We start from the raw sequence: 47,937 nt of genomic DNA, 5'->3' as shown, positions 1-47,937 counted from the left end.
ACGTGCCCCGAATGCGGGCACACCGCGAAGGAGAACCGGCCCACACGGGAGAAGTTCCACTGCGTCGCATGCGGCCACAGCGCGCACGCCGACACAGTCGGGGCTCTCAACGTCCTACGGGCCGGGCTGGCCCGTCGCGAAGCCCAACCGGCATAGCGAGAAGCCCCGCTCCTTCAGGGCGGGGAGGAGTCACGTGCAGCCGAAGTGTCAGAAGATTCTTGAGTCTTCGGGCAGGTTTCGGAGACGATGCAGAGGATGGATCAACCAGCCGGTACGAGGGTGAACATGATCGAGAAGATTCTGCCGTCCCAGGTAGCTGTTGCCGAGGCGCTCTTTGACCCGCCCGACGCGGCTCTCTTCCCCGGCGAGGAAGAGCTGATCCGCAATTCCGTGGAGAGCCGGCGCAAGGAGTTCACCACCGCACGCTGGTGCGCCCGCCGCGCGCTCGGCGATCTCGGTCTCGCACCCGCCCCCATCCTGAAAGGCGAGCGCGGTGTGCCGATATGGCCGGGAGGAGTGGTCGGAAGCATGACCCACTGCGCCGGCTACCGAGCCGCCGCAATCGCCCGCCGGGCGGATGTGCTCACCGTCGGTATCGACGCCGAACCACATAAGCGGCTGCCCGACGGGGTGCACGAGACCATCGCGCTCGCAACGGAACAGCAGCGCGAGCTCGAGCTGCGCCGGGCGTCCCCCGAGATCCACTGGGACCGGCTGCTTTTCAGCGCGAAGGAAAGCGTCTACAAGGCGTGGTTCCCGCTCACCCACCGCTGGCTCGGCTTCGAGGAGGCCGACATCGTGCTCCACACGAACGGCAGCTTCACCGCCGGGCTGCTGGCCTCCGCCACTGAGCCGGGCCCGGCCACAGGGGCAACGGCAACCCCTACGGCCTTCAGTGGCCGATGGCTGGTCGCGGACGGTTTCGTGGTGACCGCCATCGCTGTCGAGAGTGAGCCGAACGCGCCCACCGGGTAGCGGTCACCGCTGCGGTACATGGCACGGCACACAGTCCGGGGTGACGCGTGAGGAGACCGGCGAGAACCATGCCGGTGGCCGAGCGCGTCGTCTCGGACATCAGCGGCGGGGACGCGCCGGATACGACGCAGCGCCGGCTCGCACCTCGTCCGATGTGCAGGTGCGCCCGTAATCTCTGAGCACATGAATGCTGACAACATGAGCGAAGACCGCAAGCGTGCACGTGAGTTGAGCATCCCTCTGTCAGGTGAGCCGGGGCCGTGGAACGCGATCACGGACGTGCCCGGTGTCGAGGTCGGATACGTCACCCTGGTCGAGGGCGAGGACGTACGCACCGGAGTGACGGCGCTCCTGCCACGCGGGCGGGACGGTGTGGGTACGCCCTGCGCGGCCGGCTGGCACTCGTTCAACGGCAACGGTGAGATGACCGGAACCGCCTGGATCGAGGAGACCGGCTCGCTCGCCGTGCCGGTGGTCATCACCAACACGTACGCGGTCGGCCCGGTGCACCGCGGCGTGGTCGAGTGGGTGCGCGCCAACCGTCGTGGCATGGCGCCGGAGTGGCTGCTGCCGGTGGTCACCGAGACCTGGGACGGCCACCTCAACGACATCCATGGCTCGGCCGTGGAGTCCCGTCATGCGGCGGACGCGATCGAGGCAGCGGCCTCCGGCCCGGTCGAGGAGGGATGCGTCGGCGGCGGAACGGGCATGCGCTGCTACGGCTTCAAGGGCGGCTCGGGGACCGCCTCGCGGGTGGTGCAGTACGGCGAGGACCGCTACACCGTCGGCGCCTTCGTGCAGGCCAACTTCGGCGCACGGCGCGAACTGGTGATCGCCGGCGTGCCGATGGGGCATGAGCTGTCCGGTCCGGTCGAGATGCCGACCCCCGAACCGTCGCCCGGTGGGGAGCGCCCGGTGCCGCCCGGCGCGGGCTCGGTGATCGTGGTCGTGGCGACCGACGCGCCCCTGCTGCCGGGGCAGTGCAAGGCGTTGGCCCGCAGGGTGACGCTGGGCCTCGCCCGCACCGGGACCACCGGCAGCCACTTCTCCGGGGACCTCTTCCTGGCCTTCTCCACAGCCAACCCGTCCGCGCTGACCAGTACGTTTCCCGAGGACGACGGCAGCGCACCGTACGAGTCGATGCGCTTCGTGCCATGGGGCCGGATGGATCCCTTCTACGGTGCGGTGGTCGAGTCGGTGGAGGAGGCGGTGCTCAATGTGCTCACCGGCGCACACTCGATGACCGGCAGGGCGGGCCACCACGTCCCGGCGCTGCCGCTGGACCAGGTGACCGGACTCCTGGCAGCGCGGGGACAGTGACGCAGTACGGAAGGCGCCGCCGAAGGCGCATTCCGGGGTTGCGGTAGGGGGAGACAGGCCCAGGGCGTGGCGGTCACTGGTCTCGTACAGGTTCGTCGGCCATACTGCCCGCCGTGGAGCAGCGCATAGATCCGAACACTCAGCCCGGGTACGCCGCAGGGACAGACCCGGCGTACATCCCTGGTCTCACGACCCCCACTACTGCCGGAAAGCCGGATACGAGCCAGGAGCAGACAGACCAGGAAAAGACAGAAGAGCGGGCGCCCGGTGCCGTCGCCCCCGACGATGCCGTTGCGGAGGCCGTGTCCGAGGACGCGGCAGCCGACGGGGAGGCATCTGCCGAAGCAGCGGCTGATGACAAGGAGGCAGAGGGCGGCCCCGTATTCGCGGTGAGCGACCGCCGTGGATCGATCACCGCGGACCGTGACGGCGTCCGGTTCCGGCTGGACGACCAAGAGGCCGAGTTCCACTGGGACGAGATCGGTGCGGTTGAGGTGAAGACACCTCGGTTCGGCCGCCGGTTCACTGTCACGGTCCATATGGCGCCGCGTCGATGGTTCAACGCCGAGGTCGAGGCACCGGCCAGGAGCAACCTCAAGCAGTGGGCGGAAGAACTCGACGCGGTCCTGGACGTCTACTTCGAGGAGTCCTGACCACGGCGGCGTCGTCCGAGAGGCCGGGCCGGCGGCCGAAACGACCGCCGGCCCCCTCGCGATCGCAGCTGTTGTCCGGCCTGCGACCCGCCGACCGCGCGGACGCCGGGCGGTGGACAGGCTGAGAGGCCTGCACAGGGCGTGCGGCAGCGCAGTGTGCGGTGGGACCGGGTTCCCGGCCGGGCTTCGGCCATCGCCGCCTCATCCCTGCCCCGGAGGAGTGCTGTGGGTGACTCCTGCCGGCGGTTGCCGAACCGGGCCATCGGCTCGATGAGTTCACGCTCCTCGTAGGCCGGATGCGAGGCAAGGGCGTCGGTGCGCGGATCCAGCGCCGAGCGCAGCTCCCGAGCCGCGGCCTCGGCCCGCCCCGGTCCTCGCCGCTGTCCGAGACCCGGGCGACCAGGGCCCGGTAGCGCACCGCTCGTCCTAGATGCGCCTACAGGAGCCGGAGAGGACGAGCACCCCGATACCGCTGCCACGTACGCGGCTACGCGCGGGCATGGCCAGAAACCGTTCGCGAACGCCCGGTGAGGGACTTCGTGAGGGATTGTGCGAGCAGCCTCGCGAGCGCCTCCGCCCGGACCGTTGAAGGCGCGCTCGACGATGTCCATCGGTCGGTCAGCCGTCCGCGAGCACCACCGAGCGGGTCAGGTGGCGCGGGCTGTCCGGGTCCAGACCGCGCGCGGCGGCGCGGGCGATCGCCAGACGCTGGACGCGTACGAGCTCGGCCAGCGGGTCCAGGGCGCTCTCCACCCAGCGGGCGCCGGTCGAGAGCACCTGCTCCGCAAGGCCCTCGGGGGCGGCGCCGAACATCCAGGTCGCGGTGCCGGTGGTGGCGATGCTGATGGGACCGTGGCGGTACTCCATCGCGGGGTACGCCTCCGTCCAGGACAGCGACGCCTCCTTCATCTTGAGCGCGGCTTCGTTGGCGAGCCCCGCCGTCCAGCCACGGCCCAGGAAGGTGAACTGGGTGCAGTCCAGCAGGCCTTCGGGCAGTGGCTCTGCCAGTGCGGTCTCCGCGTCGCGGACCACGGCGTCGGTGTGCAGACCGAGGTGGGCGCGGAGCAGAGTGAGAAGGGTGGTGGCGAACCGGGTCTGCACGACGGACTGCTCATCGGCGAAGTCGAGCACGACAACCTCGTCGGCGGACGTCATGACCGGGGTGTCCGGGTCGGCGGTGATGGCCACTGTGCGGGTGGCACCACGGAGCCGGTCGAGCAGTTCCAGCACCTCGGTCGTGGTCCCCGAGCGGGTGAGGGCGACGACCCGGTCGTAGCCGCGGCCGAAGGGGAACTCCGAAGCGGCGAAGGCATCGGACTCGCCCTGTCCGGACTCCTCGCGGAGCGCGGCGTAGGCCTGAGCCATGTAGAAGGAGGTGCCGCAGCCGACGACCGCGATGCGCTCACCGGTGGCGGGCAGCGCGGCCGCCTGCGTCTGGGCCAGCTCGGCGGCGCGGCGCCAGCATTCCGGCTGACTGGCTGTCTCGATCTCGACAAATGACACTCTTGCACTCCGTACTCGTAGTGGGATGCTCGTTTATGCACGCTATAGGCGACATGCAAGCATTATCAAGCATCCTGCTTGCACGAGGCTCCGCTGGACGGAGCCTTGTGCGACGCTTGCGCGTGTCCGGTGACCGTAAGGGGATTGTCGCCCGAAGCCCGGGCTCGTAAGGAGAGTTCTCTTGTCCAGGGATGCCCGGTGGAACGCGCTGCTGGAGCTTGTCGGTAAGAACGGCCGGGTGGAGGTCGAGGACGCCGCCGCGACGCTGGATGTCTCGGCCGCGACCATCCGTCGTGACCTGGATCAGCTCGCCGAGCAGCAGTTGCTCACGCGTACCCGCGGTGGCGCGGTCGCGCACGGTGTCAGTTACGAACTGGCCCTGCGCTACAAGGCGGGCCGTCACGCCCCGGAGAAGCAGGCCATCGGCCGCGCCGTCTCCGAACTGGTGGCGGTCGGCGAAGTGGTGGGACTGACCGGCGGAACGACGCTGACCGAGGTGGCCCGTTCGCTGGCGGTTCGCTCCGATGTCGTCGGTGACGCCGCGGCCGGGATGGGCGGTCAGCCTGCCCTGACCGTTGTCACCAACGCCCTCAACATCGCCAACGAGCTGGTCATCCGGCCGCAGATCAAGATCGTGGTGACCGGCGGGGTGGCCAGGCCGCAGTCGTACGAGCTGACGGGCCCGCTGGCCAGTGGGGTACTGGGTGAAATCACGCTGGATGTTGCCGTGCTGGGCGTCAACGCGATCGACACGGAGCGCGGTGCATACGTACACCACGAGGGCGAGGCCAGCATCAACCGGTTGCTCGCCGAGCAGGCGCAACGGGTGGTCGTGGCGGCCGATTCTTCGAAGATCGGCAAGCGGGCCTTTGCCCGGGTCTGCGATCTCGGACAGGTCGATTTCCTGGTCACCGACAAGGGGATCACGCCCGAGGCGACCGCTCGCTTCGCGGAGGCCGGCGTCACCGTCATCGCCGTCTGAACCAGTCGTCCGTACGGCGGGTCGCCACCAAGGAGGTGGCGACCCGCCGTTTCCATTTCTGCGTGGCCGAAACCGGGTGGACGGCGTCCCCGGTCCCGGTGACAGTGCTGTCCGGCGCCGTCGCCGGGGATCTCGATAGGGCTATTTTCAGCCATGCTCGGTGGGTAGTCGGCTCTTTCCGGTTTGGCGACGGCTCGACGGGTGTCCGCTGCGGCACGCGACACTGCCGGGTGAATTGGGCGCAATCATCCGGAAAGTGCCGTAAGGGGATGCGGAGTGCCGGTCTCGTAGGGTTACCGAGCCGTCGATGCCGGGGGGTGTGAGCGGCGATTTTGCGCCAATGAGATCTCATAGTGGCCGAGTTCGAACGCATGGCCGGATCATGGTCGGCATAATCGCGTGCATGTCGATCACGGGTGGAGATGTCGTTGAGCTGGGACGGGGCCTGTGCGCATGGCTCCCGCCGAAACGGGGCTGGGGGCTTGCGAACTGCGGTCTCCTAGTCTCGCCCCGTGGCGCGCTATGGATCGACACCCCGTACGACGCCGCGCTGGCCGGCCAGTTCCTGGCCGAGTCCACGAAGCGGCTGCCCGACGGTGTCTCCGTCGACCGGGTGATCGTCACCCACGCGAACGGCGACCACTTCTGGGGTGCGGGCGTGCTCCCGGACGCGGAGATCATCGCGACCCGTGAGGCCCGCGAACACATCCATTACGAGCCCACGCCCAAGCAGCAGCACGCGCTCGTCGCCACCGGCGATCAGGCCACCCCGCTCGGGGCCTACCTCGGACGTCACTTCGGCCCCTTCGACTGGTCGCAGACCGAGCCGGTGCAGCCGACGACATACTTCACCGGGGAACTCGAACTGACCCTGGGGGAGTACCCGGTCCAGCTCTCCGCCCTGCCGCCCGCGCACACCACCGGCGACCTGATGGTCCATCTGCCCGCGCAGCGTGCCGTGTTCAGTGGGGATGTCATCTTCTCCTCCACCCCCGGTCAGCCGGGCGACCACCCGGTGCACTGGGCGGGTCCGCTGAGCAATGTGATCGCGGCCTGCGAGCGGGTGCTGGCCACCGGCGCCGAGATCATCGTCCCGGGGCACGGGCCGGTCCTCGACCAGGCCGGGGTGCGCGATCACATCGTGTATCTGGAGTACGTGCGCGAGCGCGCCCACGCCTTTCACGCAGCCGGGATCCCCGCCCTTGAGGCGGCGCGCCGGGTCATCGCCGAGGGGCGCTACCCGGAGCTCGGCCTCCCCGAGCGGCTGGTGGCGACCATCGGAAGCGAGTACCGGCACCTCGACGGCTCCGAACTGCCCGGAGTCCTCCAGGTGATGACCGATGTCGCCGTGGTCGCTCAAGAGGTGGAGCAGGCCCGTGAGTCGGCAGGCCCGGCGGAGAAGTAAGCGGAGCTTCCGCCGCCGCTTCGGCCGGAAGACCGATTCGACGACAGAAACGCGGTGACGGCATGGGATGGATCGTGGCGGTGATCGCCGTCGCTGCTGCTGTGGCGGCGGCTGTCCGCGCAAAGAACGCGGCACGCTCGGAGCACCTGGCCGTGGCCCGTGCCGAGCTGGCCGAACGGCAGTCGAAGGCCGCCGAGGCCCGTACCGCCGCCCTCACCGACGAGATCCGGCAGCTGGCCCGCAAGCGGATACCCGCCGTAGCGCTCGCCCTCTCCCATCCCACCGCGCAGGTCCCCGGCCTGCGGGGAGCGACCGAGGTCGACGGCGATTCCGCCCGGCTGCTCACCGAGGCCGTACAGGCCGCTCGCACCGCGGTCGTCGAGGAGCGCGGGCGCGTGGACGCGGCCGCCCGGGCGGCGATGCGCGGCACCTCGGCCAAGATCCAGTCCCTGCTCAACCAGTCTCAGCAACTGCTGCACGAGCTCCAGCACGAGTACGACGACCCGCGGATCCTGCAGCTGGACTTCCGTAACGAACTGGCCTTGCGGCGTACCCAGTCCACCGCTGTGCTCTGCGACGCCTGGCCGGGGCTCGCCCGCCAGAACTCGCCGCTCGTCGAGATCGTGCTCGGAGCCCAGTCCCGGGTCGCCGGCTACGAGCGCATCAAGGTCGCCAATCACCTGCGCGACGAACGGCTCGCGCTCGTCGCCCGTGCCGCCGAACCCCTCGCGATCGCACTGGCCGAACTGCTGGCCAATGCCACCGCGTACTCGCACCCCGACACCGACGTACAGGTGACTGTCCAGCAGAGCGGGGGCCGTGGCGCGTTCCTGATGGTCGACGACGCGGGCATCGGCATGGACGAGGATGCGCTCGACCGGGCCCGCGCCCTGCTGGCGGGCCCGTCCGAGGTCCTCCTGACCGAGCTGGGCGACCCACCGCAGACCGGCTTCGCGGTCGTCGGCCGGCTCGTCGTGCAGTACGGCTTCGACTGCCACATCGAGGCATCGCCGTTCGGCGGTATGCGTACGATTCTGCGTGTCCCCGCTCATCTGCTCACCGTGATGAAGGACGACCGCAGCCTCTCCGCCCTCGCCCCGAAGCCGATGCGGGCGCACGCCTCTTCTCCGGTCTCCGCCCCCGCCGAGCCGCAGCCCGCACCGGCACCGCAACCCGCCGACGGGCACCCCGCCGAGCTGCCCAGCCGTCGTCGGCGTTCGCCACGCCCGACCCCGGCCCGCTCCGCATCCGCCGCCGTCACCCGGGAGCAGGAAAAGGTGTCCCGTACACCCGAACAGGCCGAGGCTTCCTGGGCGGCACTCCAGCAGGGCACCCTCAATGGCAGGAGCGTCGCCGGGCGGTCATCCGCACCGGCAGCGGACGACCACCACCCGGACGACCACGACGGCCAGCACGACCAAGGAGACTACGAGAAGTGAGCGCCCCCACTCCCACCACCGGTGACCTCGCATGGGTGCTGATCCCCCTGCTGGAGCTGCCCGGAGTCCAGCACGCCGTGGTCGCGACCGGCGACGGCCTCCTCGAGGGCGCGTCGCCCGGCCTGGACCAGGCGTCCGGCGAGCGGGTCGCCGCCATGACCGCCACGCTGCACGCCGCGGCCCGCGCGTTCACCACGGCCTTCACCGACGTCGAGGCGCCGCGCCTGGCCCAGACGGTTGTCGAGTCCGATCAGGGCTTCGCCATCGTCGTACCGGCCGGGAACAACACCACACTCGCCCTGTTCGCGGAACCCGGAGCCAAACTCGGCGACATCGCCTACCAGATGCAGGTGCAGGTCACTGCCCTGACCCGGGCGATGAACGCACCCGCCCGCCAACCGGACACCGCCGCCCGGCCATGACCTCCGGCCCCGGACGCCGTCTGATCCCCGCCTATCTGGTCACCGGCGGCCGGACCCGGCCCGCCGGTCCGGCGCTCGACCGGCTCGCCGTACTCGTACGCACCGATACGGACCTGCCCCCGGACACCGGCTCGGAACAGCGCAGGTTGTGCGAGCTGCTCGAACCCGGCGCGCTCACCGTCGTCGAATCCGCAGCCCACCTGGATCTGCCGGTCAGCGCCACCGTCTTCCTGGCCACGGACCTCGCGGCCGGCGGACATCTGCACACCCGACCGCCCATCCCCAGCGCCGGGGAGATCGACCGGTCGCTCGTCGAGAGGCTGCTCGTTGGACTCCGCTCCCTCCACTGACCGGACCGGCATCGGCTATCTGCCGCCTGCCGCCCGGACCCTGATGAAGCTCGTCGTCACGGGTCCCTTCGGCGTGGGCAAAACCACCCTGATCCGCACGCTGTCGGAGATCGCCACGCTCCACACCGAAGAGGTGATGACCCAGTCCAGCACCCGGCTCGACGACACCGCAGGACTGCCGGACAAGACCACGACCACTGTCGCCATCGACTTCGGCCGGCTCACTGTCCTCGACGACCTGGTGCTCTACATGTTCGGCACGCCGGGCCAGCAGCGGTTCCTCCCGCTCTGGGAGGACATCGCGCGCGGCGCGCTCGGCGCACTCGTCCTGGTCGACACCCGCAGGCTCGCCGACTCCTTCGCGGTCATGGACATGGTCGAGGAGCAGGAACTGCCGTACGCCGTCGCCGTCAACCGTTTCCCCGACGCCCCCGCACACACCGACGAGGTCCTGCGCAAACATCTCGATCTCGCCCCCGAGACACCGCTGGTGCAGTGCGACGCCCGCGAACGCCGCGGCAGCATCGACGCACTGATCGCGCTCGCCGAGCACGTGCTGACCCGAATGCCCCGGCCCGAGGACCCGTCATGACACCGCCCGTACAGCCGCCGCAGCCCCTCGCGCTGTACGGCCCGGACTTCGCCGCCGACCCGCAGAGCCACTACCGGCGGCTGCGTGAACACGGCCCGCTGGCCCCCGTCCGGCTCGCCCCCGGCATCGACGCCCTGCTGGTCACCGACTACCAGGCCGCCGTCGACCTGCTGCGCGACACCCACACCTTCACCAAGGACTCGCGAGCCTGGCAGGCCACCGTGCCCGAGGATTCGCCGGTCCTGCCCATGCTCGGCTACCGGCCCACCGCGCTCTTCAGCGACGGCGACGTACACGCCCGCTACCGCGACGCCATCAACGACAGCCTCGCCCTGATCGAGCCGCACATCCTGCGGGCCGAGGTCGCCCGGGTCGCCCAGCGGCTCATCGGCGAATTCGCCGCCACCGGAAGCAGCGACCTGATCGCCCAGTACGCCCGACGACTCCCGGTGCACGTCTTCGTCACCTGGTTCGGCGTACCGCCGGGTGACAGCGAACGCATCGTCAACGGCATCGCCGGCATGTTCAACTCCGCCGAGGACGCCGCCACCGCGTACGCCGACCTGGTCGAGGTCGTCACCGATCTGGTCGCCGAACGGCGTGCCCGGCCGCGCCGTGACCTCACCTCGTACCTCCTCGCCCATCCGGCCGGTCTCGACAACGACGAGACTGTGCGTCAGATCACTCTGATCATGAGCGCGGGCCATGATCCGACGACCAATCTGATCGGCAACGCGCTGCTGCACATGCTTACCGACGCGCGCTACGCCGGCTCGCTGCACGGCGGCGCGATGACGGCACACGAGGCGATCGACGAGGTCCTCTGGAAGAACCCGCCGGTGGCCAATCTGGCGGCCCACTACCCGCGTCGCGACACGGAGTTCCACGGCGTCCGACTGCGCGCTGGACAGCTGCTCCTGGTCTCCTACGCCGCGGCCAACAACCAGTCCCCGCCCGGTCTTTCGGAGCCCGGGGTCCGCTCCGGAGCCAGCGCCCATCTGGCCTGGTCGGCCGGTCCGCACCGGTGCCCGGCGAAGCAGCCGGCACTGCTCATCGCAATGACCGCGATCGAGCAGCTCACCAGTCAGCTGTGCGACGCAGAACTGGACGTTCCGGTCAGCGGACTGAAGTGGCGGCCGGGCCCGTTCCACCGTGCTCTGGTGCGGCTTCCGGTACGTTTTACCCCAGTCGACATGACTACGGAAACGGACCGGCAAGAAGCGACCGAGGCTGCGTCGGAGTGGCCGTCAGCAGTGTCGATCAGGCCGTGAACCGTGTCGGTGGTACGCCGAACGGGTGAGGGGCGAGAGAATTGCCCGATGAACAGCGAGCGCAGCGGGCGCAACGCCGACCGAAGCACAGACGGGGTGGTCCGGTGAGCAGGTACGACAGGTACGACGTCACGGACGAGCAGTGGGAGGGGCTTGCCCAGGTCGTACCCCTGCGCGGCCGCAACGAGTGGCCCTCCAGGGTTGATCACCGTACGGTCCCCGACGAGAACGCGGGAGCCGAACAGCGGCGCCTCGTCGTGCTGCGGGTCCAGGTCTTCGCGGACGCGCGGGAGGTGGCGGAGTACCTGGTCGCACAAATCCCGGTACTGCTCGATCTGACCAGCGCGGAGACGGATGTGGCCAAGCGCATCCTGGACTTCACCAGCGGGGTGGTCTTCGGTCTGGGCAGCGGAATGCACCGGGTCGACCGGAATGTCTTCCTGCTGTCACCGGTCGGCATGGAGGTCGAGGGGGTTACGGCGGCGGTCGTACCCGGTTCGTAGGAAGGCCGCCGGGCGGGTGTTGGCCGTGGGCGTGACGGTGGACGTCCTTTCGATTGTGGGAATGCCGTCCGGGGCGGAGTTGCCGCGACGGGCGTAGCCCGATCGTAGGAAGGCCGTTCAGGCGAAACGGTTCGCCGCTCCGCGGTCTGCGTACGGTCCGTCGCATGTGTGCACTTCGCCCGGGGACCACCCCGCCACCGCGCGCCGGTACGTATGTGTCCGGTGATGCTCCTGCCGCTCCTGGTACGTCCGTGCTTGGTGATGTCCCTGCCGCTACTGGTACGTCCGCGGTCGGCGATGGGCTTGCCGCTGCGGGCATGTCGGCCCGCCCGGAAGCCCTGCGGCGTTCCGGCGGCCGGGTCCGCTCCGCCGGACCCGCCGTCACCGAACTGCGGTTGTCCGCCTTCGCCTCGCACCGCGGTGCCAATTTCCGCATCGGCCCGGTCACGCTCTTCGCCGGGCCCGGCGGCAGCGGCAAGTCGAATGCGTTGCGGGCGTACGAGGCGCTGGCGCGGCTGGGCAGCGGAGATCCGCTCGACGAGGCCTTCCCGGACCCGGCGGGGTGCGTACCGGAAGGTGCCGCGGCCGATGCGCAGGGCCGCCGCGGATTCCGGATCGGCTGTACGACGGACGGTCCGGCAGGACCGGTACGGCTCGACGTGGCCGTCCAGGCGGAGCCCACCCTCCGCATCGTCGGGGAAAGGCTCACCGGCGGTGGCGAGACCCTGCTCACCACCGCGTTGCGCGACCCGGGGCGCTCGTCGGTCCAGGCGGCGTGGCACACCGCGGGCGCGGTCCCGGTGACGCGGGCGCCGCTGCCGGACGACCGCCTCGGAACGGCCCTGCTGCCGCTACGGGTGGCGGGCAGGACCGAGGGGCAGTTACAGGTCCTCGCCGCCGCCGAACAGACGGTCGTGGCCCTGCGCTCGGTCTTCGCCTGTGAACCGCAGCCGGCGCGGATGCGTGCGCCGGTACCGGCGGGCGACGGCCGGCTGCGTCGCGGCTGCGGCAATCTCGCGGCGGTGCTGGAACGTACGCACACGCAATGCGTCCAACGCCACGCCCGGCTGGTCGCGGCGGCTCACGCCGGATGCGCGGGGCCGGTGACCGCACTCGGTGTCGAGCGGCTCACGGACGGGTTGCTGCGCGCGACCGTCGGACGCGGCGGGGGACATGCCACGCCGGTCGGCCGGCTCGGCGACGGTGAGTTGAGGTATCTCGCACTCTCCCTGGTACTGCTCAACGGCCCCGGGGTGCTGGCGATGGACGCCGCGGGCGAGGTGCCGTCGGCCATGCAGACCCTCACCGTGCTGGCCGACGGACTCGACCGGGACCTGGACGGAAGGCAGTTGCGCGGACTGCTGGATCTGGCGGTGTCGATCGGGGCGGCCGGGCACCTCAGGCTGGTGGGGACGGTCACGGAGTCGGGTGCGGTGCGGGCCAGGGAGACGGCAGGGGTGACGGTGGTAGACCTGGAGCCGTGACAGAACTTGATGTACGTGCCCTGCAGCAACGGCTCGCCGCGTTCGCGGCTGCACGGGACTGGGAGCAGTACCACACCCCGAAGAACCTGGCGGCGGCACTGAGCGTCGAGGCGTCCGAACTGGTCGAAATCTTCCAGTGGTTGACGCCGGAGCAGTCGGCGCGGGTGATGGAGACACCCGAGACGGCCCAGCGGGTGGCGGACGAGGTCGCGGATGTTCTCGCGTATCTGCTGCAGTTCTGCCAAGTGTTGGGGATCGATGCGCTGGCGGCGCTGTCGGAGAAGATCGACCGGAATGAGGCCCGATTCCCGGTGCCGGAACGCCCGGACACCCTTGAGCCCCGGGATCGTCACTCTTCGGAGTGATCAACTTATTCACAGTCGACTTCGTGTCCAGAGATTTCCGAATTCCTCTAGCTTTTCGGTACTGACACCCTCACTGTGGGTAATGGATGAGTTGAGCGGCCTTTCGTACCGACGGGGGTAACGCATGGAGGCGGAGCGGCTTGTAGGAGTCAGTCGGCGTGCTCTGGCGCAGAGCCACGGCACGCCGGACATCATTGCCGAGGCATGGCAGGCCCAGGCGCTCGCTCAGGCGATCGGCAGCCGGCTGGCGGCGGACGGGCCCAAGGAGCTACGGGGCGAGGCGCGCGGGCTCAGCGAGATCGGCGGAAGGAGCGGCGGGGCGCTGGACCACCCGGCTGCGCGGGCCTCAGTGGCGCGGGCCGCCCAGCTCTCCGAGCTCGCCGAACCGAGGGCGACACTGACGGGGCTCGGAACACTGCTCGGGGAGGTGGGGATGGCCCTGGTCGGGGTGGCCTGCGAGACCGATGAGCAGGGGCTCTACTGGCAGTGCATGGAGGCGATCGACGCGGCCGACGAGTCCATGGACCGGGTGCACGGAATGCTCAGGCGCCTCGACGAGCAGGACCGGGAGCGGCAGCAGGATCTGGAGCGCGGCCGGGAGTGGGACGGCCACTACGGTGTGATCCGCGGACCGGCGGGCTCGACGGCGGGCCAGCCGTGAGCGCGCAGGATTTCGGGAGTGACGAGGGACGGGACGGCCGTGACTGTGAAGGGCTTCGGCAGTGGCGGCGCGTGGGAGGGAGGAGGGGAATGGCCGGCGTCCGGAGGTGCAGGATGGATGCATGGATCTTCGAATCTTCACCGAACCCCAGCAAGGGGCCAGCTACGACACCCTGCTCACCGTCGCCAAGGCGGCCGAGGCCCTCGGCTTCGACGCCTTCTACCGTTCTGACCACTACCTCCGCATGGGCCCGGGGGACGGGCTGCCCGGCCCGACCGACGCCTGGATCACCCTGGCCGGGTTGGCGCGCGAGACCAAGCGGATCCGGCTCGGCACGCTGATGACCGCGGGGACTTTCCGGCTCCCCGGCGTGCTCGCCATCCAGGTTGCGCAGGTCGACCAGATGTCCGGCGGACGCATTGAGCTCGGTCTCGGCGCAGGGTGGTTCGAGCAGGAGCACAAGGCGTACGGCATTCCGTTCCCCAAGGAGAAGTTCGGCAGGCTGGAGGAGCAGCTGGAAATCGTTACCGGGCTGTGGGCGACCGAGATCGGCAAGACGTTCCGCTTCGACGGCACGTACTACCAGCTGACCGATTCGCCCGCGCTGCCCAAACCGGCGCAGGCCAAGGTGCCGATCCTGATCGGCGGTCATGGTGCGACGCGTACACCGCGGCTGGCCGCCCAATACGCGGACGAGTTCAACATTCCCTTCGCGTCGCTGGAGGACAGCGAGAAGCAGTTCGGCCGGGTCAGGGCGGCGGCGAAGGCGGCCGGCCGCGGACCGGACGACCTGGTGTACTCCAACGCCCTGGTGGTGTGCGTCGGCAAGAACGACGCCGAGGTGGCGCGGCGCGCAGCCGTCATCGGCCGTGAGGTGGCGGAGCTGAAGGCGAACGGGCTCGCGGGCTCGCCCGCCGAGGTGGTCGACAAGATCGGTAGGTACGGCGCGATCGGGTCGTCCCGGATCTACCTCCAGGTCCTGGATCTGGACGACCTGGAGCACCTGGAGCTGATCTCCACCCAGGTCCAGTCCCAGCTCACCTGAGCCGGGAACGGTCCCGGCTCACCCGAGTCAGGGACAGGTCGCCGCTCACCCGAGCCAGGCCCGGGCCCGGCTCACGAGGGAGGCACCCGTGCAACCCGTCCGGTCAGTCAACGGTCCGCCCGCCCGTGCGCTCCATCGTGCCCTCGTGGAGGGGACGGTCCTGCTCGACGGCGGTCTCTCCAACCAACTGGAGGCGCAGGGCTGCGATCTGTCCGACGCTCTGTGGTCGGCCCGGCTGCTTGCCGACGGGCCGGGGCAGATCGAGGCCGCGCACACGGCCTATGTGCGGGCGGGTGCGCACATGCTCATCACGGCCAGTTACCAGGCGACCTTCGAGGGATTCGAGCGGCGGGGGATCGGACGGGCCCGGGCGGCGGAGCTGTTCGCCCGCAGTGTCCGGCTGGCGCGGCGGGCCGCGGGTGCGGTGGAGCGGGAGATCTGGGTCGCCGCCTCGGTCGGGCCGTACGGGGCGATGCTGGCGGACGGCAGCGAGTACCGGGGCCGCTACGGGCTCTCCGTCCGGGAGCTGGAGCGGTTTCACCGGCCGAGGGTGGAGGCGCTGGCCGCCGCAGGGCCCGATGCGCTGGCGCTGGAGACAGTGCCGGACGTCGACGAGGCCGAGGCGTTGTTGCGGGCGGTCGAGGCGTGCGGGCTGCCCGTCTGGCTCTCGTACAGCGTGGCGGGGGACCGGACCAGGGCGGGGCAGTCGCTGGAGACGGCCTTCGCCCTCGCCTCGGGGCACGACCGTGTGCTGGCCGTCGGGGTGAACTGCTGTGATCCGGCGGATGCGGACCGGGCGGTGCGGGTGGCGGCGGAGGTGGCCGGGAAACCGGTCGTCGTCTATCCGAACAGCGGTGAGCGGTGGGATGCCGACGGCCGGGGGTGGGTCGGCGCCCCCACCTTCGATCCGGGGAGAGTGCGGGCCTGGCAGGACGCCGGCGCCCGGCTGGTGGGCGGCTGCTGCCGAGTCGGCCCGGAGACCATCGCGGAGCTGGCCGGGCTGCTCGGCGCAGCGACGGCAGGCGAAGGGAAAGAAGGGTCAACAGTGCCGTAGACACATGAAAATACCTGGTGGGGGGCGAGTGAAGCGGACCATACTCGGACGTGTGTTCCTGACAATCAGCACGACCGGCAATCCGGAACGTCCCGCGACCGATCTCGGCTTTCTGCTGCATAAACATCCCGAGAAGGCGCAGACGTTCTCCACCTCCCATGGCACCGCGCATGTCTTCTATCCCGAGGCGTCCGCCGAGCGCTGCACAGCGGCGCTCCTGCTGGAGGTGGATCCCGTGGCGCTGGTGCGGCGCGGCAAGGGCAAGGGCCGGGGCGGCGCCCCCGACGCGGCGCTCGCGCAGTACGTGAACGACCGTCCGTACGCGGCGTCCTCGCTGCTCTCCGTCGCGATGAGCACGGTCTTCAAGACCGCGCTGAACGGTGTGTGCCGCGCACTGCCCGAACGTGTACAGGCGCCGCTTCCGCTGCGGATCGAGGTGCCCGCACTGCCGGCGCGTGGCGGCGCGGAACTGGTGCACAAGCTCTTCGGGCCACTCGGCTGGACGAGTGTGGACGCCGTGGCCGTACCTCTGGACGAGCAGTTCCCGGAATGGGGGGACTCGCGGTACGTACGGCTGGTGCTGGAAGGCGAGTTGCGGCTGGCGGACGCGTTGCGGCAGCTGTACGTCCTGCTGCCGGTGCTCGACGACGCCAAGCACTACTGGGTCGCACCGGACGAGGTGGACAAGCTGTTGCGGGCCGGTGACGGCTGGCTGGCCGGCCATCCCGAGCAGAAGCTGATCACCAGCCGCTATCTGTCCCGGCGCTGGGGGCTGACCCGGCAGGCGATGCAGCGGCTCGAACTGGTGCGGCTCGCCGAGTCGGACGACCTCGACGTCGAGAGCATCGACAACGCGGTGGACGAGACGACCGACACCGAGGAGAAGCCGGTGCCGCTCGCCGAACAGCGGCGCACCGCGATCCTGGACGCGCTGCGCACCGCCGGGGCGAGCCGGGTCCTCGATCTGGGCTGCGGCCAGGGCCAGTTGGTGCAGGTACTGCTCAAGGACGTGGGCTTCACGGAGATCGTCGGGGTCGATGTCTCCATGCGCGCCCTCACCATCGCCTCGCGACGGCTGAAGCTGGACCGGATGGGGGAGCGGCAGGCCGGACGGGTCACGCTTCAGCAGGGTTCGCTCACCTACACCGACAAGCGGCTCAAGGGCTATGACGCGGCCGTGCTCAGCGAGGTCATCGAGCACCTCGACCTGCCGAGGCTGCCCGCGCTGGAGTACGCCGTGTTCGGTTCGGCCCGACCACGGACCGTGCTGGTGACGACGCCGAACGTCGAGTACAACGTCCGCTGGGAGACCCTTCCGGCCGGGCATGTGCGTCATGGCGACCATCGGTTCGAGTGGACCAGGGCCGAGTTCCGCGACTGGGCCCAGGAGGTGGCCCAGCGGCATGGATACGGGGTTGATTTCGTCCCCGTGGGGCTCGACGACCCCGAGGTGGGGCCGCCGACACAGATGGCCGTGTTCACGATGACCGCAGCCGATGAGACCAAGAACGAGACCGGGAAGGAGGCGAAAGTCGCATGACCAGTACTTCGCGCACGTTGCCGGTGACCGACCTCTCCCTCGTGGTCCTCATCGGAGCCAGCGGTTCCGGCAAGTCCACCTTCGCCCGTAAGCACTTCAAGCCCACGGAGATCGTCTCCTCGGACTTCTGCCGCGGTCTGGTCGCCGATGACGAGAACGACCAGAGCGCCAGCCGTGACGCCTTCGACGTTCTCCACTACATCGTGGGCAAGCGGCTCGCCGCCGGGCGGCTGACCGTCGTGGACGCCACCAGCGTCCAGTCCGAGAGCCGCAAGCAGCTGGTCCAACTGGCCCGGAGCCACGACGTGCTGCCCATCGCGATCGTCCTCGACCTGCCCGAAGAGGTCTGCATCGCGCGCAACGCGGGCCGCCCCGACCGCGCCGACATGCCGCGCCACGTCATCCAGCGCCACCGTCGCGAACTGCGCCGCTCGCTGCGCGGCCTGGAGCGCGAGGGCTTCCGCAAGGTGCACATCCTGCACACCGAGGAGGAGGCGGAGCACGCCGAAGTGGTGCTGGAGCGCCGCTACAACGACCTGCGCCACCTCACCGGACCCTTCGACATCATCGGTGACATCCACGGCTGCAGTTCCGAGCTGGAGGCTCTGCTCGGCAAGCTCGGCTACGTCGACGGCGCACACCCCGAAGGCCGTACGGCGGTCTTCGTCGGCGACCTCGTGGACCGCGGCCCCGACAGCCCCGGGGTACTGCGCCGCGTCATGTCCATGGTGTCGTCGGGTAACGCCCTGTGCGTGCCGGGCAACCACGAGAACAAGCTCGGCCGCTACCTCAAGGGCCGCAACGTCCAGCACACCCATGGACTCGCCGAGACCATCGAGCAGTTGGACCGGGAGGACGAGAAGGACCCCGCCTTCCGGGAGCAGGTGCGGGAGTTCATCGACGGGCTCGTCAGCCACTACGTGCTCGACGAGGGCAAGCTCGTCGTCTGCCACGCCGGGCTGCCCGAGAAGTACCACGGGCGCACCTCCGGACGGGTCCGCTCGCACGCGCTGTACGGGGACACCACCGGCGAGACCGACGAGTTCGGCCTGCCCGTGCGTTACCCGTGGGCGGAGGAGTACCGCGGCCGTGCCGCCGTGGTCTACGGCCACACCCCGGTGCCCAACACCTCCTGGGTCAACAACACCATCTGCCTGGACACCGGTGCTGTTTTCGGGGGGAAGATGACCGCGCTGCGCTGGCCGGAGCGTGAGCTCGTCGACGTACCGGCCGAGAAGGTCTGGTACGAGCCGGCCAAGCCGCTGACCACCGAGGCGCCCGGGGGCCGGGAGGGCCGGCCGCTGGACCTCTCCGATGTGCATGGCCGCCGGATCGTGGAGACCCGGCACATGGGCCGCATCGCGGTCCGCGAGGAGAACGCCGCGGCGGCACTCGAAGTCATGAGCCGGTTCGCTGTCGACCCGCGGCTGCTCGGCTACCTCCCGCCGACCATGGCGCCCACCGCCACGTCGCACGAGGACGGCTACCTGGAGCACCCGGCCGAGGCCTTCGCCCAGTACCGGGCGGACGGTGTCACCAAGGTCGTGTGCGAGGAGAAGCACATGGGCTCCCGTGCGGTGGCGCTGGTCTGCCGGGACGCGAACACCGCCCGTGACCGGTTCGGCGCAGGGGGCACCTCCCACGCTTGCGGCGGTGGGGAAGGTCCGACCGGGGTGCTCTACACCCGCACCGGAAGGCCGTTCCTCGACGATGTCGCACTTACCGAGGTGATCCTCGGCAGGCTGCGCACCGCCGTCACCGCCGCCGGACTCTGGGAGGAGTGGGACACCGACTGGGTGCTGCTCGACGCCGAGCTGATGCCGTGGTCACTCAAGGCGGCCGGGCTGCTGCGCTCGCAGTACGCCGCGGTCGGTGCCGCATCCGGGGCCGTCCTCCCGCAGGCCAACGCGGCCCTCGCGGCAGCGGTGGCCCGTGGGGTGGACGTGGGCGCTCTCGCGGACCGCCAGCAGGGACGGGCCGAGGACGCGGCCGCGTTCACCGAGGCGTACCGCCGCTACTGCTGGAGCACCGAGGGCCCGGACGGGGTGCGGCTCGCGCCGTTCCAGATCCTCGCCGTGCAGGGCCGCTCGCTGGCCTCCGTACCGCACGACGAGCAGCTGGCATGGCTCGACCGGCTGGTCGAGCACGATCCGACCGGACTGCTCCAGGTCACCCGCCGGCTCGTCGTCGACACCGAAGACGAGGCGTCGGTGCGCTCCGGCATCGACTGGTGGCTGGAGATGACCGGACGCGGCGGCGAAGGCATGGTCGTCAAGCCGCTCGCCGCGCTCGTGCGGGACGGCAAGGGCAGGCTGGTCCAGCCGGGCATCAAGGTCCGCGGCCGGGAGTACCTCCGGATCATCTACGGCCCCGAGTACACCCGCCCGCAGAATCTGGAGCGGCTGCGCGGCCGGTTCCTCGGCCACAAGCGGTCGTTGGCGCTCCGGGAGTACGCGCTGGGGCTCGAAGCGCTGGACCGGCTGGCCGACGGGGAGCCGCTGTGGCGGGTCCACGAGGCGGTGTTCGCGGTCCTGGCCCTGGAGTCGGAGCCGGTCGACCCGCGGCTTTAGACCGTGGTGCCAGCGGGTTTTCCGATGAGATCAACGGAAAACCCGCTGGCGATTCGCCGGGTGAACAGCGCTTCGCACGGTGAGGATGGAGGCATGGGATTCCATGTCGACTCCGAGGCCGGGCGGCTGCGCCGCGTCATCCTGCACCGCCCCGATCTTGAACTGAAGCGGCTCACCCCCAGTAACAAGGACGCGCTCCTGTTCGACGACGTGCTCTGGGTGCGCCGGGCCCGCCAGGAGCACGACGGCTTCGCGGACGTGCTGCGCGACCGCGGAGTGGAGGTGCACCTCTTCGGCGATCTGCTCCGTGAGTCGCTGGAGATCCCGGTGGCCAGGCGGCTCGTCCTGGACCGGGTCTTCGAGGAGAAGGAGTACGGCCCGCTCGCCACCGAGCATCTGCGGGCCGCCTTCGAGGAGTTGCCCAGCGCCGAGCTGGCCGAGGCGCTGGTCGGCGGGATGACCAAGCGGGAGTTCCTGCAGCGGCACAGCGAGCCGACCTCCGTCCGCTTCCATGTCATGGACCTGGACGACTTTCTGCTCGGCCCGCTGCCGAACCATCTCTTCACCAGGGACACCTCGGCCTGGATATACGACGGGGTGTCGATCAACGCGATGCGCTGGCCGGCCCGGCAGCGCGAGACCGTCCACTTCGAGGCGATCTACCGCCACCACCCGCTCTTCACCGGCCCCGACGCAGGCGTCTTCCACCACTGGTCGCAGGGGCAGCACGACTACCCCTCCACCATCGAGGGCGGCGACGTACTGGTCATCGGCCACGGGGCCGTACTCATCGGGATGAGCGAGCGCACTACCCCGCAGGCGGTGGAGATGCTCGCGCGCGGACTGTTCGATGCCGGCTCGGCGCACACGATCGTGGCGCTCGACATGCCCAAGCGCCGGGCGTTCATGCACCTCGACACGGTCATGACGATGATCGACGGCGACACCTTCACCAAGTACGCGGGCCTGGGCATGCTCCGCTCGTACACCATCGAGCCCGGTGACGGGCCGAGGGATCTGAAGGTCACCGACCATCCGCCCGAGCACATGCACGACGCGATCGCGCACGCCCTGGGCCTGGACTCTGTCCGGGTTCTCACGGCCACCCAGGATGTGCACGCCGCCGAGCGCGAGCAGTGGGACGACGGCTGCAATGTGCTGGCCGTCGAGCCGGGCGTTGTCGTCGCGTACGAGCGCAACGCCACCACCAACACCTATCTGCGAAAGGAGGGCATCGAGGTCATAGAGATCCGCGGCAGCGAACTCGGCCGGGGCAGGGGCGGTCCCCGCTGCATGAGCTGCCCCGTGATGCGTGATCCGGTGTAGCGGAGCACGAGCTGGTGCAGCGTGGCGCGACCCGGCGCAAGGAAAGAGTCTCCGCACGGAGAGTCTCCGCGCGAAGGGTCTTGGGGGCTTCGTATAGCAATGCAGGGTGTCGTATAGACTTCCAGGAACGCTGTACGTGCGATCCTCACCCCGACCCAGGAGCAGCCCCATGGCCATAGATCTCGCAGGCCGCCACTTCCTCAAGGAGCTGGACTTCACGGCAGAGGAGTTCCGTGGCCTGATCGACCTCGCGGCCGAGCTCAAGGCCGCCAAGAAGTCGGGGACCGAAGTGCAGCGGCTGCGCGGCAAGAACATCGCGCTGATCTTCGAAAAGACTTCGACCCGCACCCGCTGCGCCTTCGAGGTGGCCGCCGCCGATCAGGGTGCGTCCACGACGTATCTCGACCCCTCCGGCTCGCAGCTGGGGCACAAGGAGTCGGTGAAGGACACGGCCCGCGTCCTCGGCCGGATGTTCGACGGCATCGAGTACCGCGGTGACAGCCAGGCGGCAGTCGAGGAACTGGCTGCGTACGGCGGCGTTCCGGTATTCAACGGACTCACCGACGACTGGCACCCGACCCAGATGCTCGCCGATGTCCTCACCATGGCCGAACACAGCGAGAAGCCGCTGGAGCGGATCGCCTTCGCCTACCTCGGCGACGCCCGCTTCAATATGGGCAACTCCTACCTGGTCACCGGCGCCCTGCTGGGCATGGACGTGCGGATCGTCGCGCCGAAGTCGTACTGGCCGGCCGAGGAGATCGTCACCGAAGCCCGCAGGCTGGCCGGGGTCAGTGGTGCGACTGTCACTCTCACGGAGGACATCGCCGAGGGCGTCAAGGGTACGGACTTCGTCGCCACCGATGTCTGGGTCTCCATGGGTGAGCCCAAGGAGGTCTGGGGCGAGCGCATCCAGGCCCTCGCGCCGTACGCCGTGACCATGGACGTCCTGCGCGCCACCGGCAACGCCGGCGTGAAGTTCCTGCACTGTCTCCCGGCCTTCCACGACCTCGGCACCAAGGTCGGGCGCGAGATCGAGGCCGCCCACGGGCTGACGGAGCTGGAGGTCACCGACGAGGTCTTCGAGTCCCCGCACTCGATCGTCTTCGACGAGGCCGAGAACCGCTTGCACACCATCAAGGCCGTTCTGGTGGCAACCCTGGCAGCGACAAGCTGATCACTGCATGATCATGCGCCCGATTGGGTGAACATGCACGAAGGCGACTAATATGTTGTCTCTTGGTGGGGTTCGAGCTCGCACGCTCGAACCCCATTTTCGCGTGTGTCACCAGAGCCCGGAGCCCCCCACGGGCCCCGGGTGCACATCCCCCCACGTGCTCCACCAGAGAAGAGATCATCCCGTGAGTCCGCTGCGCCCGCCGAGCTCCCTGCGCCCCTGTGGGCCACGCATCAAGAACCCTCACCAGCTGATCGCCGAGTCCGGCGCCGACCTGGAGGGGCACGGCCTCAAGCGCACCATGGGACTCTTCCAGCTGGTGTGCTTCGGTGTCGGCGCCGTCGTCGGCACCGGCATCTTCGTCGGCCTCTCCGACAGCGTCGCCGAAGCCGGCCCCGCGGTTGTGCTGTCCTTCGTGCTCGCCGCGATCACCTGCATCTTCACCGCGTTCTCGTTCGCCGAGCTGGGCAGCGCGATCCCGGTGTCCGGCAGCTCGTACTCCTTCGCCTATGCGACCCTCGGCGAACGCATCGCGTTCCTCGTCGGCTGGTGTCTGCTGCTGGAGTACGGAGTCTCGGTCTCCGCGGTCGCCGTCGGCTGGAGCCAGTACGTCAATGAGCTGCTGAACAGCCTGTTCGGCTGGCAGCTGCCCGCGGCCCTCTCGGCGGGGCCCGGCGACGGCGGAGTGATCAATCTGCCCGCGGTCCTGGTGGTCATGATGGCCGCCACCCTGCTGGTGCGCGGCGTCCGGGAAAGCGCGGGGGCCACCACCGCGATGGCGGTCCTCAAGATCGCCATTCTGATCATGTTCTGCGTCATTGCCTTCACGGCCTTCGAGCACGGGAATCTCACGCCGTTCGTCGCCCACGGGGCGGGCGGGGTCACCGCCGGCGCGTCGCTGGCGTTCTTCTCGTACATCGGCTTCGACGCCATCACCACCGCGGGCGAAGAGGTCAGGGATCCGCGGCGGAACATCCCGATCGCGATCATGGTCTGCATCGGCCTGGTCACCCTGCTCTACTGCGCCGTCGCGCTCGCGGCCATCGGCGCCCTCGGCCCGGAGGCCGTCGCCGACAAGCCGGCCGCCCTCTCGATCGTCGTCGACCAGGTCACAGGCTCGACCGTCGGCGGTGGAATCATCGCCTTCGGAGCGGTTGTCGCGATCGCATCCGTCGTGCTCGCGGTGATGTACGGGCAGACCCGCATCCTGATGTCGATGTCCCGCGACGGTCTGATCCCGCGGGTCTTCGAGCGGGTCTCGCCGCGGACGGCGACGCCGGTCGCCAACACCTGGATCGTGGCTGTCGTCTTCGCGGTCCCGGCGGCCTTCTCCTCGCTCGACGTGGTGGTGAATCTGACGACCATCGGCACGCTGGCCACCATGGTCGCGGTGAACATCGCGGTGATCGTGCTGCGCCGCCGCAACCCCGAAGTGACGGGCTCGTTCCGGGTGCCGCTCTATCCGCTGAGCCCGCTCCTGGGCGTCGCCTTCTGCCTCTATCTGATGTACGGGACGGGCTGGGCGACCTGGGTGCAGTTCGCCGTCTTCCTGATCGCAGGCGCGGCGGTGTATGCCTTCTACGGCCGCAGCCGCTCCCGGCTGGCCGCCGTCGACGCCGGTCGATGAGGGGGCGGTCGGCCGGCGCCGAGGTGTCCGGTCAGCTGTGAGGCGTACGGGAGGGCAGGGTGAACCACACCGCTTTGCCGTGTTTCGTCGTGCGGTGACCGCAGGACGAGCTGAGCGTACGGATCAGCAGCAGACCCCGGCCGTGTTCCTGCCAGGGGTCCGGCTCGCTGCCGGGCTCCGGATGGGAGAGATCGCCCGGGGGGACCGGATCGCGGTCGTGCACCTCCACCTGGCAGCCGCTCGGCAGGAGCTCCACCACCAGCTCGATGGGCTCATCGCTGCGGGTGTGCTCCACGGCGTTGGCGACCAGTTCGGCGGTGAGGAGCTCGGCGGTGTCGGAATCGGCCGGCGCCTCGATGTCCGCCAGTGCCGTACGGATCAGGGCGCGGGCCACCGGTACGGCCGCCGTCGAATGCGGCAGGGCAATCCGCCAGGAGGCGGGGAGGGGGACATCGGAGGGCACAGCATGGTTCCGTTCCGGAGTTCGTGAACATTCTGGAGGTCAAATACTTCCGAATTTCAACCTTATAAAGTGAAACAGTGCGAACAAGGGTCTGTCGACCGATATGAAGGGGACGTTCGGCACCACGTTCTCACGCTCCACTTATTGCGTGTTCGTGACGAGAGTCACGTACGGGTGATAAGTTCGGTTGCAGGTAGCAGCCCGACGGCTGAAGGGGAGCCCCCTCCATGAGCCCGTTTCCCAGCTCCGCCCCCCGTACTGATGACTGGCGCCATCTGCGGCTGACGACGGATGACGGCGTTGCCACCGTCACCCTCGCCCGGCCCGAGAAACTCAACGCGCTCACCTTCGGCGCCTACGCCGACCTGCGCGACCTGCTTGCCGAACTGTCCCGCGAACGCACCGTGCGGGCTCTGGTGCTCGCGGGGGAGGGCCGCGGTTTCTGCTCCGGCGGAGATGTCGACGACATCATCGGCGCGACACTCGCCATGGACACCGCCCAGCTCCTCGATTTCAACCGCATGACCGGGCAGGTGGTGCGGGCCCTACGTGAAACCCCCTTCCCCGTCATCGCCGCCGTACACGGCGTGGCCGCAGGTGCCGGCGCGGTTCTTGCGCTGGCCGCCGACTTCCGGATCGCCGACCCGTCCGCCCGCTTCGCCTTCCTGTTCACCAGGGTGGGCCTCTCCGGCGGCGACATGGGCGCCGCCTATCTGCTGCCGCGCGTCGTCGGTCTCGGCCATGCCACCCGGCTGCTGATGCTCGGCGAACCGGTCCGCGCACCGGAGGCGGAACGGATCGGACTGATCAGCGAGCTGACCGAAGAAGGTCAGGCCGATGCGCGCGCGGCAGCGCTCGCCCGCCGCCTCGCCGACGGACCGGCCCTCGCCCTCGCCCAGACCAAGGCGCTGCTCACCGCCGAACTCGACATGCCGCTCGCCGCCGCGGTCGAGATGGACGCCGCGACCCAGGCCCTGCTGATGCACGGCGACGACTACGCCGAATTCCACGCCGCCTTCACCGAGAAGCGGCCACCGAAATGGCAAGGCCGGTAGCGCGATGTCGCCCGACACGAGCATGACCGGAATTGGGGCGTCCGCCGTGACGGCGACCGGTGCGATCCGGACCGCCGCGACGGCACCCGGTACACAGCGGACCGGCGTGAAGCGGATCGCGGTCATCGGTGGCGGACCTGGCGGGCTCTATGCCGCGGCCCTGCTCAAGCGTCTCGATCCGGAACGCGACATCACCGTCTGGGAGCGAAACGCCCCCGACGACACCTTCGGCTTCGGCGTCGTCCTCTCCGACGAGACCCTCGGCGGCATCGAGCACGCCGACCCCGTCGTCCACCGGGCACTCCAGGACGAATTCGTACGGTGGGACGACATCGACATCGTCCACCGCGGCGTGACCCAGACCTCCGGCGGCCACGGCTTCGCGGCGCTGGGCCGGCGCAGGCTCCTGGAGATCCTGCACGAACGCTGCGACTCCCTCGGCGTACGGCTCCGCTTCCGCACCGAGGCCCCGCCGGCCGCCGAGCTCGCTGCCGCGTACGACCTGGTGATCGCCGCCGACGGTGTGCACAGCCTCACCCGCGCCGCTCACGCCGACACCTTCGGCCCCCGCCTCACCTCCCACCGCTGCCGCTACATCTGGCTCGCCGCCGACTTCGCCCTCGACGCCTTCCGCTTCGAGATCGCCGAGACGGAGTACGGGGTGATGCAGCTCCACGGCTACCCCTTCTCGGCCGACTCCTCCACCGTCATCGTCGAGATGCGCGAGGAGGTGTGGCGGGCCGCGGGATTCGACACCTGCGACGTCGAGCAGTCGACGGTACGCTGCGCCAAGATCTTCGTCGAGGCGCTCGGCGGCCGGCCGCTGCGCTCCAACAACTCCGCCTGGCTCACCTTCCGTACCGTCGTCAACGCCCGCTGGTCGCACGGCAACACGGTCCTCATCGGCGACGCCGCCCACACCGCGCACTTCTCCATCGGCTCCGGCACCAAACTCGCCGTCGAGGACGCCCTCGCGCTCGCCGCCTGCATCGAGGAACAGCCCGATCTGCCCGGTGCGCTGTCCGCGTACGAGGCCGAGCGCCGACCGGTCGTCGAGTCGACCCAGCGGGCCGCCGCGGCCAGCCTGCGCTGGTTCGAGGAGCTCGGCACGTACGTCGACCAGCCGCCCCGCCAGTTCGCCTTCAACCTTCTCACCCGCAGCCGCCGCGTCACCCACGACAATCTGCGGCTGCGCGACGCCTCCTTCACCGCCGCCGTCGAGGAGGAGTTCGGCTGTGTCCCTGGCACCCCGCCGATGTTCACCCCGTTGCGGCTGCGCGGTCTCGAACTCCGCAACCGCGTCGTCGTCTCACCCATGGACATGTACTCGGCCGCCGACGGCGTCCCCGGCGACTTCCACCTCGTCCACCTGGGCGCACGCGCACTCGGCGGTGCAGGGCTCGTCATGACGGAGATGGTGTGCGTCAGCGCCGAGGGCCGCATCACCCCCGGCTGCACCGGCCTCTACACCCCCGAACAGGCCGCTGCCTGGACCCGGATCACCGACTTCGTCCATGCGAGCGCACCCGGTACGGCCATCGGCGTCCAGCTCGGCCACTCCGGGCGCAAGGGTTCCACCAAACTGATGTGGGAAGGCATCGACCAGCCCCTCGACCACGGCAACTGGCCGCTGACCGCCGCCTCCCCGATCCCGTACGCGGACGGCGTCAACCAGGTCCCGCACGCCTTGGACCGGGCCGGGCTCGACGCCGTACGCGAACAGTTCGTATCGGCGGCCCGGCGCGCCGACCTCTGCGGCTTCGACCTGCTCGAACTCCACTGTGCCCACGGCTACCTGCTGTCCGGTTTCCTCTCGCCGCTCACCAACCACCGCACCGACCGTTACGGCGGATCACTGCCGGGCCGGCTCCGCTTCCCTCTCGAAGTCTTCGACGCGATCCGCGCCGACTGGCCCGACGACCGGCCCATGACCGTCCGTATCTCTGCCACGGACTGGGCCGAAGGCGGCACGACGGCCGAGGACGCCGTCGAGATCGCCCGCGCCTTCGTCGCCCACGGGGCCGACGCCATCGACGTGTCGACCGGTCAGGTCATCCCCGACGAACGCCCCGAGTACGGCCGCTCGTACCAGACCCCGTACGCCGACCGGATCCGTAACACGCTGTGCGTGCCCGTCATCGCGGTCGGTGCGATCTCCTCCTGGGACGACGTCAATTCACTGCTGCTCGCGGGCCGGGCCGACCTCTGCGCCCTGGCGCGCCCACATCTCTACGACCCGCACTGGACGCTGCACGCGGCCGCCGACCAGGGCTACGGCGGACCGGGCGCGCCCTGGCCGCTTCCGTACCGCGCGGGCAGCCGCACCCCGCCGACGGGCCGCACGGACGCACCGAAGCCGCGGCTCGCTCTGGGGTGACGGGCAGGCGTTCGCCGCGCCCAGCCACACGGGCCCGGGCGGGCCCGCGGGGTCCGGCGGCCCGCTCATCGCTCCCGCTCCGCGCTGATCAGCAGCCGGTCCGAGACCGCCCGATAACCGATGCGCTGATACACGCCGTTGCTGGTCGGGTTCGCGAGGTCGGTGAAGAGCAGTACCTCCTCCGCGCCCGCCTCCCGTGCCGCCCGGCTGACCTCCGCCGTCACCGCGGCCGCGTACCCCCGGCCGCGGTGCTCGGAAGGTGTGTAGACCGTCGCGACCCGCACGGTGCCCGCGATCCGCGGTGAGACGCCCGCCATCGACACCGGGGAGCCGTCCGCCTCCCAGAGCGTCAGTCCGCCGGACGCCGTCCGCTCGTCCACCAGCCGTTCGGCATGGGTGCCGGGCTGGCCGACCTGGTCGGCGAACGCGAGGTGCCAGCGCACCAGCAGTTCCCGGTCGGCGGCGGTGGCGGCCCTGGGTCTCCCCGACGGTGCCGGAGAGGGCGGGACCAGCGTCTCAAGCCGGTAGAGCCGCTGCTCCTGGTCGACCCGGTGACCGGGCCAAGTGGCGGCCAGCGCCTCGGCGGTGGCCCGGTCCGCGTTGATCCCGGTCAGCGGGAGCGCGGCGGCCAGCGGAACGACTGCCTCCGGGGCGACGGTTCCCAGCAGCGGGGGATACGGCGGGGTGTGCACGAGTGTCCCCGCGACCTCGCCGTCCGCCCCGCGCCACCAGCCCAGCAGCGGGGCACCGTCGCCATAGGCGTGCGGGCCGCTGCGCCGCAGGGTGGCGGTGACGGTCAGTACCAGGGTGTTCTCGGCCGGGCGGGCGGCCAGCGAGGCGCCGGCCGCGTCGAGAAAGACGTCGACGTCATCGGTGAAGGTCCAGGTCATGTCTCATCCTGCCGGGTGCGCGCGGAGCGAAGCACCCATATTTTCCGGGTCAGTCCTCCCGCAGCCGGAACCGCTGCAGTTTTCCGGTGGCGGTGCGGGGGAGTGCGGGCAGGAACTCGATGACGCGCGGGCACTTGTGCGGAGCCAGTTCGCTCTTCATGTACGTGCGCAGCTCCTCGGCCGACAGTTCCGCGCCGTCGCGCAGCACCACGTACGCCACCACGATCCGGCCGCGCAGCTCGTCGGCCCGGCCCACCACCGCGGCCTCGGCCACCGCGGGATGGTGCAGCAGGGCGTCCTCGACCTCGGGGCCGGCGATGTTGTAGCCGGAGGAAATGATCATGTCGTCGGCACGGGCGACGTAACGGAAATAGCCGTCCGCGTCACGCACGTAGGTGTCGCCGGTGAGATTCCAGCCGTGCGCCACATAGTCCCGCTGGCGTTCGTCGGCGAGATAGCGGCAGCCGACCGGTCCGCGTACGGCGAGGAGTCCGGGCTCCCCGTCCGGGACCTGCCTGCCCGTGCGGTCCAGCACCCGGGCCTGCCAGCCGGGCACGGGAACTCCGGTGGTGCCGGGGCGGATCGCGTCGTCGGCGGCGGAGATGAAGATGTGCAGCAGTTCGGTGGCGCCGATGCCGTTGATGATGCGCAGGCCCGTCCGCTCGTACCAGGACCGCCACGTGGCGACCGGAAGGTTCTCGCCGGCCGAGACACAGCGCCGCAGCGCGGTCAGATCGTGCTTGTCGATGTGGTCGAGCATCACGCGGTAGGCGGTCGGCGCGGTGAACAGCACCGAGACTTGGTGGGCGGCGAGCGCGGGCAGCAGCTGCGCCGGGCCGGACTGTTCGAGCAGCAGTGCACTGGCACCAACCCGCAGCGGGAAGACCACCAGACCCCCGAGCCCGAAGGTGAAGCCGAGGGGCGGACTGCCCGCGAACACATCGTCGGACGTCGGACGCAGGACATGGCGCGAGAAGGTGTCGGCGATGGCGAGTAAATCCCGGTGGAAGTGCATACAGCCTTTGGGGCGTCCGGTGGTGCCCGAGGTGAACGCGATCAGTGCGACATCGTCCGCCGCCGTTTCCACGGGGCGGTACGGTCCCGTACCGGCCTCGGCCAGGTGCAGCAGATCATCCGGGGCGTCACCTCCGTACGCCGTGATCCGCAACCCCGGCACCTGCGCCTTCGCCAGGTCGTCGACCACCCGGATGTCGCACAGCGCGTGGCTCACCCGGGCGATCGAGCAGATGGTGGCGAGCTCGGCGGACCGCTGCTGGGCCAGTACCGTGACGGCGATCGCGCCCGCCTTCAGTACCGCGAGCCAGCACGCGGCCAGATGGGGAGTGGTGGGGCCGCGCAGCAGGACGCGGTTGCCGGGGACGACACCCAGACCGGAGGTGAGAACGTGAGCGATCCGGTCCACCTGGTCCCGCAGCTCCCCGTAGCTCCACACTCCGCCGTCGGGGGTACGGAAGGCGGGGCGGCCGGGGCCGAAGCGGTCGATCGTACGGTCCAGCAGTTCGGCCGCGCAGTTGAGGCGGGCCGGATAGTGCAGTTCGGGAAGGTCGAAGAGCAGTTCCGGCCACTGGTCCTGGGGTGGCAGGTGCTCCCTGGCGAAGGTGTCGAGGTGCGCTGAGGTCTTCGGGTCCATCACGGATCGCCCCCTTGTCGCCTCTGGAGCGTATCGTTTGGGTGACGGTAGTCAACGGTCCGCGATAAGACGAGAAAACGAGACGCGCCCGCGCGGGCGCCTCGGACACCGACAAGAGAGGCGCCGGTATGACGGCATTCTCGCTCGATCCGGCACAAACCGCCTGGTGTGAAGAGCTAAGAGCCCTTGCCGAGCAGCAACTGCGTCCCCTCGCCGAAAAAGGCGACCCGGGCCACGTCAACCGCCCCCTGATCGCCGCACTCGGTGAGTCCGGCCTCCTGGACCGGCTGCTGAACTCCGGCGCCTTCGACCTCTGCCTGCTCCGCGAGTCCCTGGCCCGCGGCTGCACCGAGGCCGAGACCGCACTGGCCCTCCAGGGCCTCGGCACCCATCCAGTGGTCCGGGCGGGAACCCCGGCCCATCGCGAACGCTGGCTCCCCGAGGTGCGCGCGGGCCGCGCTGTCGCCGCCTTCGCACTCAGCGAACCGGGCGCGGGCTCCGACGCGGCGGCCCTCGCCCTGAACGCCGAACACGCCCCCGACGGTTGGCGGCTGACCGGCGAGAAGTGCTGGATCTCCAACGCGCCCGAAGCCGACTTCTACACCGTCTTCGCCCGTACGACCCAGGGCGCCGGATCCCGTGGCGTCACCGCGTTCCTGGTCCCCGCCGACCGCCCCGGACTGACCGGCACCGCCCTCGACATGCTCTCGCCGCACCCCATCGGCGCCCTGGTCTTCGACGGCGTCCCGGTCACCCCCGACGATGTGCTCGGCGAACCGGACCGCGGCTTTTCGGTCGCCATGAACACCCTCAACCTGTTCCGCCCCAGCGTCGGCGCGTTCGCCGTCGGCATGGCCCGCGCCGCCCTCGACACCACGGTGGCGCACACCGCCCGACGCACCGCGTTCGGCGGCCCGCTGAAGGACCTTCAGGCCGTCTCCCACCAGGTCGCCGAGATGGCCACCCGCACCGAGGCCGCCCGGCTCCTGGTGTACGCGGCCGCCGCCGCGTACGACGCGGGCGAGCCCGGCGTACCGCGCCGCGCTGCCATGGCGAAGCTGTACGCCACCGAGACCGCGCAGTACGTCGTCGACACCGCCGTCCAACTGCACGGCGCTCGCGCCCTGCGCCGCGGCCACCTCCTCGAACACCTCTACCGGGAGGTCCGCGCCCCAAGGATCTACGAGGGCGCCAGCGAGGTCCAGCGCACGATCATTGCCAAGGAGCTGTACGCGAACCGGGAGGCATCCGCATGAGTCCGGTCCACCGGATCAACCCCGCCGAACTCTCGACGCCCGCGGGCTTCTCGCACGCCGTCACGGCCACCGGCGGCCGACTGATCTTCCTGGCCGGGCAGACCGCCCTCGACCAGGACGGCAAGGTCGTCGGGGCCGTCCTGCCCGAGCAGTTCGCGACGGCGCTCACCAATCTGCTCACCGCCCTGCGCGCGGCGGGCGGCTCCCCGGCGGACCTGGCCAGGGTCACCGTGTACGCCACCGACGTGGCCGACTACCGGTCCCATGCCGGGGAACTTGGCCGGATCTGGCGGCAGTTGGCGGGCCGCGATTATCCGGCGATGGCGGTCATCGGTGTGGCGAGGCTCTGGGACGAGCAGGCGCTGGTCGAGATCGACGGGGTGGCGGTACTGCCGTGAAGGCGCCGGACGGGCCGGGCATCCCGAGCCCGTCCAGCAACGCGCAGGGGAACGAACGGTCAGCCGGCCGCGACGGGCAGGCTCATCAGGTGGTCCACCAGGTCCGGCAGCACGTCCTGGCCGAACGGCCGTTCACGGACGTCGCCGATCAGCAGCGAAACATGCGGATCTCGCCGAACTGCCCCCGAGGGGCCGCGCCGGGAGACCCGGGTGATGCTGTGCGGCTGCGGACGCACCGGGAACGCGCCGTACTGCGACCACGGCGGGGTCTGCGGCGAGCACAGGCGAACCCCAGCGGGTCTGGCGCGAGCACAGGTGAACGCACCGCGCGGAGCCGGGCGCGGCGCGCCGTACGGGTGATGCACGGTCAGGGATATATCTGTATTCAGTGCCTTTTGCCCGTGATACATCGCCCAGGCCCCGGACGCCCGACCGGGGCGGGCGCGGGACGCCCCCCGGGGCCGTATGACCGCGCTCATCGTCTGCCACTTCGTCCTGGCCGCCTGCGCGCGCCCACTGGTACGAGCGCTGGGCAGGCGCGCCTTCGTCGTGCTCGCGCTGCCCCCGGCCGCCGCCACTGTGTGGGCGGCCACGCAGTGGGACACCGCGGCGTCCGGTGGCTCGGTCACCTGGTTGTGGCAGTGGATGCCGGCGTACGACGTCACCGTCGATCTGCGGCTCGACGCACTTGCCGAGCTGATGGTGCTGCTCGCGGCCGGAATCGGCATGCTCGTCCTGCTGTACTGCGCCTCGTACTTCACCGACGAGACCCCGCAGCTGGCCGGCTTCGCCGGGAACCTGCTCGCGTTCGCGGGCGCCATGCTTGCCCTGGTCCTCGCCGACGACCTGATCTCGCTCTATGTGTTCTGGGAACTGACCACGGTCTTCTCGTACCTGCTGATCGGGTACGACAGCGAGCAGAAACACAGCCGCCGCTCGGCGCTCCAGGCGCTCATCGTGACCACGCTCGGCGGCCTCGCGATGTTCGTCGGCTTCCTGATCATCGGCCAGTCGGCAGGCACCTACCGGATCTCCGCCATCCTCGCCGACCCGCCCGGGGCGAGCCTCGCCGTCTCGGTCGCGGTGGTGCTGATCCTGTGCGGAGCCCTGTCGAAGTCGGCGATCTGGCCGTTCAGCCTCTGGCTGCCGAACGCCATGGCCGCGCCCACCCCCGTCAGCGCCTATCTGCACGCCGCCGCGATGGTGAAGGCCGGTGTCTACCTGGTCGCCCGGCTCGCCCCGGGCTTCGCCGATGTGCCGGTCTGGCGGCCCGTCGTGATCATCCTCGGCGCCGCGACCATGCTGCTCGGCGGCTGGCGGGCGCTGCGCCTGAACGACCTCAAGCTCGTCCTCGCCTACGGCACCGTCAGCCAGCTCGGTTTCCTCACCCTGCTCGCCGGGGTCGGCAACCGGGACGCGGCACTGGCCGCGGCGGTCATGATCCTGGGCCACGCGCTGTTCAAGGCCCCGCTGTTCCTCGTCACCGGCATCGTCGACCATGCGGCCGGAACCCGCGATCTGCGCAGGCTCTCCGGCGTCGGCCGGGCACTGCCGCACGTCCTTACGGTCGCGGCACTGGCCGCAGCCTCCATGGCTGCCCTGCCCCCGCTGCTCGGCTTCGCCGCGAAGGAGGCCGCGTTCGAGGCGCTGCTGTACGGAGACACCGCGGACCGCTGGGCGCTCGGCATCACGGTCGCGGGCTCGGCGCTGACCGTCGCGTACACCGTGCGGTTCGTCTGGGGCGCCTTCGCCCGTAAACCCGGGGTCGAGGACACCCCGGTGCACCGAGTCGGGTGGGCGTTCCTCGCGCCGCCCGCCCTGCTCGCGGTCTGCGGTCTTGTGCTGGGACCGGGCGTCGGATGGACCGACCGGCTGCTCAGCGCGTATGCCGACACATTTCCCCCATCCGCGCATCCTTACCATCTCTCGCTCTGGCACGGATTCGGGACCGCCCTGCTGCTCTCGGTCGTCGCCATGGCGGGCGGCGTGGTGCTGTTCATGGGCCGCACCACGGTGACCCGGCTCTCCCGGCGGATCGCCTGGCCCACCGCCGACAGCGTCTTCGGACACCTGCTGCTCGGCCTGGAACGGCTCTCCCTCCAGCTCACCGGCTTCGTCCAGCGCGGTTCGCTCTCCGTCTACCTCGCCACCACCCTGCTCGTGATGCTGGCCGGCCAGCTCACCGTCCTCGGCGTGGACCGGCCCTGGAGCGGGGCGGCCGCCCCGAGGGCCTGGGATGTCCCGCTGCAGGGCGCCGTCGCCGTACTGACCTGTGCGGCCGCGCTCCTCTGTCTCACCGTCAACCGCCGGATGAAAGCCGTGGTCCTGGCCGGGCTGACCGGATACGGCGCGGCGCTGCTCTTCGTCGTCCAGGGCGGCCCGGACCTGGCGCTCACCCAGTTCTGCGTCGAGACCGTGTCGATGATCGTGTTCGTGCTGGTGCTGCGGCGGATGCCCGTCCACTTCCAGGAGTCGGTCAGTACCTGGCGGCGTGCCGTACGCATTCCGGTGGCGCTGGCCGCGGCGGCGACGCTGGGCGTGGTGGTGTGGGTCGCGGCGGCCGCCCGCACGGCGGCCCCGGCGGGCGCGGCCATGGTGGAGGAGACCGCCCACCACGGACTCAAGGACGTCGTGGCCACCATCCTGGTCGACCTGCGCGCCTGGGACACGATGGGGGAGTCCGCCGTGCTCGCCGCGGCGGCGATCGGGGTGACGAGCCTGATCTATCTGCACCGCCGCACCGAGGGACTCTCGCTGCGGGAAGAGACGCAGGGGCGCACCGCCTGGTCGTTGACGGCCCCCGAGATGACGGGACTTCCGTACGGCGACGAAGGGGCGCCGGAGCGCAGCTGGCTCGCGGCCGGCTCGACGCTCGCACCCGAGCACCGCTCGATCGTCTTCGAGGTCGTGGCCCGGCTGCTGTTCCACCCGATCCTGGTGCTCTCGCTCTATCTGCTGTTCTGCGCGGAGAACATGCCGGGCGGCGGCTTTGTCGCCGGGCTCGTCGCCGGGCTCGCCCTGATCACCCGCTACCTGGCGGGCGGCCGTTTCGAACTCGCCGAGGCCGCGCCGCTGCAGCCCGGACTCTTCACCGGCCTCGGGCTGTTCATCTCCACCGGCGTCGCCCTGCTCGGCCTGGCCGAGGGAACGGTCCTGCACGCCTGGACCCACCACGGCCGGCTACCCCTGATCGGCGAATACCACCTGGGCACCCCGGTCCTCTTCGACTTCGGGGTCTACCTGCTGGTCCTGGGCGTGGTGCTGGACATCGTGCGCGCGCTCGGCGCCAAGATCGACCGGCAGATCGAGCGGGCGGCATTCGAAAAGGCTGCCGCGGCGAGCACCGGCGCGCCACCGGGCGCGGCACCCGGGACGGGAGGTACCCCCGGATGACGGTCAGCTTCTCGCTCCTGGCCACCGCCGCGGTGCTGTGCGCGGTGGGCGGCATCCTCATGCTCACCCGGCCGCTCACCCGCATCCTGCTCGGCGCGGTGATCGCGAGCAACGGCATCAATCTGCTCGTCCTCGCCGCGAGCGGATCGGCAGGCCGGGAGCCGCTCCTCTACGGCGTCCCGCTGGGGCAGGTCACCGACCCCCTGCCGCAGGCCATCGCGCTCACCGCGATCGTCATCACCCTCGCCACCACGGCGTTCCTCCTTGCCATGGCCTACCGCAGCCACCAGCTGACCGGCACGGACGAGGTCCACGACGACCTGGAGGACCGGCGCATCGCACTGCGCTCCGAAGTGCTCGGGGAACGGGACGAACTGCGCCAGCGGTACCGGGCCGCCACCGACATCACGGACGAGGAACGCACCAGGTACCGCGAGGAGCGCCGCCGCCTGAGGGCCAGGCTGCGCGCCGACCGCGCCCTGCAGGCCCGTGGCCGGCACGCCACCGGGGACCTCTGGCACGACGTACTGGGCGCGGACCCTGCGGACTACGCCCAGCAGCAGACCCACTCCGCGGACGCCGACCCAGGAGCCACCGGATGAACGCGCTCGTCCCCCTGCCGGTGCTGCTGCCGCTCTGCGCCACCGGCTTGAGCCTCGCCTTCGGTACCCGGCTCAAGCAGGTCCAGCGCTTCACCAGCGTCGCCGTGCTCACCGCCGTACTCGGGCTCTCCCTCACCCTGATGATCGTCGCCGACATCCGCGGCCCGCTCTTTGTCCACCTCGGCGACTTCGCACCGCCGCTCGGCATCACCCTGGTCGCCGACCGGCTGTCCGGGCTGATGCTGACCGTCTCCTCCGCCATCACGCTCTGCGTGCTGGTCTACTCCCTGGGCCAGGGCATGGCCGACCGGGACGAGGAAACACCCGTGGCGGTCTACCACCCCGCGTATCTGATCCTGGTCGCCGGGGTGTCCTGCACCTTCCTCGCCGGTGACCTCGTCAACCTCTATGTCGGCTTCGAGATCATGCTGGTCGCCAGTTTCGTCCTGCTCACCCTCGGCGGCACCGGACCCCGCGTCCGCGCAGGCTCCACCTACGTGATCATCTCGCTGTTCTCGTCGATGCTGTTCCTCACCGCGATCGCCATGACATACGCGGCGACCGGCACCGCCAACTTCGCCCAGCTGGCCGGACGGCTCGCCGACCTACCGCTCGGGGTGCAGACCCTGATCCAGGCGATGCTGCTCACCGTCTTCGCCATCAAGGCCGCGGTCTTCCCGCTCGCCGCCTGGCTCCCCGACTCGTATCCGACCGCGCCCGCCCCCGTCACCGCGGTCTTCGCCGGTCTGCTCACCAAGGTCGGTGTCTACTGCATGCTGCGTACGGAGACCCTGCTCTTCCCCAGCAACCGGCTCGGCGACCTGCTGATGGCCGCCGCACTCGCCTCGATGGTCATCGGCATCCTCGGAGCCGTCGCCCAGACCGACCTGAAACGGCTGCTCTCCTTCACCCTCATCAGCCACATCGGCTACATGGTCTTCGGCATCGGCCTCGCCACCCGGGACGCGTACGGCGGCGCGATCGTCTACGTCGCCCACCACATCACCGTCCAGACCACGCTCTTCCTGGTGGCAGGGCTGATCGAACGCCGGGGCGGCACCACTGAACTCACCCGGATCGGCGGACTGGCCAAGGCCGCCCCGCTGCTTGCCGTCCTCTTCTTCGTACCCGCCATGAATCTGGCCGGCATCCCACCGCTGTCCGGATTCATCGGCAAGCTCGGGCTGATGCGGGCCGGTGTCGCCGACGGCGGCGTCTGGGCGTGGATCCTCGTCATCGGGTCGGCCGTGACCAGCCTCCTCACGCTGTACGTGATGGCCAAGGTCTGGAACCTGGCGTTCTGGCGTGCCACGCCCCCTGGTCAGGCTGCGGACGGCACCGTCCTGGAGTCCGACTCCGAGGAGGACGACAACGACGTCGACGAGGGCCCCGACCACATCCCGGGCAGCGGCGACGAACCGGTGCGCCCCCGCCATCAGCCCGCCGGTCGCGCGGTCGCGGCCACCCTGCACGGACACGCCGTCACCACCACCAGCCAACTGCCGCGGCCGATGACCGCGGCCACCGCGGCGGCCGTCGCCCTCGGACTCGCCTTCACCGTGTTCGCCGGACCGCTGACCTCATACACCGACCGCACGGCCGCCGAACTCCTCGCGCGTGCCCCCTATGTCGAGGCGGTGCTCGGCCGGTGAGACGCCTGATCAAGCTGTCCTTCCGCAACAAGAACCTACCGCCCTTCAGCTGTGAGTTCGGCGGGCGGGGACGCGTGCTGGACCTCCCGCTGATCGCCTGGCTCACCCTCATCTGGGTGCTGCTGTGGTCCAGCCTGAACTGGGCCAACGTACTGACCGGTGTGCTCGTCGCGGTCGCCGTCTGCCTGGCCTTCCCGCTGCCGCGGGTCGACCTCGGGCTCCGCCTGCACCCATGGGGCATCCTGATGCTCGCCGGCTATCTGCTCTACGACATGTACACCTCGGGCGTACGGGTCACCCGGCAGATCTTCGTCGACCATCCGCACCGGGCCGCCGTCATCGCCGTACCGCTGCGCTGCCGCTCCGACCTGATGCTCGCGGCCACCGCCGTCGCCGTGTCGAATGTGCCCGGCGGATCGGTCGTCGAGGTGCGCCGAGCCACGGCCACCGTCTTCCTGCATGTCCTCGACGCGGACAGACCTGCCGCACTCGACGCGGCACGGCACTCCGTCTGGCGGCTTGAGGAGCTGACGGTACGGGCCTTCGGCACCCGCGACGAGATCGCCCGCGTCGCCGAACCACCTCCGCCGATCAGGCACGACAAGGGGGGCGGCGCATGAGCGGGCCGGAGACCGTCGACCGGGTGCTGCTCATTGCAGCCGTCGTCGTGATCGTCATCGCCGGAGCGGGGCTCCTCACCCGGATCTGGCGGGGCCCCTCCATGCTGGACCGGGCCATCTCACTGGATGTGTGCGCCGCCCTCATCATCGCGGGCCTCGGTGCCAAGTCCGCCTTCGCGCGCGACCCGTTCTACTTCCCGATCATGCTGGTGCTGGCCTTTCTCGGGTTCACGGGGTCGGTCGGCATCGCCCGCTTCATCGCCGCACGCGACCGGCCGGCGCTGCCGCGCGGTGCGGGCGGAACCGGAAGCGGTGACGGACGCGACGGCACAGACGGGACCGAGGGGGAAGCGCGGTGAGTGCATGGCTCCAGATCCTCGATACGGCCGGCGCGGTTCTGGTCTTCATCGGTGCGGCCATCTGTCTGCTCGGTGTGATCGGGATGCTGCGGCTCCCGGATGTGCTGTCCCGCAGCCATGCCGCCACCAAACCGCAGACGCTCGGCATGCTCCTGGTCCTCGCCGGGGTGGCCCTGCGGCTGCACAGCGGCATGGATCTCGCCACGCTCGCGCTGATCGGCTTCTTCCAGCTGATGACCAGCCCGGTCGCCGCTCACCTGGTGGCGCGATCCGCCTACCGGACCGGCCAGACCGACCACAGCGAGCTGCTCTTCGACGAACTGGACGAGCAGTTGACCGAGGAGCGCTGACACGTTCCCGCTGTCAGCACTCGCGGCCCGCCGCGTTCCGGCTACGAGCGGGCGCTGACCGTACGGGTGGCAACGGGACGGTACGGCGTCCTGAACGTGAGGCGGGGGTGACGGTCAGTCCGGCGGGGTTCGCGCGGCCCGACGGGTGTACTGGTCCGGGGAGGTGCCCACGGTGGTGGTGAAGTCACGGATGAGGTGGGACTGGTCGCTGTAACCGAGTTCAGCGGCCAGTTTTGCCCAGTCGACGGACGCCCGGCGCAGGGCCAGCTCCGCGGCTTCGTGGATCCGGCACCGGTTGATGACCCACTTGGGGCTGAGGCCCACATGGTCCGCGAACAGCCGTTGCAGCTTGCGCGTGTTCATTCCCAGCCGCTCGGCGAGATCGCCGACTCTGGTCAGCGACCTGTCGGCGACGATGAGGCCGACCACGGCGTTCAACGGCCCGGTCGCGGGCAGCGGTTGTGCGTGCAGGGAACGGAGAAAGTCCTCGACGGCAGCCGTCGCCCCGTTCACGTCGTCGGCCCCGGCCAGCACACGCGCCAGGTCGTCGGCCCCGGCGCCGAACACGGTCGACGCCTCGAACCGCTGCCCGGCGACGGCCGACACCCGTCCACGCAGAAAGGGCCGGAATCCCGCCGGCCGGAATTTGACGCCGAAGACCTGACCACGGCGCTCCAGCCGCCGCACGAACTCGTGCGGCGAAATCGCCTCGATCGTGGCGGCACCGGCCTCGAACACCAGATGCACGGCGGCGTGCGGGATCACGCGCTGCGCGTAGGACTCCCCATCCGGCATGTCCCAGCGAACGACCCAGTAGCGGTCCACTGCCCAGGCCAGGTCTGGTGAGGGCAGGTGCCTCGTCAGCTCGAAGTGCTCGAATCCGGCGCGGGGGTCGACGATGCCGCGGGTGTCCTGATCGGTCGGCCGGGTCACGGAACCATGCTAGCGAGGCCGCGGTGTCGTGTTTCTTCAAGACTGCGTTCCCGGCCCCGCCTAGGCTTCGGCCATGAGTGAAGTCGATCTCCTTGCCGGTGTGCTGTCCAAGACCGGAGACGTCATCGAGGGAGTCGGAGCCGACCAACTCGGCCTTCCGACCCCGTGCGACGACTACGACGTCGAGGGCCTTGTCAATCACATCGTCGGGTGGCTCCTCGTATTCGAGGCGGGCGCCCAGGGCCGGTCCCATGACGCCGACGCGGCGAACCACAGATGCGGTGCCGACCCCGCCCGCGAGTTCCGCACCGCCGCGGCCGGCATCGTCGAGGGCTGGGAGAAGTACGGCTTCGACCGCCAGGTCACCGTCACGGGCGGCATGATGCCGGGTGAAACGGTGTTCGGCATGACCGTCATGGAGTACCTGACCCATGGCTGGGACCTGGCGGTCGCCACCGGGCAGCCGATTCCCTACACCGATCACGAGGCGGCGGAAACCCTCGCCCGCGCGGAAGCCACCCTGCCGCCGCAGTACCGGGGCGAGAACATGCCATTCGGCCAGATCGTTCCCGTCGACGAGGACGCGTCGGCCGTGGACCGGCTCGTGGCATTCATGGGACGCCGGCCGGTGCCGTCCCCGGCACGGTAGCCGCGTCTCCCACCGGCCGGCAGACGGGGACGGCATCGCGGGGCACGCACATCTGCGGCGTCGTCGTCAATCACCATGGCTCCTTCCCCAAGCTCTCGGCTGCGCTCGAGCAGGGGAGACTCCATCTGCCCCAATCCCCCGCCCTGCAGCTGCACGCACCCAGCCCCGGCCCACCAAGGGCTGTCCCGTAATCCCTGGCGGGCGCACGACGACAGCTACGGCACCTCGCCGCGTTGTCGGAACGTCCGCATACATCCAGTATGCGGACGTCCCTCCGCCTTGCGATGCACCGCATCTGACGTCGCGCGCTGATCCACCAGGGATTACGGGACAGCCCTTAGTCTCCTGACATGCTGCGTATCGCCGACACCCGCACCGGTCACCCCGTGGAGATCCCCGCCGCCCCACGCCGCCTGCTGCGCAGCTGCGTCCATCTGCCGGCCATCGGCACCGGGGTCGGTCCGGTGTACCTGCGTGTGCCGCTGATCGGTGACGTACTGGCGCGCACCGCGGAGCTGAACGGCCTGCAGGTTGTCACGGTCCTCACCATCCCCGACCTGACGGACAATCAGGCCCGCGCGCTCGACCGCGTCATGGCCGTGCTCGGCATCCATCCGCCTGTCGTGGTCGCAGGCCACCATCCGGACGGGGCGCTCGGCGGTCCCGCCGACGTACATGTGGTCGCCCAGGGCGCCGACACGGACGACGTCATGGGCGGGGTCCGGATCGATGTGGGGCAGGTCAGCACGGCGCCGCTGGACGAGGGTGTCCCCGATCCCGGCCACCTTCTCTCCCCGGATCTTCCGGACGTACTCGTACCGGAGGTCGCCGATCCACTGGCTGTGCGCCTGCTGTTGCTCGGCCGCCCCTACGGCACACCGGTCACGGTCACCGGTGGAGCGATGGCCGACGCCCGGCGGACACTGCGGCAGTGGCGTCGGCAGGTGGCCGACTGGGCGCAGGAGCCGTCCAGGCCGATCCCCGCCGATCTGCTGCGACAGTCACATGCGGCGCTCGTCGACGATCTCGGTGTCGACGCCGTGCTGGATCTGCTGGCCGATGTGGCGGGACGGTCCGACGTACCGCCCGGTGCCAAGTTCGAGACCTTCGCTCATCTCGACCGTGTCCTCGGCCTGGACCTCGTTCGCGACGTCGGCCACCAGAGCCGTCCGCACGGGCAGGGCCGTACCTGAACGCGGGGTTCATCGGCTGAGAAAACCCCTGGACCCGGCGGGCGCTGTCGCGGGAGACTGCGATTCCAGGCCTCCCCGTACGCGCACGGATACGTCGCCACCAGCTGCGCGGGGGCTCCGCCGTCGTGCCCCGCCTGCCGGAAGGCGACCCGAGCGAGGGCACTCACTCGAACCGAAGCTCCGCGCGGACAGTACGGCAACGGCTTCTCCCCGGAGATGCGTGTGGCGGGCTGCCGCATTACCACACAGGGGTGGTATGGGATCGCCTGAATCGCGCCAAGCGCCAGGCAGGGGCCCGGTGCGCCTCGCGCTTCGTTACTACGGAAGGGAGTTGGCCCGTCTCCGGCGACTGACGGCGCCCGCGATGCTATTGCCGGCGCTGGGCAACATCGGCATCAACTACATCGCTCCGCTGCTCGTCGCGAAGCTCGTCGGCCGGATCGCCGGCGACGCCGGAATCAGCATCGGCTCGGCGCTGCCCTACATTCTCGGCTTCGCCGGCGTCCTGCTCCTCGCGGAGACGCTGTGGCGCGTCGGCCTGCACTGCCTGAACCGCCTTGACGCCCTCGGCATCGAGCACCTGTACGTGATCGGGATGGACGAGCTGTTCGCCAAGGACACCGCGTTCTTCCACGACAACTTCGCCGGGTCACTGACCAAGCGGGTCCTGAGCTTCGCGTCCCGCTTCGAGGAGTTCGTCGACACGCTGACGTTCTCGGTCGTGGGCAGCTTCGTGCCCCTGATGTTCGGCTCGGTGGTGCTCTGGCGCTACGAACCGCTGCTCGTTGTCGGGCTCTTGGCGATGATCGCACTGACGGCGCTGTGCGTGACTCCCCTCATCCGCCGCCGCCAGGCGCTCGTCGACCAGCGTGAGGAGGCGATCGCCCGGGTGTCGGGCCACGTCGCCGACAGCCTGATGAACATGGACACGGTCCGGGCGTTCGCCGCCGAGGAGCGCGAGGCCGCCGAGCACCGCTCGCGCGTCGCGGTGTCGAGGCGGCTCACGTTGCGGTCGTGGGACTACGGCAACCTGCGCATCGACACACTGGTCGCACCGATGTCCGTGCTGACCAACGCGCTGGGCCTGCTGCTCGCGGTTGCCATCGGCGGGGGCGGGCACGGCGTGGAGGGGGTCGTGGTCGCCTTCACGTACTACACCAACGCGACGCGGATCATGTTCGAGTTCAACCAGATCTACCGCCGTCTGGAGAGCTCGATGACGGAGGCCGCGCAGTTCACCGAACTGCTGCTGAGGCCGCCGACCGTGCTCGACCCGGCGTCGCCGGAGCCGCTGCTGTCCCGGGCCGCAGACGTCCGCTTCGAGCAGGTGACCTTCGCCCACGCGGGCGCGAAGCCGCTCTTCGAGGGCCTTGATCTGGCCGTGCACAGCGGGGCGAGGATCGGCCTGGTGGGCCGCTCCGGCGGCGGTAAGACCACGCTCACCCGGCTGCTGCTGCGGATGACGGACATCGACTCCGGCCGGATCCTGATCGGGGGTCAGGACATCAGCAGGCTGCGCCAGGCCGACCTGCGCAGTCTGATCGCCTACGTGCCGCAGGACCCGGCGATGTTCCACCGCACGCTGCGGGACAACATCGTGTTCGCCCGGCCGGACGCCACCGAAGCCGAGGTCCGTCGCGCGGCCGAGGCGGCACACGTGACGGAGTTCGCCGACGCGCTGCCTGACGGCTTCGACACCATGGTGGGCGAGCGCGGTCTCAAACTGTCCGGCGGACAGCGCCAGCGGGTCGCCCTCGCCAGGGCGATCCTGAGAGACGCGCCGATCCTGCTGCTCGACGAGGCGACCAGCGCCCTGGACTCCGAGAGCGAGATCCTCGTCCAGGAGGCGCTGTGGCGGCTCATGGAGGGGCGGACGACACTCGTGGTGGCGCACCGGCTGAGCACGGTCGCCGCCATGGACCGGCTCGTCGTCCTGGACCGCGGGCGGATCATCGAGCAGGGCACGCACCAGGAGCTGCTCGCATCGGACGGCGCCTACGCGAAGCTGTGGCAGCACCAGTCGGGCGGCTTCCTCGACGACACCCTCCCGCCACAGGCCGGCCCGCACTGAACGCGACCCCGGTGGGCCAGGACCTTGGACAAGCCCTCTCGTTGGGATGTCCGTCGCCTGCTTCATCTGAGCAGAATCCGCGTCGCTGAGGCCGTCGACGACCGAAGCCGGCCCCGAATCCGCGGCCCGGACAGTGCCGGTGCCGGGCCGCGCCTTGCAGCAGTCCCCGCGCGGGCGCAAAGTCCCAGAGAAGTCCCACAGATGCCGCCGCCCCCTTCCGAACCAGCGTTTTGCCTGGTCAGGGAGGGGGCGGTGGCTTTTGTCGATCAAATGTCCCGGAACTCATAGACAAAGCTTCTGACCTGTGCAAATGACCCCTCTCGAAGATCATCTTGCACGGTTGTTGCACAAGCCGAACGGAGCAGGAGTCACGCGGCCCTGGTGTAGGCGCTCCGGACCGCGATGCGGACCTTGGAACCGGCTCCCACGACCCGGTGCACGTATTTACGCAGGGTAAACGCGGGATCGGCGTGTCCGAGTCGGTCCGCGAGCGTGTACACGTCTACCCCGCCGTTGATCATCATCGACGCGTACAGGTGTCGGAGCGCGTGCATCATCACGTCGCGGGACTTCTCCCAGCGTCGTCCCTTCGCGTCGGGCTCAAGGGGCTTGATGAGGCCGGCCGACGCCAGGGCGGGCTTCCAGCGGTAGGAGTTGAACCAATTCGACTGAATGGCGGTCTTCTCCCGGGTGTAGAAGATCAGCCGCACCGTGACCGGGTCGCCGCCTTTGCTGCCCCACGGTCGGGTCACCTCGACCGGCGGGTACTTCTCCATGTGCTCGCGCAGGGGGATGGCCACGTCGTCGGTCAGCTCGACCCACCGGTCCTTCGGGTCCTCGTCGCTTCCACCCTTGGGGAGGGCGTATGCCAGGAACGAGCCGTCGTGGACTACTTGCCGTTGCACGTGCACCATCGGGCCGTCCGGGTGCGCCCAGTCGATGTCATCTGGAGACAGGCCGAATATCTCTCCTTGACGAAGACCCAGGCCGCGACCGCAGTCGACGAGTGCCTTGTAACGGTCGGGCAATTCGGCACGGATCTTCTCGGTGTCCTCCCATGTCAGGGTCAGCTCTGCCCGGCCGCCACCTCCTCGCTTCGGCTTGGCGTCCTGCACCGATTTGGCGAGGCACGGATTTTTGGGTATCAGGCTGTCGTCCACGGCCAGGTCAAAGACAGCCCGAAGATTGTCGAAGACCAGGCGCAGCGTGGAACTTTCGAGCAGCCGACGACGGTCGTGCAACCAGTCCAGCAAAGACGACGCGTTCACGTCCTTTACGCGCATCTTCCCAACTGCGGTAGGAACGACGTGCAGGAGAATCCGCTCCCTGTGGCGTCGGTAAGTCCGTGGATTCTTGTGTTCATGCCCCTTGAGCCACGTAAGGGCGAGTTCACCGACCCTGACCTCTCCGGCGCGAGGGTTGATATATGAACCGTCGTCCACTCCGGACCGCATCTTGGTCTCGTGCCTGCGGGCTTCGACCTCGGTGCGGAACAACTCCGTCTGCTGGACATCTTCCCGGTTGCGCCAACGGGCCTGCCACCGCTTCCCCGTCCCGTGATCCCGCGTCGGAACTTTGCCGTGTTCCTTGCAGGTCGACTCCCCGTCTTTCGGGCGCGACTTGTGCCAGCGGTCGTACGGCATCGACTCAACTCCTACTTTTCAACGGGCCTTTGAGTCTCTTTGTGGACTCTCTTGAATCAGGGCCATCGTCGACGGCGAGATTGTGCGCCCGTTCATCGCGCCCTGAGTGAATTGGATGTTGATCCAGGCGAGCTGAAGATGTCAAATGCATTCTTGGGGTCTTCGCGACAAAGGGTGCAGAGTGGTAGAGGAGATTTCACCTAGACGAATGCTCGCTGAGGGTTCGACGAGGGCTCGACGAACCCTCAGTGAAGATTCGCCTGTGTCCTTCGAGAGTTCGCAAGAGTCGTAGGAATTTCATCGAAAGGCCCTCTGTTTGGTCCGGCCGGAATTTAATGCAAACGTTCCGTGCGCCACCACGGCGGAATACCGCTCACGTGGTTTTTTCCTGCCCGCTTCGAACCGTTCTGGAGTGCCCATGCGTCGAACCACTGCCCGTGCGGAAGAAGCCGCCAGTGGCGCGGGGGACCGTTGCCCCTTGATGAGCGCGGAGGAACTGGCTGACTTCCTGGGCGTACCTCTGAATACGGTCTACATATGGAATCACCGACACCAGGGTCCGCGAGCCCACAAGGTCGGCCGCTATTTGCGCTACCGCTGGCCGGAGGTAGAGGCATGGCTGGAAGCTCAAGCGGTGAATCGCGCGACCTGATCGGCCAAGAGTGGCTGGTGCCCTTGTCCTTGGTCGGGCGACAGAACCCGGCGTACAGCCCGACTCGTCTGCCGCTACCTGCGGCTTTGCCTTGGAAAGGGCCTCTGACCTGCGTCGGAGGCCCTTTCCGATCTTTCGTGGGCTTGCCGCGTTAGGCGGTGAAAAGTCCCTCGTAAGTCCCTCAGACAGTGTTGAAAGTCCCTGAAAAGTCCCTCGGATGCAGGATTGAAGCTGTGGTCGTCGCCGGATAGCTCGATGACGACGAGGCGATCCTTGAAGTGGTCCGCACGGCGGACGCGGGACGAAACGGGGGCAGGCAGCTGCACGTCGATGATGAGCGGCAGCGTGATCTCGCCTGAATGGGCTCATAGCTGTGACATGGTGAGCCGCCGACGGAACCAGTCCACAGCGGCGGGGACCCCTTCCTGAAGGGCTACGGGAGCGACCGTCGGGAACAGAGCTCGCAGGCGCGTGCTCTCAGCCTGTGAGTGGGGGACGTCGCCGATGCGGCCCGGCACGTGTTCCCGTTGCACGCGGAGGCCCGTCGCTGTCTCGATCTCCTGGACCAGGTCCAGCAGCGAGGTACGGGTACCGAATGCCAGGTTCACAGGGCAGGGGTCCGCGACCCGGCGGACGAGAGCGTCGGTGAGGACGTGGCAGACGGTGCCCACGTAGGTGAAGTCCCGAGTCTGGGTGCCGTCGCCGTGGATGGTCACCGGCTGGCCGGCGAGGGCGGCGCTGATCCACTTCGGGATGACGGCGGCATAGGCGTGGTCGGCGCGCTGGCCCGGGCCGTACACATTGAAGAAACGGAAGGGGAGGACTGGTAGGTCGAAGCTGTGGTGGTAGGCGCTCAGGTACGCCTCCGTCGTGAGCTTGGTGACCGCGTACGGGCTCATCGGGGCGGAGACGAGCTCCTCGTGCTTCGGCAGGTGGGGGTTGGCGCCGTAGACGGAGGACGAGGAGGCGGCGATCACGTGCGGCCCCTCGGCGCGGCGAGCGGCTTCGAGTACCTGGAGGGTGCCGGTCGCGTTGGCGTGGTGGCTCGCCAGGGGGTCCCGTAGGGAGCGCGGTACGGAGGGGAGTGCGGCCAGGTGGACGACGGCGTCGGCGCCGCGGAACGCCTGGTCGAGTAGAGCGGCGTCCTGGACGTCTCCCTCGAAGAAGTCCACGTCGAGGCCGGCGAGGTTCGCCTTGTCCCCGGTGGAGAGATTGTCGACGACCCGGAGTCGGGTGACCTGAGGCTGCTCGGTCAGGGCGCGGACGAGGCTGCTGCCGATGAATCCGGCGCCTCCGGTGATCACGATCTTCACGTTGCTTTCCCTTCAGAGAGAGTCGACGTGGGCGCCGGTGAGCCGGCGGCGGCAGTCGAGGATGTAAGGGGCATGTGCGCTGATCAGGGGGTAGTCGAAGGCGTCGTGGTCCGCGAGGAGGACGACGGCGTCGGCCGCCGCAAGGCGGCCGGG

44 protein-coding genes and 2 pseudogenes are annotated in these 47,937 nt (G+C 69.7%); 37 read left to right on the top strand and 9 right to left on the bottom strand.

All coding sequences use genetic code 11. The features are described 5' to 3' along the window. From ABTZ94_RS11345 to ABTZ94_RS11330, 4 genes are all read left to right on the top strand, one after another. Positions 1–156, top strand: a 156-nt coding sequence (locus ABTZ94_RS11345) for a zinc ribbon domain-containing protein (protein ID WP_351199840.1), incomplete at its 5' end; no start/stop codon positions are given. 129 nt (positions 157–285) lie between these two features. Continuing rightward, the gene (locus tag ABTZ94_RS11340; protein ID WP_351199836.1) at positions 286–975 is read left to right on the top strand and encodes a 4'-phosphopantetheinyl transferase family protein; all 690 of its coding nucleotides are present in this window, start codon (positions 286–288) and stop codon (positions 973–975) included. A gap of 198 nt (positions 976–1,173) precedes the next feature. Next, a complete protein-coding gene (locus ABTZ94_RS11335; RefSeq protein WP_351199834.1) occupies positions 1,174–2,295 on the top strand; it encodes a DmpA family aminopeptidase in 1,122 nt (373 codons plus the stop codon). Positions 2,296–2,408: 113 nt separating this feature from the next. Continuing rightward, entirely contained in the window at positions 2,409–2,948 is a 540-nt protein-coding gene (locus ABTZ94_RS11330; protein WP_351199832.1) for a hypothetical protein, read from the top strand. A 618-nt stretch (positions 2,949–3,566) separates the two neighbouring features. On the opposite strand, the gene ABTZ94_RS11325 is transcribed toward ABTZ94_RS11330, so the two are convergent. After that, positions 3,567–4,451: an SIS domain-containing protein gene (locus tag ABTZ94_RS11325; RefSeq protein WP_351199830.1), complete on the bottom strand. Its 885-nt coding sequence runs from the start codon at positions 4,449–4,451 to the stop codon at positions 3,567–3,569. A 181-nt stretch (positions 4,452–4,632) separates the two neighbouring features. Here ABTZ94_RS11325 and ABTZ94_RS11320 point away from each other — a divergent pair, with 181 nt between their 5' ends. The 18 genes from ABTZ94_RS11320 to ABTZ94_RS11235 all read left to right on the top strand — a co-directional run bounded on the left by ABTZ94_RS11320 (position 4,633) and on the right by ABTZ94_RS11235 (position 24,264). Beyond that, on the top strand, positions 4,633–5,433 hold the full coding sequence (locus ABTZ94_RS11320; protein WP_351199828.1) for a DeoR/GlpR family DNA-binding transcription regulator: 801 nt from the start codon (positions 4,633–4,635) through the stop codon (positions 5,431–5,433). 403 nt (positions 5,434–5,836) lie between these two features. Next, on the top strand, positions 5,837–6,838 hold the full coding sequence (locus ABTZ94_RS11315) for an MBL fold metallo-hydrolase (protein WP_351199826.1): 1,002 nt from the start codon (positions 5,837–5,839) through the stop codon (positions 6,836–6,838). A gap of 62 nt (positions 6,839–6,900) precedes the next feature. Continuing rightward, positions 6,901–8,277 carry an ATP-binding protein gene (locus ABTZ94_RS11310; RefSeq protein ID WP_351199824.1) on the top strand — a complete coding sequence of 459 codons (1,377 nt, stop codon included), beginning with the start codon at positions 6,901–6,903 and terminating at the stop codon, positions 8,275–8,277. After that, complete coding sequence (locus ABTZ94_RS11305; RefSeq protein WP_351199822.1) at positions 8,274–8,699, top strand: roadblock/LC7 domain-containing protein; 426 nt, start codon at positions 8,274–8,276, stop codon at positions 8,697–8,699. The genes ABTZ94_RS11310 and ABTZ94_RS11305 overlap by 4 nt, the downstream gene beginning before the upstream one ends. Then, positions 8,696–9,049 (top strand): DUF742 domain-containing protein, encoded by a 354-nt coding sequence (locus ABTZ94_RS11300; RefSeq protein ID WP_351199820.1) that lies wholly within the window; start codon positions 8,696–8,698, stop codon positions 9,047–9,049. Before ABTZ94_RS11305 ends, ABTZ94_RS11300 begins: the two co-directional genes overlap by 4 nt. Further along, a complete protein-coding gene (locus ABTZ94_RS11295; protein WP_351199818.1) occupies positions 9,027–9,641 on the top strand; it encodes a GTP-binding protein in 615 nt (204 codons plus the stop codon). The genes ABTZ94_RS11300 and ABTZ94_RS11295 overlap by 23 nt, the downstream gene beginning before the upstream one ends. Then, positions 9,638–10,912, top strand: a complete 1,275-nt coding sequence (locus ABTZ94_RS11290; RefSeq protein WP_351199816.1) for a cytochrome P450 — start codon at positions 9,638–9,640, stop codon at positions 10,910–10,912. The genes ABTZ94_RS11295 and ABTZ94_RS11290 overlap by 4 nt, the downstream gene beginning before the upstream one ends. A gap of 104 nt (positions 10,913–11,016) precedes the next feature. Further along, entirely contained in the window at positions 11,017–11,415 is a 399-nt protein-coding gene (locus ABTZ94_RS11285) for a cell division protein SepF (protein ID WP_351199814.1), read from the top strand. A 317-nt stretch (positions 11,416–11,732) separates the two neighbouring features. Next, positions 11,733–12,899, top strand: a complete 1,167-nt coding sequence (locus ABTZ94_RS11280; RefSeq protein ID WP_351199812.1) for an AAA family ATPase — start codon at positions 11,733–11,735, stop codon at positions 12,897–12,899. After that, positions 12,896–13,264: a nucleotide pyrophosphohydrolase gene (locus tag ABTZ94_RS11275; RefSeq protein WP_351199810.1), complete on the top strand. Its 369-nt coding sequence runs from the start codon at positions 12,896–12,898 to the stop codon at positions 13,262–13,264. Before ABTZ94_RS11280 ends, ABTZ94_RS11275 begins: the two co-directional genes overlap by 4 nt. Positions 13,265–13,388: 124 nt before the next feature. Next, entirely contained in the window at positions 13,389–13,925 is a 537-nt protein-coding gene (locus ABTZ94_RS11270; RefSeq protein WP_351199808.1) for a DUF6099 family protein, read from the top strand. Positions 13,926–14,046: 121 nt separating this feature from the next. After that, on the top strand, positions 14,047–14,970 hold the full coding sequence (locus tag ABTZ94_RS11265; protein WP_351199806.1) for an LLM class F420-dependent oxidoreductase: 924 nt from the start codon (positions 14,047–14,049) through the stop codon (positions 14,968–14,970). 145 nt (positions 14,971–15,115) lie between these two features. After that, positions 15,116–16,024, top strand: coding sequence for a homocysteine S-methyltransferase (mmuM, locus tag ABTZ94_RS11260; protein WP_351199804.1), 909 nt, complete (start codon positions 15,116–15,118; stop codon positions 16,022–16,024). 52 nt (positions 16,025–16,076) lie between these two features. Next, positions 16,077–17,564 carry a 3' terminal RNA ribose 2'-O-methyltransferase Hen1 gene (locus ABTZ94_RS11255; protein WP_351199802.1) on the top strand — a complete coding sequence of 496 codons (1,488 nt, stop codon included), beginning with the start codon at positions 16,077–16,079 and terminating at the stop codon, positions 17,562–17,564. Next, positions 17,561–20,134 (top strand): polynucleotide kinase-phosphatase, encoded by a 2,574-nt coding sequence (locus ABTZ94_RS11250; RefSeq protein ID WP_351199800.1) that lies wholly within the window; start codon positions 17,561–17,563, stop codon positions 20,132–20,134. Before ABTZ94_RS11255 ends, ABTZ94_RS11250 begins: the two co-directional genes overlap by 4 nt. A 93-nt stretch (positions 20,135–20,227) precedes the next feature. Further along, on the top strand, positions 20,228–21,460 hold the full coding sequence (locus ABTZ94_RS11245) for an arginine deiminase (protein WP_351199798.1): 1,233 nt from the start codon (positions 20,228–20,230) through the stop codon (positions 21,458–21,460). 169 nt (positions 21,461–21,629) lie between these two features. After that, a complete protein-coding gene (argF, locus tag ABTZ94_RS11240) occupies positions 21,630–22,637 on the top strand; it encodes an ornithine carbamoyltransferase (protein ID WP_351199796.1) in 1,008 nt (335 codons plus the stop codon). 184 nt (positions 22,638–22,821) lie between these two features. After that, positions 22,822–24,264: an amino acid permease gene (locus tag ABTZ94_RS11235; RefSeq protein WP_351199794.1), complete on the top strand. Its 1,443-nt coding sequence runs from the start codon at positions 22,822–22,824 to the stop codon at positions 24,262–24,264. 31 nt (positions 24,265–24,295) lie between these two features. On the opposite strand, the gene ABTZ94_RS11230 is transcribed toward ABTZ94_RS11235, so the two are convergent. Then, a complete protein-coding gene (locus ABTZ94_RS11230) occupies positions 24,296–24,727 on the bottom strand; it encodes an ATP-binding protein (RefSeq protein WP_351199792.1) in 432 nt (143 codons plus the stop codon). Between the two features lie 227 nt (positions 24,728–24,954). Between ABTZ94_RS11230 and ABTZ94_RS11225 the strand changes: the two genes are divergently transcribed. Then, on the top strand, positions 24,955–25,782 hold the full coding sequence (locus ABTZ94_RS11225) for an enoyl-CoA hydratase family protein (protein ID WP_351199790.1): 828 nt from the start codon (positions 24,955–24,957) through the stop codon (positions 25,780–25,782). Positions 25,783–25,804: 22 nt separating this feature from the next. Beyond that, positions 25,805–28,159 (top strand): bifunctional salicylyl-CoA 5-hydroxylase/oxidoreductase, encoded by a 2,355-nt coding sequence (locus tag ABTZ94_RS11220; RefSeq protein ID WP_351199789.1) that lies wholly within the window; start codon positions 25,805–25,807, stop codon positions 28,157–28,159. A 65-nt stretch (positions 28,160–28,224) separates the two neighbouring features. Here the strand turns inward: ABTZ94_RS11220 and ABTZ94_RS11215 are convergent, their stop codons facing one another. Continuing rightward, positions 28,225–29,049, bottom strand: a complete 825-nt coding sequence (locus tag ABTZ94_RS11215; protein WP_351199787.1) for a GNAT family N-acetyltransferase — start codon at positions 29,047–29,049, stop codon at positions 28,225–28,227. A 49-nt stretch (positions 29,050–29,098) separates the two neighbouring features. Next, complete coding sequence (locus ABTZ94_RS11210) at positions 29,099–30,700, bottom strand: AMP-binding protein (protein WP_351199838.1); 1,602 nt, start codon at positions 30,698–30,700, stop codon at positions 29,099–29,101. A 128-nt stretch (positions 30,701–30,828) separates the two neighbouring features. Between ABTZ94_RS11210 and ABTZ94_RS11205 the strand changes: the two genes are divergently transcribed. After that, entirely contained in the window at positions 30,829–31,956 is a 1,128-nt protein-coding gene (locus tag ABTZ94_RS11205; RefSeq protein WP_351199785.1) for an acyl-CoA dehydrogenase family protein, read from the top strand. Continuing rightward, positions 31,953–32,354 carry a RidA family protein gene (locus ABTZ94_RS11200; RefSeq protein ID WP_351199783.1) on the top strand — a complete coding sequence of 134 codons (402 nt, stop codon included), beginning with the start codon at positions 31,953–31,955 and terminating at the stop codon, positions 32,352–32,354. The genes ABTZ94_RS11205 and ABTZ94_RS11200 overlap by 4 nt, the downstream gene beginning before the upstream one ends. A 59-nt stretch (positions 32,355–32,413) precedes the next feature. Here the strand turns inward: ABTZ94_RS11200 and ABTZ94_RS11195 are convergent, their stop codons facing one another. Continuing rightward, a complete protein-coding gene (locus ABTZ94_RS11195) occupies positions 32,414–32,590 on the bottom strand; it encodes a hypothetical protein (RefSeq protein ID WP_351199782.1) in 177 nt (58 codons plus the stop codon). On the opposite strand from ABTZ94_RS11195, the pseudogene ABTZ94_RS37800 reads away from it, so the two are divergent. The 7 genes and pseudogenes from ABTZ94_RS37800 to mnhG all read left to right on the top strand — a co-directional run. Further along, positions 32,538–32,714, top strand: a pseudogene (locus ABTZ94_RS37800) (CDGSH iron-sulfur domain-containing protein); the annotation flags it as partial. The gene ABTZ94_RS11195 and the pseudogene ABTZ94_RS37800 sit on opposite strands and share 53 nt — an antisense overlap. A 105-nt stretch (positions 32,715–32,819) precedes the next feature. Then, positions 32,820–35,747, top strand: a complete 2,928-nt coding sequence (locus tag ABTZ94_RS11190; RefSeq protein ID WP_351199780.1) for a Na+/H+ antiporter subunit A — start codon at positions 32,820–32,822, stop codon at positions 35,745–35,747. Beyond that, positions 35,744–36,349 carry a Na(+)/H(+) antiporter subunit C gene (locus ABTZ94_RS11185; RefSeq protein ID WP_351199778.1) on the top strand — a complete coding sequence of 202 codons (606 nt, stop codon included), beginning with the start codon at positions 35,744–35,746 and terminating at the stop codon, positions 36,347–36,349. The genes ABTZ94_RS11190 and ABTZ94_RS11185 overlap by 4 nt, the downstream gene beginning before the upstream one ends. Next, entirely contained in the window at positions 36,346–38,001 is a 1,656-nt protein-coding gene (locus ABTZ94_RS11180; RefSeq protein WP_351199776.1) for a Na+/H+ antiporter subunit D, read from the top strand. The genes ABTZ94_RS11185 and ABTZ94_RS11180 overlap by 4 nt, the downstream gene beginning before the upstream one ends. Next, a complete protein-coding gene (locus tag ABTZ94_RS11175) occupies positions 37,998–38,621 on the top strand; it encodes a Na+/H+ antiporter subunit E (protein ID WP_351199775.1) in 624 nt (207 codons plus the stop codon). The genes ABTZ94_RS11180 and ABTZ94_RS11175 overlap by 4 nt, the downstream gene beginning before the upstream one ends. After that, positions 38,618–38,980 (top strand): MrpF/PhaF family protein, encoded by a 363-nt coding sequence (locus ABTZ94_RS11170; RefSeq protein WP_351199773.1) that lies wholly within the window; start codon positions 38,618–38,620, stop codon positions 38,978–38,980. The genes ABTZ94_RS11175 and ABTZ94_RS11170 overlap by 4 nt, the downstream gene beginning before the upstream one ends. Then, entirely contained in the window at positions 38,977–39,330 is a 354-nt protein-coding gene (gene mnhG / locus ABTZ94_RS11165) for a monovalent cation/H(+) antiporter subunit G (RefSeq protein WP_351199771.1), read from the top strand. Before ABTZ94_RS11170 ends, mnhG begins: the two co-directional genes overlap by 4 nt. 114 nt (positions 39,331–39,444) lie before the next feature. Here the strand turns inward: mnhG and ABTZ94_RS11160 are convergent, their stop codons facing one another. Beyond that, complete coding sequence (locus ABTZ94_RS11160; RefSeq protein WP_351199769.1) at positions 39,445–40,263, bottom strand: helix-turn-helix domain-containing protein; 819 nt, start codon at positions 40,261–40,263, stop codon at positions 39,445–39,447. Between the two features lie 73 nt (positions 40,264–40,336). On the opposite strand from ABTZ94_RS11160, the gene ABTZ94_RS11155 reads away from it, so the two are divergent. The 3 genes from ABTZ94_RS11155 to ABTZ94_RS11145 all read left to right on the top strand — a co-directional run bounded on the left by ABTZ94_RS11155 (position 40,337) and on the right by ABTZ94_RS11145 (position 44,176). Further along, entirely contained in the window at positions 40,337–40,912 is a 576-nt protein-coding gene (locus ABTZ94_RS11155; RefSeq protein ID WP_351199767.1) for a TIGR03086 family metal-binding protein, read from the top strand. A gap of 350 nt (positions 40,913–41,262) precedes the next feature. After that, a complete protein-coding gene (locus tag ABTZ94_RS11150; protein WP_351199765.1) occupies positions 41,263–42,105 on the top strand; it encodes a hypothetical protein in 843 nt (280 codons plus the stop codon). A gap of 256 nt (positions 42,106–42,361) precedes the next feature. Next, the gene (locus ABTZ94_RS11145) at positions 42,362–44,176 is read left to right on the top strand and encodes an ABC transporter ATP-binding protein (protein WP_351199763.1); all 1,815 of its coding nucleotides are present in this window, start codon (positions 42,362–42,364) and stop codon (positions 44,174–44,176) included. A 368-nt stretch (positions 44,177–44,544) separates the two neighbouring features. Here the strand turns inward: ABTZ94_RS11145 and ABTZ94_RS11140 are convergent, their stop codons facing one another. Beyond that, positions 44,545–45,459 carry a tyrosine-type recombinase/integrase gene (locus ABTZ94_RS11140; protein WP_351199761.1) on the bottom strand — a complete coding sequence of 305 codons (915 nt, stop codon included), beginning with the start codon at positions 45,457–45,459 and terminating at the stop codon, positions 44,545–44,547. 778 nt (positions 45,460–46,237) lie between these two features. Between ABTZ94_RS11140 and ABTZ94_RS11135 the strand changes: the two genes are divergently transcribed. After that, a complete protein-coding gene (locus tag ABTZ94_RS11135) occupies positions 46,238–46,471 on the top strand; it encodes a helix-turn-helix transcriptional regulator (protein ID WP_351199759.1) in 234 nt (77 codons plus the stop codon). Between the two features lie 365 nt (positions 46,472–46,836). On the opposite strand, the gene ABTZ94_RS11130 is transcribed toward ABTZ94_RS11135, so the two are convergent. Both ABTZ94_RS11130 and ABTZ94_RS11125 read right to left on the bottom strand, forming a co-directional pair. Then, positions 46,837–47,784: an NAD-dependent epimerase/dehydratase family protein gene (locus ABTZ94_RS11130; protein WP_351199757.1), complete on the bottom strand. Its 948-nt coding sequence runs from the start codon at positions 47,782–47,784 to the stop codon at positions 46,837–46,839. Positions 47,785–47,796: 12 nt separating this feature from the next. Then, positions 47,797–47,937, bottom strand: a pseudogene (locus tag ABTZ94_RS11125) (nucleotide sugar dehydrogenase); the annotation flags it as partial.

Source organism: Streptomyces sp. NPDC002785, assembly GCF_040295565.1.
In the GTDB taxonomy this organism is placed as follows: domain Bacteria; phylum Actinomycetota; class Actinomycetes; order Streptomycetales; family Streptomycetaceae; genus Streptomyces.
The sequence above is the reverse complement of the archived record's forward strand: the minus strand, read 5'-3'. Positions and strand labels throughout refer to the sequence as shown.

Bases quoted from the DNA above. Each gene is read 5' to 3' on its own strand.
- ABTZ94_RS11140 (WP_351199761.1), bottom strand. From the start codon at position 45,459: ATGCGCGTAAAGGACGTGAACGCGTCGTCTTTGCTGGACTGGTTGCAC.
- ABTZ94_RS11210 (WP_351199838.1), bottom strand. From the start codon at position 30,700: ATGGACCCGAAGACCTCAGCGCACCTCGACACCTTCGCCAGGGAGCAC.
- ABTZ94_RS11135 (WP_351199759.1), top strand. From the start codon at position 46,238: ATGCGTCGAACCACTGCCCGTGCGGAAGAAGCCGCCAGTGGCGCGGGG.
- ABTZ94_RS11225 (WP_351199790.1), top strand. From the start codon at position 24,955: ATGAGCCCGTTTCCCAGCTCCGCCCCCCGTACTGATGACTGGCGCCAT.
- ABTZ94_RS11310 (WP_351199824.1), top strand. From the start codon at position 6,901: ATGGGATGGATCGTGGCGGTGATCGCCGTCGCTGCTGCTGTGGCGGCG.
- ABTZ94_RS11180 (WP_351199776.1), top strand. From the start codon at position 36,346: ATGAACGCGCTCGTCCCCCTGCCGGTGCTGCTGCCGCTCTGCGCCACC.
- ABTZ94_RS11290 (WP_351199816.1), top strand. From the start codon at position 9,638: ATGACACCGCCCGTACAGCCGCCGCAGCCCCTCGCGCTGTACGGCCCG.
- ABTZ94_RS11190 (WP_351199780.1), top strand. From the start codon at position 32,820: ATGACCGCGCTCATCGTCTGCCACTTCGTCCTGGCCGCCTGCGCGCGC.
- ABTZ94_RS11270 (WP_351199808.1), top strand. From the start codon at position 13,389: ATGGAGGCGGAGCGGCTTGTAGGAGTCAGTCGGCGTGCTCTGGCGCAG.
- ABTZ94_RS11315 (WP_351199826.1), top strand. From the start codon at position 5,837: ATGTCGATCACGGGTGGAGATGTCGTTGAGCTGGGACGGGGCCTGTGC.
- ABTZ94_RS11300 (WP_351199820.1), top strand. From the start codon at position 8,696: ATGACCTCCGGCCCCGGACGCCGTCTGATCCCCGCCTATCTGGTCACC.
- ABTZ94_RS11200 (WP_351199783.1), top strand. From the start codon at position 31,953: ATGAGTCCGGTCCACCGGATCAACCCCGCCGAACTCTCGACGCCCGCG.
- ABTZ94_RS11145 (WP_351199763.1), top strand. From the start codon at position 42,362: ATGGGATCGCCTGAATCGCGCCAAGCGCCAGGCAGGGGCCCGGTGCGC.
- ABTZ94_RS11220 (WP_351199789.1), top strand. From the start codon at position 25,805: ATGACCGGAATTGGGGCGTCCGCCGTGACGGCGACCGGTGCGATCCGG.
- ABTZ94_RS11205 (WP_351199785.1), top strand. From the start codon at position 30,829: ATGACGGCATTCTCGCTCGATCCGGCACAAACCGCCTGGTGTGAAGAG.
- ABTZ94_RS11340 (WP_351199836.1), top strand. From the start codon at position 286: ATGATCGAGAAGATTCTGCCGTCCCAGGTAGCTGTTGCCGAGGCGCTC.
- ABTZ94_RS11155 (WP_351199767.1), top strand. From the start codon at position 40,337: ATGAGTGAAGTCGATCTCCTTGCCGGTGTGCTGTCCAAGACCGGAGAC.
- ABTZ94_RS11215 (WP_351199787.1), bottom strand. From the start codon at position 29,049: ATGACCTGGACCTTCACCGATGACGTCGACGTCTTTCTCGACGCGGCC.
- ABTZ94_RS11245 (WP_351199798.1), top strand. From the start codon at position 20,228: ATGGGATTCCATGTCGACTCCGAGGCCGGGCGGCTGCGCCGCGTCATC.
- ABTZ94_RS11265 (WP_351199806.1), top strand. From the start codon at position 14,047: ATGGATCTTCGAATCTTCACCGAACCCCAGCAAGGGGCCAGCTACGAC.
- ABTZ94_RS11335 (WP_351199834.1), top strand. From the start codon at position 1,174: ATGAGCGAAGACCGCAAGCGTGCACGTGAGTTGAGCATCCCTCTGTCA.
- ABTZ94_RS11150 (WP_351199765.1), top strand. From the start codon at position 41,263: ATGCTGCGTATCGCCGACACCCGCACCGGTCACCCCGTGGAGATCCCC.
- ABTZ94_RS11170 (WP_351199773.1), top strand. From the start codon at position 38,618: ATGAGCGGGCCGGAGACCGTCGACCGGGTGCTGCTCATTGCAGCCGTC.
- ABTZ94_RS11250 (WP_351199800.1), top strand. From the start codon at position 17,561: ATGACCAGTACTTCGCGCACGTTGCCGGTGACCGACCTCTCCCTCGTG.
- ABTZ94_RS11280 (WP_351199812.1), top strand. From the start codon at position 11,733: ATGTCGGCCCGCCCGGAAGCCCTGCGGCGTTCCGGCGGCCGGGTCCGC.
- argF (WP_351199796.1), top strand. From the start codon at position 21,630: ATGGCCATAGATCTCGCAGGCCGCCACTTCCTCAAGGAGCTGGACTTC.
- ABTZ94_RS11185 (WP_351199778.1), top strand. From the start codon at position 35,744: ATGACGGTCAGCTTCTCGCTCCTGGCCACCGCCGCGGTGCTGTGCGCG.